Consider the following 57,671-nt stretch of genomic DNA (forward strand, 5'->3'; position numbering starts at 1 on the left):
TAATCGCTTGGTCGCTGGTCATGCTCAGCATGGCCACCAAACATAAAGGGCTTACGCCAAAACGTAAGCCCTTAGTTTTTTCAGGATTCATGAATCAGCGGCGTGGATAACTCACACGAGCTCCCGGAGTTGCTCCTGCATATATGCAGAAAAGTATTCAGGGTTCTTGATAACGACGTGGTCAGTTGAGTTAATTTTCTCAGCCCATCCGGCGACTTTTTTGGTGAAGTCCGGATCCCATCCCTCCTGGCTGCCACGCGCCATCACATCAGCGGCGCTGGCTGGTGTACCCAACTCTTTCAAATACTTGAATATTCCCTTCGCGGTACTCTCGTCCATCGACTGCGGCACTGACGCGGAAGTGTCCATACCCCCAATGAAATCCAATGCTTTCTCAATGACTGTTGGCATACTCTTATCCTTAAAATTAACCATCTGGTAACTACGCTTTACCAGGGCCTGAAATTGATCGGAAATTCAAAGAGATTGTCACGGCACCGGAACCCCTCTCTTACCCTTGAGCGCTCCGGTACATTCATAAAGCATTGCACAATCCACACACCCGAACCATTAACCCCCTCACAAACATCTAAAACTAAAGAAATCCCTCGTCGCGCCGATCATCATCCGTGTGTATTATTTCCTGTAGCTCTTACCACAACTAACCTTAACTCAAATACTTAAGCGCTAAAGCGAAAGGCATCATGAGCACACCGATCAAGCGGCTAGAAATCATAAAAAATGCCATTGAACTGGAAGATGACGACATCATTTACAGTCAGCTGGCACGGCTGAAAAGTGAAGCGTTTGACGATGAGCTACAGGCGATCGTCGCGGCGCTTGAGAATAAGAACTACACGGCAGCGATGGCTGCCATCACTGCCTGGTTGCAGAGTCAGCGCTCACTGACCCAGTGGCGCGACCCGCAGGTGGCTGCCAGCAAACTCGAACTGAGAGCATTAGAAGAGCGTCTGCGCGATCTGATTGACCGCCGCAACGCCCGCGTGCAGCAGCTCGACGAGTTCAACGATCTCTATTTCTCCCGACTTGGCCCGCTGATGTCACAAATCCTGCAACTGCGCAAAACCCTGGCGGAGCTGAACCTGCGCCGCCAGCAGGCGGAGGCGCGTCGTCGCGAAGAGGATTATCGCCGCTGCCAGCAATATATGGCGCAGGCCGTAGAAGTGCTGGCCACGCTGACTCAGCGCTGGCGTGCCCTGCCGGCCGACTCCGTGCAGGCCGCCGAAGCGCGTAAGCATCTGCAGCAGCAAAGCGATCTGATTGCCAATCTGCTGGCCGAGGCGCAAGAGCTGGAAATGGGCTTAACGCGCGAAGAGGAGCCAGCGCGTCAGGCGCGGGACGAGGCCAACGAAGAGTACGAGAAATACCGCGAGCAGCACCACGATGCTGAAGTGCGTCTGCGCAAAGGCAAAGATCTGTCGGAAGAGGATCAGAACGAGCTGAAACGGCTCTGGCGTCAGGCCAGTAAGCTCTGCCACCCGGATCTGGTGGCGGACGATCTGAAAGAAGAAGCCAACACCATGATGGTGCAGCTCAACCAGGCCAAACAGCGCGGCGATGTGAAGGCCATTCGTTCGCTGGTTGCGCGTCTGCAGCAGGGTTTTGAGCCGCTAATGGCAAGCGACCGCCTGAACGATCTGGAACGTATTCGCAAAAAAATGGCGCAGGTACGCGAACAAATCGACACATTAGTGAACGAACTGGCAGAGCTGGAAAAAGAAGAGTCCTGGCTGCTGGTCTCCTCGCTGAGCAATATGGAGACCTATTTTGCCCAGCAGGAGAAAGCGCTGCACGACGTGCGCGCTGCGCTTGAACATCAGGTGAACGCAGCGCAGCTCGACGAAGTGGCCTGATTACTTCGCGTGCCAGTACGCGCTGGCACGCACCAACTGTGGATCAATCGCGTCAGTCTCAAACTGGCGGCTCAGATTTTTCACCACCTTCCCTTCCCCGGTCAGCCAGATAAAGTAATCCCCGGCAGGCACGTTCAACGTCGCCAGCCGATCCGCCACCGCCTGCTCGCTGTGCCCGACAATCCAGGTGATGTTGAAATCACTCAGATGCGCCAGATAGTCCTTATACGCTTCGTCACCCACGGTCACCACTGCGTGAATCTCCGGGCGAACCGGTAGCTGTGCGATAGCCTCCAGACGGCGACGCAGCGCAGGCATTCCGGACTCATCACACACGTACAGCTGCCAGGCGTAATCTTCGGGCACAACCAGCGATCCGCGCGGGCCGCCGATCGTCAGTTTATCGCCCTCTTGCGCCTGCACCGCCCAGTTGCTGGCGACACCGCCATCGTGTACGAAGAAATCGAGCACCAGTTCGTGGCGTGGTTCGTCGTACAGCGGCGTGTAGTCACGCGCCATAGGACGCACACCGTCGCCCCAGTCGATGCCTTCGTCAGTGACTACCGGCGGGACAAAAGTCGCGCCCGGCGCCGGGAAAAAGACTTTGGTGTGGTCGTCAAAACCCTTTGAGCTAAAGCCCTCCAGCGCGTCGCCGCCTAAGACGATGCGTTGAAAGCCAGCACTTATACGCTCAACGCGGAGCACGGTCAGCTCGCGAAAGCGCAGTTCATTGCGTACACGTTGTGGGTAGCGGGTCGATGTCATGTTTCTGCCTTCGTGAAGTGAATACGATATATCTAAATAAATTTTAAATGATAATGATTGCTAACAAACGGGATTGCAAGTCTTTTTTTGATATAGCCATCACAAGGGTTTCCCGCCACATCAACTCATAATTAAATTCTATAAATTCATATAGATACTACAAATACAGAAAACTGCATTGCTAATTCGATAACTTTAGATATAAATTAGATATATCAAATTAAGGAGAAAACCGATGCGACATTCCCACGACGATTTCGACAGAGACCATCACCATCATGGCCGCGGCACCGACCATCACGGCGGCGGCGGTGGACGCCGTCAGCGCTTCTTCGGCCACGGCGAGTTACGCCTGGTGATTCTGGAGATTCTGACCCGTAACGCCAGCCACGGCTACGAACTGATTAAAGAGATTGAGAGCATGACTCAGGGGAATTACACCCCCAGCCCGGGCGTGATCTATCCGACCCTCGATTTCCTGCAGGATCAGGCGTTTATTACCATTTCGGAAGAGGAAGGTGGGCGCAGGAAGATTGCGATTACCGTTGCCGGGCAGCAGTGGCTTGACGAAAATCAGGAACATCTGGAACACATTCAGGCACGTATTAATGCGCGCTGCGTGGGCTTCCAGCTGCGTAAAAACCCGCAGATGAAGCGGGCGCTGGATAATTTCAAAGCGGTTCTCGACCTGAGAGTGAATCAGGGGGAGATCAGCGACGCGCAGCTCAAACAGATTATCGGCGTGATCGACCGCGCGGCGCTGGAGATCTCCCAGCTGGATTAAGCCAGCGCGTCCTCGCGCACGCGGAACACTTTTACCAGCTCTTTCAGGTGCATCGCCTGATCGTTAAGCGAGGCCGCTGCCGCAACCGACTCCTCCACCAGGGCAGAGTTCTGCTGGGTGGTGGAGTCAATCAGGCCAATCGCGCTGTTAATTTGCGAGATGCCTTCCGTCTGCTCGTGGCTCGCCTGACGGATCTCACGCAGAATGACGTCCATCTCCTCCACGTTCCCGACCATGCCGTTAATCAGCCCGCTCGCTTTTTCCACCAGGTTCATCCCGTCCTGGGTCTGACTGGTTGAGCTTTCAATCAGCTGGCGGATCTCGCTGGCCGACGAAGCGCTTTTCTGCGCCAGCTGGCGCACTTCACCGGCCACCACCGCAAAACCGCGCCCATGCTCACCGGCACGCGCCGCCTCAACCGCCGCGTTCAGCGCCAGAATATTCGTCTGGAACGCTATCGCATCGATCAGGTTGATGATATCCGACATGCGGTTAGAGGTTTCGTTAATCAGGCGCATTTTCTGCGTCACCTGCTTCATCATCTCGCCGTTGTTTTTCACCACGCTCGCCGCATCAGCGGAGAGGTTTGTCGCCTCACCCGTATGGGCCGCGGTATTTTTCACCGTAGCGGTGATCTGCTCCATCGAGGCCGCGGTTTGTTCTACGGAACTGGCCTGCTCTTCGGTACGCGCCGCCAGATCCTGGTTCCCCGCCACAATCTGCGCCGCCGCGCTGGAGATATTTTCCGAGCCAGACTGCACCTGCTGCACAATTTCCAGCAGTCGGGTTTTCATCTCCATCAGGGCATGCAGCAACAAGCCTGTTTCGTCTTTCGTGCGGGTGGTGATGTTGCGGGTTAAATCGCCTTCAGCAATGGCTTCAGCAAACGCCACCGCCTCGCCCAGCGGACGGGTGATGGATCGCACGATAAACCAGCCAATCGTACTGCCGATCAGCACGCTAAACGCGGTGATGATCACCAGCAGCAAGCGGTTGGTGTTGAAATCGCCGTCCACCTGCTTTCCGGCGCTTTGCATTTCGCTGTTTTGCACCGCGATCAGCTCCTGCACTTTGGCTTTGTAAGCCTGTTGCAGATCCACAGTGTGGGTCATCATCTCCTGGATCGCCCCCGCGCGGTCGTTGTTCTGCACGGCCTGCAAAATCCGATAGCGGGAGTCGAGATACTGCTGACGCACATCGCGGATGCCGGTCAGGATCTGTTGCGATTTTGCGTCTTTCAGGGAGTTATTCAGGTCAGTCAGAATGACGGTAATCTGTTCGCTGATCGCTTTCAGCCGCTGCTGCGACTGGGCGGCATACTTGCCCTGCTCATCCAGCAGCATGAGCTGTTGAGTGCTAACAAATTCCTGGAAGTTATCAATCAACTGATTGGCTTTTACCGTCGTCGGGTAGTCGTGGGTAATGATGGTTTGCATCCCGTTATTTGCCCGGTTAAGGCTCAGGAGCGACAGGCTGGCACTTACCACCATCAGAACAATTAAGAATCCAAAGGCCAGAAATAATTTTGTGCCGATCTTTACGTCATGTAAGAACATATATACTCCATCGATGTGATTATTTCTCAGACGATCAGCGTTATCGGTAACTTTCACGCTAACTTTATGACTTTGATCGTTTTTATATTTCATAACCACTGCAATGGATAGGCTGAATCTATTAATAACGCGCCATCGATCGTTACTTAACCGTCAGACAGGCAGTTTTTGAAATAGCGTTGGGGTAAATTGGCTTAGGTGGGGATAAATAACTGAGACAATTACTTTAGTTATTTAATATAAAATTAACATTTCAGCGTAAATATAATTACAACGTCGGGAACAAAAAAGCCCGCTTATTTCAGCTGAAACAAGCGGGCTTTTTCTTGAACGTTACTGAATCAATGAAGAACCGTGACCGCATCTTCCAGACGTCCGGCGCGGTGCTTCACCATCGCCGAGACGCGGGCGCTCTCTTCCACCAGATCGGCGTTTTTCTGCGTGATGTCATCCAGTTCGGCTACCGCACGGGTCAGGTCAGACAGACCGGTCGCCTGCTCGGAGGTCGAGTGGCTGATCTGGGCAATCAGGCGCGTCACGTTTTGCACCTGCTCCACGATGTCATCCATGGTGCGCCCGGCGGCGTGAACCTGATCGGACCCCGACTGCACCTTGCTGGCGCTGGCATCAATCAGCTTACGAATATCGTTGGCGGCGCTGGCGCTGCGGCTTGCCAGATGACGCACCTCTCCGGCCACCACGGCAAAGCCTTTACCCTGCTCGCCCGCACGCGCCGCTTCAACCGCCGCATTCAGCGCCAGGATATTGGTCTGGAAGGCGATATCGTTGATAAGTTTGGTGATGGAGCCAATGCGCTGGGTGCTGTCGGCAATATCATCCATGGTTTTCACCACGGTCTGCATCGCGTGGCCCCCTTCCGCTGCCGCGTCGCTCGCCACTATCGAGAGTTTATCGGCCGCGGCTGCGGTTTCAGAGTTGCTCTGCACCGACGCCGCCATTTGATTCATCGTCGTCACGGTCTGCTGCACATTCTCGACCGTCTGGCGGGTGCGATCGTTGAGATCTTCATTGCCCTTCGCCAGTCGGTCGCTGCCATCGCGCACACTTACCACCTGGCTGGATACATCATTGATCAGCCAGCGGCACATCAGCCCCAGCTGTCCGACCGCGCGCAGGGTCAGCCCCAGCTCATCGCTGCGGTTGAGATGGTCAACGCTGTTACGCTCGCCGGTCGCCACTTTGAGCGCCTGACGCGCCACATTCTCTATCGGGCGCACGATTTGCTGCTCGAACAGGAGAGTGCCCAGCAGCATCACCAGCGCGCTCGCGCCCAGTGCCGCCCAGCTCGCATGAGTGGCAATAAGCGTGGCAGCCAGTGCCACAAACAGACCAGCCATCACACCACGTACCCGCCAGCGCAGCGGCATCGCCGGTAATTTCCCGCGCCAGCCCTTACTCACCACCAGCCCTTTATGTACACGTTTATTGCAGCGCCCTTCGTTCAGGGCTTTATACAGCGGCTCGACTGCGGCGATCTCCTCCGCCGTGGCTCGGGTGCGAATCGACATGTAGCCCGTCACCTCTCCGCCGCGCACCATCGGCACGGCATTGGCGCGCACCCAGTAGTGGTCGCCATTCTTACGGCGGTTTTTCACAATTCCACTCCACGGCTCGCCCTGTTTCAGCGTGTACCACATATCGGCAAAGGCCGCTTTAGGCATATCCGGGTGGCGCACCAGATTGTGCGGCTGGCCCAGAAGTTCATCCAGTTGGTAGCCGCTCACTTTCACGAAGGTGTCGTTGGTGTGGGTCATGTGGCTGTGGAGATCGGTGGTGGACATGAGGGTGGTATCGTCGTTCAGAGGATATTCGTTCTGAGTGACATACGGTTGAGCGGACATGATGGGCATCCCTTGCAGGTTATTTGAATGTTAATTTTGTGGGTTTATCTTTTTTCGGCGGTAAATAATTTATCTTTAGTTGTTAAATCCGATCGAGATCGCAAATTGCAGTTAAACCGCACTTTTTGTACGCATTTCTAATTGATTGATTTCAAATACTTTCACAGAGAAATTACCCACAAAGGCCCACCCGTTAACGCCTCCTTAAGTGGCAAACCATGCACTACAAGGGTGCAATTGACGAATTCCAGGGCACTCGCCAGGCCAGATAGCCCAGCGGCAAAGCGCGTATCTTTTCTTCCGGCACGATTAAATTTTGCACAACATTATGTTGACCTGGCATTTATCCCGATTTTCGTTAAGTCACGGGAAGTGGCGTAATCCCTGCAATAATTAATTCAGTATCATGTGATACGCGATCCCCCGGAGCTCATTTTGAACAGGTTACCTTCCAGCGCCTCGGCTCTCGCCTGTACCGCGCACGCACTGAATCTCATCGAAAAGCGAACGCTTGACCATGAGGAGATGAAACAACTTAATCGAGAGGTGATTGATTACTTTAAAGAACATGTGAATCCGGGATTTTTAGAGTACCGAAAATCTGTTACCGCTGGCGGGGATTACGGAGCCGTAGAGTGGCAAGCGGGAAGTCTGAATACGCTTGTCGACACCCAGGGACAGGAGTTTATAGATTGCCTGGGTGGTTTTGGAATTTTCAACGTGGGGCACCGTAATCCAACTGTGGTTTCCGCCGTACAGAATCAACTCGAGAAACAACCCCTTCACAGCCAGGAGCTGCTCGACCCGCTTCGCGCCATGCTTGCGAAAACGCTGGCAGCATTAACGCCCGGCAAGCTGAAATACAGCTTCTTCTGCAATAGCGGCACGGAGTCGGTCGAAGCGGCGCTGAAACTCGCCAAAGCGTACCAGTCGCCGCGCGGGAAATTTACCTTTATCGCGACCACGGGCGCGTTCCACGGCAAGTCGCTGGGCGCACTGTCGGCAACGGCAAAATCGACGTTCCGCAAACCCTTTATGCCGCTGCTGCCGGGCTTCCGCCACGTGCCGTTCGGGGATATCAACGCGATGCGTACCGTGCTCTCCGAGTGCCGTAAAACCGGCGACGACGTGGCTGCGGTGATCCTCGAGCCGATTCAGGGCGAAGGCGGAGTGATCCTGCCACCGCAGGGCTATCTGCCTGCGGTACGTAAGCTGTGCGACGAGTTTGGCGCGCTGCTGATTCTGGATGAAGTGCAGACCGGAATGGGGCGCACCGGCAAGATGTTTGCCTGCGAGCATGAGAACGTGCAGCCGGATATCCTGTGCCTGGCGAAAGCCCTCGGCGGCGGCGTGATGCCGATTGGTGCCACCGTTGCCACCGAAGAGGTGTTCTCGGTACTGTTCGATAATCCGTTCCTGCATACCACCACCTTTGGCGGTAACCCGCTGGCCTGTGCGGCCGCGCTGGCCACCATCAACGTGCTGCTGGAGCAGAACCTGCCCGCGCAGGCGGAGCAGAAAGGCGATATGTTGCTGGACGGTTTCCTGCAGTTAGGGCGTGAGTACCCGGATCTGGTGCAGGATGCACGCGGCAAAGGGATGCTGATGGCCATCGAGTTTGTGGATAACGAAATCGGCTACAACTTCGCAAGCGAGATGTTCCGCCAGCGCGTGTTGGTGGCCGGAACGTTGAACAACTCGAAAACCATCCGTATCGAACCCCCGCTGACGCTGACCATTGAGCAGTGCGAAGCCGTATTAAAAGCGGCCCGCAAGGCGCTGGCGGCAATGAGGGTGAGTGTGGAAGAGGCGTAACGACCACTCTCTCGCCGGATAGCGCTGCACTTACCCGGACTACGCAATCGGTAGGCCGGGTAAATCGCAGTGCCTCCGGCGATTTTTACGCCGGCATTAACCCGACAAAGCTCCGCTTCTTCCTCGGCTCCGACATCAGCGCTTCGAGTTTCTCCACGCAGGCCAGATAGTGCGGCGTCTTCTTATGCGCCAGCACTGCCTCTTCGTCTTTGTAAGCCTCGTAGATAAAGAACCGGGTTTTCACGCGCGGGTCCTGTAGCACGTCAAAACGCAGATTTCCCGGCTCCTGAATGGCGCCCTCATGATTGGCGCGAAACACCTCCAGAAACTCATCCACGCGCTCCGGTTTAATATTGATTTCCACTAACGTCACATTCATTTCACCTCTCCCTGTTTCTCTTCCTGCCAGAACTGGAACGCCTCGCGGGCGCTCATGTTCTCGTGAACCACTTTCTTCACTGCCTTCAGCATCGCCAGCGGTGCGCTGGACTGGAAGATGTTGCGCCCCATATCCACGCCTGACGCCCCCTGGTCGATGGCGCGGAAACACATCTCCAGCGCTTCGTGTTCGGGCAGTTTTTTGCCCCCGGCGATCACAATCGGTACCGGACAACTGGCGGTGACTTTTTCGAAGCCCTCTTCCACGAAATAGGTTTTGACGAACTGCGCGCCAATTTCGGCGGCAATTCGGCTGGCGAGCGAGAAATAGCGCGCATCGCGGGCCATCTCTTTCCCGACGCCGGTCACTGCCAGGGTTGGAATGCCATAGCGATTGCCCGCATCCACCAGCTTGATAATGTTGTTGATAGACTGGTGCTCAAACTCGCTGCCGATATACACCTGCGCCGCCACCGCGCAGACGTTCAGGCGCAGCGCGTCTTCCATTGCCACCGCCACGCACTCGTTCGACAGCTCGCCCAGAATCGAGTTACCGCCCGACGCGCGCAGCACCACCGGTTTGTTGGTGGCTGGCGGAACGGTGCTTCGCAAAATCCCACGGGTACACATCAGCACGTCGGTTTCGGCAAACAGCGGAGCAATCGACAGATCGATACGCTCAAGCCCGGTAGTCGGCCCCTGGAAATAGCCGTGGTCGAAGGCGAGCATTACGGTGCGGTTGCTTTTCGGGTTGAAGATGCGCGCAAGCCGGGACTGCATCCCCCAGTCCAGCGCGCCGCAGCCCTTCAGGGTAAAGGGCACGTTCTGCTGCGGCGTGCCGATACCGAAATCTTTTCCGTCTTTGATGTCATCTAAATCAGCCATGTTTTCCCCCGTCAGAAGTCGTATTTATCAATGTTCTCTTTAGTGAACACCACGCGCTCCGGCAGCAGCACGATGCCGTTCCCCTTCGCCTCATACTGATAACCCTGCACGCTGTTAGGCTCGACTTTCAGCACGCCGATGCCTTTCACATCCACGCTGTCGCCCACGTTAAGATCGCCTTTTTTCAGCAAATGATCGGCGACATTGACCGCAATTTTGCCCTGCTGGACCACATCCCACAGGCCGAAGGCTTTTACCGTGCCGCGCTCGACGTACGGACGCATCACGTTCGGCGTACTAAAACCGACAATCGCCACCCCTTCGCGCTTGAGATTCTCCGCCGCCTGCGCCGCCGCTGGCAGCGCGTTAGCATCCGGCGCGATGATCGCATCCAGATCCGGGTAGGCTTTTAAGATCCCCTCGGCGGTTTGCAGGGATTTGGTCGCGTCGTTATAGCCAAACTGGGTGGTGACGATTTGCCACTGCGGGTGGTCTTTCTCGATTTTGGCCTTCGCCTCTTTCACCCACTGGTTCTGGTCCGTCACGGTTGGGCTGGAGTAGAAGAACGCGACTTTGGCGTTAGGTTTCGTGACCTGTTTTCCGGCCATATCCACCAGCAGGCTGCCGAGCTGCTCCGGCGTACCCTGATTGATATAGATGCTGCGGCATTCGGGTTTAGTGTCGGAATCCCAGGTCAGCACTTTCACGCCGCGCTGCATCGCGCGTTTCAGCGCCGGGCAGAGTCCGTCCGGCGATACGGCGGAGACGATAATGGCGTTGAAGCCCTGGTTAACGAAGTTGTTGATGAGCTGCACCTGGCCGGAGACGCTCGGTTCGGTCGGGCCATCGTAGGTGACATCCACGCCCAAATCTTTACCCGCCTCTTTTGCGCCGTTCCCGCCGCTGGTAAAGAAGCCGACGCCCACCAGTTTAGGAATGAACGCAATCCGTTCGGCGGCCTGCGCCGAGGCAAAGCTTAACGCCATCGCCAGGACTATCAGTTTTGTTTTCATCTTACGCTCCGGGTATTTTTTGTGAGAAGAGTGCGCAGCCATTCACGGTGCAGACTCAGCGAACGTCCCATCACCACCACAACCAACAGCGCCCCTGACAGCGCGCTCGACACCTGGTTGGGGATGCCGACCATCTGTAAACCCTGCTGCAGATACCCCACCAGCAATGCCGCCAGCGCTGTACCCACAACCGAACCTGAACCGCCATAAATATTCGCCCCGCCGAGCACCGCCGCCGTGAGCGCGGGCATCAGCAGATCGCGCCCCAGATCGGAGCGCGCCGAGCCGAAATAGGAGACCATCACCAGCGCGGCGATCGCCGACGCCACGCCCACCAGCCCGTACAACGCATACGGCATCCCGTTCACCGACAGGGCGGCATAGCGCGCCGCGCGCGGGTTTTGCCCAATCAAAAACAGGTGGCGACCAAAGCGCCCGCGATGGGTGATCAGCCAGAAGAAGAAGGAAATCACCGCGAACAACACCAGCGGAATCGGCAGGCCGAACAGCGTCAGATTGGCGAAGGCGGTAAAGCTGTCCGGGAAGCCGCCGATGCCCTCGTAGCCGGTCGCGCCCGCCATGCCGGAGAGCAGCAGCGCCCCGCCGCCGTAGAGGTAGAGCGTACCGAGGGTAATCACCAGCGGGCTGATGCCGGTGTAGTGGATCAGCGCCGCGTTAAACAGGCCGCACAGCAGGCCGAGCATCAGCGTGAGCGGTATCGCCAGCGTCATGGGCCAACCGGCCTGCATCATCACGCCCAGCGCAATCGCGCACAGGCCAATGGTCGAGCCGAGCGAAATATCAATCCCGCCGCTGATGATCACCAGCGTCAGCGGCAGCGCCACAATACCGATGCAGATGAAATCGCTGGTGCTGAACAGCAGCATGTTGATATCCAGCATCCGTGGGTTGATGGCCCCGAACAGCAGGATCTCCAGCACCAGTAAAATCAGCAGCGCGCTTTCCCAGTTAAGCTTCATTTACGCCACCTCTTTTTTGCGTTTCGGAAACGGGGTGACGTGCTTTCCCCCTTTGTTGCCGGGCTGGAAACGGCTGTACTTCAGCGCGCGCTGATGACGCGCCAGCGCCTGACGCAGACGCCCGTCGAGGACCAGCACACCGAGCAAGACCAGCCCGGCGATAAAGTCATTCCACCAGGCCGGGAGCTTGAACAGCACCAGCACGGTGTCGATTTGTGTGAGGAAGAAGGCGCCGAGAAACGCGCCAATCAGGGTGCCGATTCCGCCCAGAAGGGAGATTCCGCCCAGCACGCAGGCGGCGATGGCTTTCATCTCCAGCCCGCTGCCGGTCTGATTCGGCACAAAACCGATCTGCGACGCAAAGACGATCCCGGCGCAGGCGGCCAGCACGCCGTTGAGGGTAAACGCGATCATCCGGGTGCGGTTTACCGCCACACCGAGCTGACGCGCGGCGGCCAGGTTATCGCCCACGGCGTAAAAATCACGGCCAGACGCGGTGCGCGACAACGTCCACGCGCCAATCAGCGCCAGAAACAGCACCACCATACCCAGCGGCGAAACACCGACGGCGACAGGTTCCGACAGGGCTTTCAGGCTCGACGGTAATCCTTCGATCCACTTCCCGCCGGTCCACAGCAGCATCGCCCCGCGATATAGCCCCAGCGTGCCGAGAGTGGCGACAATCGCCGGAATACGCAGCCCAACCACCAGCAGGCCGTTAAAGGCCCCGGCCAGCGCGCCAATGGCGACCGCAAAAAGCATCGACACCGGCAGGCTGTAGCCGTTGTTAAGCGCCACGCCGACGGCGATCGCACATAGCCCGACCGTCGAGCCAACCGACACATCAATGTTGCGCGTCAGCATCACCAGAGTCGCGCCGAGGGCCAGCAGGATCAGGATTTGCGAACTGGCGAAAATCATCCCCAGCGTCTGAAAGCTCAAATACGCCGGATTAAGCGCCACCAGCACGCCGAACAGCGCCAGAATGGCGAGAAAGGCGCTCAGCTCGCGGTTCTTCAGTAACGTCTTCATGATTGTCCTCCAAAGGCCAGCGCCATCATCCGATCGAGGCTGACGGCGTGGCGCGGCAGTTCACCGCTGAGCACGCCCTGATGCATCACCAGCACGCGGTCGGCGAGACCCGGAAATTCATCGAGATCGCTGGAGATCATCAGCACCGCCACGTTCTGCGCCGCCACGCTTTTGATCAGCTGATAAATGTCCGCGCGCGCCGAAACATCGACGCCGCGCGTCGGCTCATCCACGATCAGCAGCAGCGGATTGGCTTCCAGACAGCGGGCCAGCAGCACCTTCTGCTGATTGCCGCCGGAGAGCGTGCGCACGGTTTGATCCGGGTGGTTGAGTTTGATCCCAAGCGCCCGGTGGTAACGCTCCACCACCGCCGCTTCGCGCTTGCGCTGCTGCCAGAGGGACGGCTCGTTCAGCGCCACGGTGTTCCAGCGGATCGGCGCATCGAGAAACAATCCGGAAACCTGCCTGTCCTCCGGGAGATAGACCAGCCCTTTGGCGAGACGCGACAGGACGGAGTCGCCGCCGATCTCCTGGTTCTCCAGCCAGATCCGCCCGCCGCGTGCGGGCCGCAGCCCGTAGAGCGTCTCCGCGAACTCGGTGCGCCCGGATCCCACCAGCCCGGCCAGGCCGACGATCTCTCCGGCGTAGATCTCGACATTGAGATCGATAAAGCCTTCGCCCGTCAGATCTTCCACCCGCAGCACCGGGAAATCCTGCGCCTGCGTGCGGCGATTGCCCGGCAGCGCCAGCCACAGTTTTTGCGTGTCGCTTAAGGCGTGCTCGCGGCTGACCGGCGTCATGGCGGCGATTAAGGCGCTGTCGTCATAGCCCGAGGTTTCGCCGCTCAGCACTACCGCCCCGTCGCGCATCACCGAGATGTGGCTGGCGAGCTGGCGGATCTCCGGCAATTTGTGAGAGATAAACACGATGCCGACGCCGAGATCCTGCAATGCGCGGATCTGGCGGAACAGGCGTTCCGTTTCCCCCGGCGTGAGTGAGGCGGTCGGTTCATCGAGGATCAGGATCTTCGCCTCGCGCATTAATCCGCGCAGGATCTCCACCATCTGCTGATCCGCCACTTCGAGGGTGCTGGCAGCGGCGTCGAGATTCAGCTGACACTGCAGCTGCTGGAGTTTATCGGCGAGGCGTTTTTCGTGTTGCGTTCCGCGCGGCAGACGAAAGAGGATGTTTTCGCGCACGGTGAGATTGGGAAACAGCATCGGCTCCTGCGGCACCAGGTAGATCCCCAACTGGTGTGCCTGGCCGGGCTTGAGGCGCGCAAATGGCTTGCCTTCAACATAAAGTTCACCGCCGTCGGGCGATTCCACCCCGGCGATAATTTTCATCAGCGTCGATTTTCCCGCGCCGTTGCCGCCCATCAGAGCATGGACCTGACCGGATAGCAGCGTGAAATCAATGCCTTTCAGCACCGGTACGCCGGAGAACTGCTTGTGGATATCACGCGCTTCGATCAGGACTGTCATCATCGCTCCGCTATTGAACAAATGATTTTTTGATTTAATAATGTTCAAAAGCGTAGACGGTGAACTATATTTACAACCGTGCAGGGATCACAGTTTTATCGATTCAGATCCTGATAACTCTGCGTTGTTTCTTTAAAGATCCGTTTTGCCGCGTGGCTCACACTTTCTGCCCGCGTCTGAGCGAACATATGATCTAAATTTTTATAAGAGTTCAAATATGGGCGATAAACGCACTGCCGAAGAGAGTCGGTTTGCCGGGCTGGCGCTGGCAGAGGAAGAACTGGTCGCCAGGGTGGCGTGGTGTTACTACCACGACGGCCTGACGCAGAACGATATTGGCGAGCGCTTAGGGCTGCCGCGCCTGAAGATCTCCCGTTTACTGGAAAAAGGGCGTCAGTCCGGGGTGATCCGCGTACAGATAAATTCCCGCTATGAGGGATGTCTGGCGCTGGAAACTGAGCTGCAACAGCGCTTTAACCTGAAAATGGTTCGCGTGGTGCCAGCCCTGAATACTGCACCGATGAACGTGCGGCTGGGGATTGGCGCAGCGCAGTCGCTGATGGGGTTACTGGAACCGGGACAGCTGCTGGCGGTGGGATTTGGTGAAGCGACCATGAGCTGCATTCAGCACTTAAGCGGCTTTATTAGCTCACAGCAGGTGCGGCTGGTGACGCTTTCCGGCGGCGTGGGCCCTTATATGACCGGCATCGGTCAGCTGGATGCGGCCTGTAGCATCAGCATGATCCCGGCCCCGCTGCGGGTTTCATCGGCAGACGTTGCCGGCATTTTAAAACGCGAAGCCAGCGTGCGGGACGTGATCCTCGCCGCCACCGCCGCCGACGCCGCCGTGGTGGGTATTGGCTCCGTGAATCAGCGCCGTGACGCCACCATTTTGCGCTCGGGCTATATCAGCGAAGGCGAGCAGCTCATGTATGCGCGCAAAGGCGCGGTCGGCGACATCCTCGGCTATTTCCTTAATGCCGCAGGCGAACGGGTGCCCGACCTGGAGATTCATCAGGAATTGCTCGGCGTCACGCTCGAGGAACTGGCGCAGTTGCCAACCATCGTCGGCGTGGCAGGAGGGGAAGAGAAAGCAGATGCGATTTACGCCGCACTGAAAGGTCGACTTATTAATGGCCTGGTGACGGAAGAGACGACAGCCCGCGCGGTGCTTGCCCTGGCGAAATAAGCCACTTGCCCCGTGCCAACACGAGGCAAGCTCATGAGTTACCTTTTAGCGTTAGATGCAGGGACGGGAAGCGTTCGCGCCGTTGTATTTGATTTGCAGGGCAACCAGGTCGCCGTCGGCCAGGCGGAGTGGAAACACCTGAGCGTGGAGAACGTGCCAGGCTCGATGGAGTTCGATCTCGACACCAACTGGCGGCTGGCCTGCCAGTGCATTCACCAGGCGCTGGAGCGCGCGCACCTGAGCGCAGCGGATATTCAGTCCGTCGCCTGCTGTTCGATGCGCGAGGGGATCGTGCTGTACGACCGCAACGGCGATGCCATCTGGGCCTGCGCTAACGTCGATGCCCGCGCCAGCCGGGAAGTGGCTGAACTCAAAGAGATCCACGACTACCGTTTTGAATCCGAAGTGTATGACGTCTCCGGCCAGACGCTGGCCCTGAGCGCCATGCCGCGCCTGTTATGGCTGGCGCACCATCGTCCGGATATCTATCGCAAGGCGGCGACCATCACCATGATCAGCGACTGGCTGGCGGCGAAGCTTTCGGGCGAGCTGGCGGTGGATCCTTCCAATGCAGGCACTACCGGGATGCTCGATCTCTTCAGCCGCGACTGGCGCCCTGCTCTGCTGGATATGGCCGGGCTGCGGGCCGATATTCTCTCCCCTGTCAAAGAGACGGGCACGGTACTGGGAGCGGTGACCCGCGAAGCGGCGCAACAGAGTGGGCTGCGCGAAGGCACGCCGGTGGTAATGGGCGGTGGCGACGTGCAGCTGGGCTGTCTGGGGCTGGGCGTGGTCCGCGCCGGGCAAACCGCGGTGCTGGGCGGAACGTTCTGGCAGCAGGTGGTGAATTTGCCGCAGGTGCGCACCGATCCGGAGATGAATATTCGCGTTAATCCGCACGTGATACCCGGTATGGTGCAGGCGGAATCCATTAGCTTCTTCACCGGGCTGACGATGCGCTGGTTCCGCGACGCGTTTTGCGCTGAAGAGAAACTCATTGCCGAGCGGATGGGGATGGACACTTACGCCCTGCTTGAAGAGATGGCAGCCCGCGTTCCGGCGGGATCGCACGGCGTGATGCCGATCTTTTCCGATGCGATGCATTTTAAGCAGTGGTACCACGCCGCACCGTCGTTTATTAATCTCTCCATCGATCCGGAAAAATGCAATAAAGCCACGCTGTTTCGCGCGCTGGAAGAGAATGCGGCGATTGTCTCCGCCTGTAATCTGGCGCAGATTTCGCACTTTTCCGGGGTAACGTTTGAGAGCCTGGTGTTTGCAGGCGGTGGCGCAAAAGGCGCGCTCTGGAGCCAGATTTTAAGCGACGTCACCGGGCTGCCGGTGCGCGTGCCGGAAGTCAAAGAGGCGACCGCGCTGGGCTGCGCCATTGCAGCAGGCACCGGTGCCGGGTTGTATGCCGATATGGCATCGACGGGGGAAAAACTGGTGCGCTGGAGCCGGGAATTTACCCCCAATCCAGAACACCGCGAACTGTACGACGGCATGATGCAGAAATGGCAGGCGGTGTACGCCGACCAGCTAGGTCTGGTCGACAGCGGGCTGACCACGTCGATGTGGCAGGCCCCGGGTTTAAGTAAACTTTCCGAGACGTAAAACGCCAATTACTCGCGTGCTTTGAATAACAGTTTGCCTGCCCGCAAAATGGGCAGGCATTCAGCGAAACAACCAGCGATCCAGACTATTGTTTAACCTTATGTCCAGATCCTCGAAATACCGTTCATAGTTACTTTTCTGCACGCTGCCGTCCGTATCCTGAACATATATCCCGCCAGCACTATGAATATAAAATGTTACGGTTCCATCCTGATCACGTTCAATCTGCATCTGCATGCTTTTATCTACACAACGATTGTCGCTAGTGATATTTGTGAAGCAATAATAATCATCGATCCGGCGGCTAGTACTATTTTTTATGCCGCCGACAGCTTCCATTATTGTAATCTGTTCAAAGTCATCCATTAAAATGTGATAACGATTTTGTAAGATCTCTTTGTTATCATTAAACCAGCTAATTTTATCCCGATCGGTTAATGGCAAGTGATCAACAGCAATCACATAATGACCAAGCCATACATTTTCAGAAAATAAAATATTCACTTTCTGCAACGTCCATGCATTATAGAAAGCCAATATTAAAAAGATCAACGTTAGCGGTTTCTTAAAAAAAAAGATGGCTCTCATCAATAATCACCTATTCTTTCAATTGTTCCAAAATTAGTGAAAAATGGTTTGAATGCAAAATCTCTGTGTCTTTGTAAGAAAAACCAGATCCTAAAAAATCGGAATTCTTTGTAGAGTTTATTGCTGATATCGATAACATCCAGACCAAAATGGTCCTGAGCCTCTAAATGTAAAGTTGCACTCCAACCCATAGCGTATCGTTGAATATCCAAAAGTCTTATTTTCTGCGCAGCAATATCATGTACACTTATTCCAAGACCATTAACTCTATCTCCAGATGAGTTGAACTTATTTAACTGTGACTTTAGTAAATTTATTTTCAATTTATGAAAAATGGCAGGAAAATAAACATCCCTGGATTTATCATGCAATTCTTTTTTAAGTGTTGACTCGATTATATTAACCGGGTCATTTTGATTGTATTTATCTACTCTAGAATGAAAAGCCGAATTCAGCCGTTGGCTATAAAACCCGCTACCATGCCCAAACTGAAAGTGATCGATCATCTCCCCTATCAGCATCTTGTATTCACCCTGAAAGGAAAATAGGGTGGATAGTTCTTTCATCTCAGCGAACAGAATACGCACGCACTCCTGATGCGATATTTTTCTGCCGGATGGAGGCTGGTGAAACACCGTGTCTATCGGATTGTTTAGTGGAAAGTCATACCGCATGAGGCGATAAGGATCCACTTTGGCAGAGATATCCCTGAGGCCAAGCGCCAGCAGTTCCTGCTCCCCCATATCCCCACACTGCATATCGTCGGCGTTAACGTCGTTAAAACGTGAGACCGTCTCGAAGAGGGTGCAGGGTAAATCCATTGATAAGCTGAAAGAGTTAACCATTTCTTATTTACCTGATTAATAATCAATGAGTTACAACAATTCAGCGCCAGACAGTATATTAAAATGCGACGAAAAACAGGACTTACCTCACATTCTCTGTGCAACCTCCTCGGTAGCTCCGTTCTTTGAATCCCATCACATTCATCACACGCCTCTTTTCCTCTTTTGCCCGCGAGTGGCTAAATTAGTAACTCATCCGACCACATAACAATAATTTTACACTGGAAGAGATTATGAGCCGCTATCCGTCGCTTTTTGCCCCCCTCGATCTGGGGTTTACTACGCTCAAAAACCGCGTGTTGATGGGCTCTATGCATACCGGTCTGGAGGAGCATCCTGACGGCGCAGAGCGTCTGGCAGCGTTTTACGCCGAACGTGCGCGTCACGGCGTGGCGCTGATTGTCACCGGCGGCGTCGCCCCTGCCCCCTCGGGTGTTGGCATGGAAGGCGGTGCGGTGTTGAACGATGCCAGCCAGCTGCCCCATCACCGGCTTGTCACCGATGCGGTGCACAAAGAGGGCGGTAAAATCGCCCTGCAGATCCTGCACACCGGGCGCTACAGCTATCAGCCGCATCTGGTGGCCCCTTCCGCCATACAGGCGCCGATTAATCGCTTTAAGCCGCACGCCCTCACCCACGAAGAGATCCTCGCCTTGATCGATGACTTCGCCCGCTGCGCCGCGCTGGCGCGTGAAGCAGGCTACGACGGCGTAGAGATCATGGGCTCCGAAGGCTATCTGATTAACGAGTTTTTGGCCGCCCGCACGAACCAGCGCGACGATGAATGGGGCGGCGATTATCCGCGTCGGATGCGGTTTGCCGTGGAAGTGGTGCGCGCCGTGCGCGAGCGCGCCGGGGCTGATTTTATTATCGTGTTTCGCCTGTCGATGCTCGATCTGGTCGAAGGCGGTGGCACGTTCGAGGAGACCCTCCAGTTGGCGCTGGCCATTGAAGCGGCTGGCGCGACCATCATCAATACCGGCATCGGCTGGCACGAGGCGCGTATCCCTACGATTGCCACGCCGGTCCCGCGCGCAGCGTTTAGCTGGGTAACGCGCAAGCTGAAAGGCAAAGTGTCGATCCCGCTGGTCACCACCAACCGCATTAACGATCCGCAGGTTGCAGATGATGTGCTGGCAAAAGGCGATGCGGATATGGTGTCGATGGCGCGTCCGTTCCTCGCCGATGCCGAGCTGCTTTCCAAAGCGCAGAGCGGCCGCGCGGACGAGATCAATACCTGTATTGGCTGTAACCAGGCGTGCCTGGATCAGATCTTTGTCGGTAAAGTCACCTCATGCCTCGTCAATCCGCGCGCCTGTCATGAAACCAAAATGCCGATTGTGCCTGCGGTGAAAACCAAACGACTGGCCGTGGTCGGCGCAGGCCCTGCGGGACTGGCATTCGCGGTAAATGCCGCGTCGCGCGGCCATTCGGTGACGCTGTTTGACGCGCTGGCGGAGATCGGCGGGCAGTTTAATATCGCCAAACAGATCCCCGGCAAAGAGGAGTTTTACGAAACCCTGCGCTATTACCGCCGAATGATCGCCCTGACAGGCGTGGATCTGCGGCTCAATCAGTTTGTCCGCGCGGAAGATCTGGCGGCGTATGACGAAGTGATCCTCGCCAGCGGGATCGCCCCACGCACACCCGCGATCGAAGGAGTCGATCATCCAAAAGTGTTGAGTTATCTCGACGTGCTGCGCGACAAAGTTCCGGTCGGCGAACGGGTGGCAATTATCGGCTGCGGCGGCATCGGCTTTGATACGGCCATGTATTTAAGCCAGCCGGGCGAAGCGACCAGCCAGAACATCGCCGAGTTTTGCGTGGAATGGGGTATCGACACCAGCCTGAAACAGTCCGGCGGCCTGCGCCCGGAAGGGCCACAGCTGCCGAAAAGCCCGCGCCAGATTGTGATGCTCCAGCGTAAAGCCAGCAAACCGGGCGATGGGCTGGGGAAAACCACCGGCTGGATCCATCGCGCGACGCTGCTTTCTCGCGGCGTGAAGATGATCCCGGCGGTGAGTTATCAGAAGATCGACGATGAAGGGCTGCATATCACCCTTGCCGGTGAACCGCAGGTGCTACGCGTGGATCATGTGATTTTATGTGCCGGGCAGGAGCCGAAACGCGATCTGGCCGATCCGCTGCGCGAGGCCGGGAAAACGGTGCATTTGATTGGCGGGTGCGATGTGGCGATGGAGCTGGACGCCCGGCGCGCGATTGCGCAGGGAACCCGTCTGGCGCTGGAAATCTAGGTCATGTACGCCCGGTAAACATAGCGCTACCGGGCATAACCGTCGCAGCAGAGCCAGCTTAGCGACGACGCCCCAGTTTCACGGCCTTCAGCACCACAAATTTGTTATTGGTGGCGACCGTAGAGCAGTTACCGAAGATCTTCTTCAGCTTGTGGAAGTAGTCGAGGTGGCGGTTCGCCACGATGTACAGCTCACCGTTAATTTTCAGGCAGCGACGCGCGTGGTGGAACATTTCCCAGGCCACGTTATCCGTCAGGGCATGTTTCTGGTGGAACGGCGGGTTGCACACCACTGCGTTAAAGCGGAATGGCTCTACGCCCGACAGCGCGTTGTTGATCATAAACTCGCAGCGATCCAACGCTTCCGGCATGTTGGTTTCAACATTCAGGCGGCTTGAGGCCACGGCCATTGGCGATTCATCGGTGAAGATAACGCTGGCTTCCGGGTTTTTCTCAAGCAGGGTCAGGCCGACAACGCCGTTACCACAGCCGAGATCGACGATTTCGCCTTCCAGATTGTCCGGCAGATGTTCCAGGAAGAAGCGCGCGCCGATATCCAGCCCCGTGCGCGAGAAGACGTTCGCATGGTTGTGAATGGTCCAGTTGGTTCCTTCCAGCTTCCAGCTCAGGGTTTCTGGCGCGTCTTTCAGCTCAGGATTGCTGAATGTGCAGTTAATCAGACGGGCTTTTTTCCACGCCAGCGTCGTGGTGGTAGGACCCAGCACTTTTTCGAACAGCTCAAGAGTCGAGTTGTGAATATCACGCGCTTTGGCGCCCGCAATAATCCGCGTTTCCGGTGTCACCACATGACGCAGCGCGCGCAGCTGCTGCTCCAGCAGCGCCAACGTTTTAGGGATCTTGATCAGCACAACGCCCGGTGCTTGCGGGTACTCCGCCGTGCTGTCGAGGAATTTAACGCTCGATTCCGCAATCTCGTTGTGACGCAGGTTTTCACGTGTCGCAAGCTCGCTCAAATAGGAATCGCCGATGCTGTAAGGCGTGTGTTCGGCCAGCGCGCAACCCAGCGCACCAAAGGTGTCATTCAGGATCAGAACCGGGCCGACAATTTCAGTGTCATCCAACTGTTGCAGCAGATATTCATCCGCCGCTTCCCACGCCTGAAGCGGGTTAACGTCGTCCGTTTCCGGGAAACGTTTAAGATTGAGTGAACGGAAACCGTTGTCTAAGTGGCTCATCGGCCCTCCTGAGTGGTAAAATTTGGCGTTATCCCTGAAAAGGGTGCGTGAGTATACCCTTTTTATTATTCAGGTGGAGCGTTGATGAGCAATCTTAGTTATCTCCAGGGCTATCCGGAGAATTTACTTTCCCAGGTCCGCACCTTAATTGCCGAACAGCGCCTGGGCAGCGTTCTTGAAAAACGTTATCCAGGAACACACAGCTTCGCGACGGATAAAGCGCTTTGGCAGTACACCCAGGATCTGAAAAGTCAGTTTCTGCGTAACGCCCCGCCCATCAATAAAGTGATGTATGACAACAAGATCCACGTGCTGAAAAACGCGCTGGGTTTGCACACCGCCGTGTCCCGCGTACAGGGCGGAAAGCTGAAGGCCAAAGCGGAAATCCGCGTCGCCACCGTGTTTCGCAATGCGCCGGAGGCTTTTTTGCGGATGATCGTGGTGCATGAGCTGGCGCATCTGAAAGAAAAAGAGCACGACAAAGCCTTCTACGCCTTGTGCTGCCACATGGAACCGCAATACCACCAGCTGGAGTTTGATACGCGCCTGTGGCTTACGCATTTATCGTTAAAGAGTAATGAGGGTTAACGCACTGGTTTTGTCATGTGTGCGTGCTAAAGTGACAAAAGGTTCCCCGTTACGGAGTACGTGAACGTTTATGATACGTTTCGCAGTTATAGGCACGAACTGGATCACGCGTCAGTTCGTCGACGCCGCCCATGAAACCGGCAAATTCAAACTCACCGCCGTCTATTCCCGCAGCCTTGAACAGGCGCAGACTTTTGCTAACGATTACCCTGTCGAGCATCTGTTTACCTCCCTTGAGGAGATGGCGCAGAGCGATGCCATTGACGCGGTGTATATCGCCAGCCCGAATTCGCTTCACTCCCCGCAAACGCTGCAGCTCCTCGCCCACAAGAAACATGTGATTTGCGAGAAGCCACTGGCGTCCAATATTCAGGAAGTGGAAGCTGCCATTCAACTGGCGCGGGAAAACCAGGTGGTGCTGTTCGAAGCGTTTAAAACCGCCAGCCTGCCTAACTTCCTGCTGTTGCAGCAATCATTGCCGAAGCTTGGCAAAGTGCGCAAAGCCTTTATCAATTACTGCCAGTACTCCTCGCGCTACCAGCGCTATCTGGACGGCGAAAACCCTAATACCTTTAATCCGACCTTCTCGAACGGCTCGATTATGGATATTGGCTTTTACTGTCTGGCCTCTGCGGTGGCCCTGTGGGGCGAGCCGCACGGCGTGATCGCGACCGCCAGCCTGCTCGACAGCGGTGTCGATGCTCATGGCGTCGTGGTGCTGGATTACGGCGATTTCAGCGTCACGCTCCAGCACTCCAAAGTCAGTGATTCTGTGCTGCCTAGCGAGATTCAGGGCGAAAATGGCGCACTGGTGGTTGAGAAGATCTCGGAGTGTCAGAAAGTCAGCTTTATCCCGCGTGGCGGTAAGGCGCAGGAGCTGACGCAACCTCAGCATATTAACACTATGCTGTATGAGGCAGAGGTGTTCGCACGTCTGGTAGAGACCAATGAAGTGAACCACCCAGGGCTTGCCGTGAGCCGCACGACGGCGAAACTGCAGACCGAAATCCGCCGTCAAACCGGCGTGGTGTTCCCTGCGGATGATGTGAGCACGACAGCGCTCGCGTAAAGCTGTGTAATAGAATCGTTAAGGGCATTGACGAAAACCGTGTCCTGACATATTTTGTTACCTGCAAAGGGGAGTAACTTCATTGCCGGTGGGTCGTCATTACGATGCGTGCAATACCGCATCCGGTCGCCGGGCAACGAAAAAGAGTCACGAGATGTGTTCTTTTTGGTTGTAAGTGAGACCTTGCCGGAAGGCGAGGTCCCTGCATAAATAACGCAACGGCTATCGTCTTCTGACGTTGGCCGTTTTTGTTTTTATGGAAGGAAAAATCTCTATGCACTCTGTCGGCACTCCAATGTTATGGGGCGGTTTCGCAGTCGTGGTGGTCATCATGCTGGCGATCGACCTTTTTTTACAGGGCCGTCGCGGCGCACATGGCATGACCATGAAACAGGCCGCGGCCTGGTCGCTGGTGTGGGTAACGCTCTCTCTGCTGTTCTGCGCCGCGTTCTGGTGGTATCTGGCGTCAACGGAAGGCCGCGCGGTGGCCGACCCGCAGGCGCTGGCCTTCCTCACGGGCTATCTGATAGAAAAAGCCCTCGCCGTTGATAACGTCTTTGTCTGGCTGATGCTGTTCAGCTATTTTGCGGTGCCTGCTGCGTTGCAGCGTCGCGTGCTGGTCTACGGCGTGCTGGGCGCAATTATTCTGCGTACGGTGATGATCTTTGCCGGTAGCTGGCTGATTACGCAGTTCGAATGGCTGCTGTATGTCTTCGGCGCGTTCCTGCTCTTCACTGGTGTGAAAATGGCGCTGGCGAAAGAGGATGAAACGGGGATTGGCGAGAAGCCGCTGGTGAAATGGATCCGTGGGCATCTGCGCATGACCGACACCATCGACAACGAGCACTTCTTCGTGCGTAAGAACGGCCTGCTGTTTGCCACGCCGCTACTGCTGGTGCTGATTCTGGTTGAACTGAGCGACGTGATCTTCGCGGTCGACAGTATTCCGGCTATCTTCGCGGTGACCACCGACCCGTTCATCGTGTTGACGTCTAACCTGTTTGCGATCCTCGGTCTGCGTGCGATGTACTTCCTGCTGGCCGGTGTGGCGGAGCGCTTCTCGATGCTGAAATACGGGCTGTCGATCATCCTGGTGTTTATCGGTATCAAGATGCTGATCGTCGATTTCTACCATATCCCGATCGCCGTCTCGCTGGGCGTGGTATTTGGTATTCTGGCGCTGACGCTGATCATTAACGCCTGGGTTAACCACCAGAACGATAAGAAACAACAGGCGCAGTAAGTGCGCCCTCGCCCTTCCGTCAGCGGACGGAGGGGCTCTCTTCCTGCACCGCTTTTTCCACTTTAAACGGATCGATTCCCCGCCGCTGCATCCGCCAGAAGCGGATAATGTTCAGACCGTTCATCAGCAGAAAACTCCCCTCAATCAATGTTCCGCCAATCGAGCCCAGCCAGAAATTGTGGATCACCCAACAGCAGGTGGAACACCAGATGACGCAGCGCATGGTCAGGCCTTTACAGCGAAACAGCGCCCAGGTGCTCACCAGCGTGCCGGCCACCGGCAGCAGTTCGATGGGGTGATGGAATTTCGCCAGCCCCAGTCCGGCGGTCAGGACGATAAATATCGCCATAACCCACAGGCTGCGCGTGCGCAGAGTGATGAGCGTTCGTACCGCATTGAGCATTGCGCTCGATCCGGCCGGAAACGCACCCATCAAAAAGAAATGCACGCCGATAATGGCGCTGTAGACCGAAAGCTGTTTTTTGAATTTCCGCTCGTCGCGGTTGATGAAGGTGGTGATTCCCACCAGAAAGGCGATGACCCCAACGCCCTGGGCAAGCCAATACGTGGTCATGAAAATTTCCTGTTCAGACAAAAACAAACGGCGCCTCAGAGTGAAAGCGCCGTTTCTTATGCTAACGCTAATGGACTTACAGCGTTACGCCGCTTTTGAAAATCGCCAGCTCGCGGAAATCGTTACGCTCATTGCAGGTCTGCTTGCCGTTGGCAAACTCCACGATGGTGTCGATAAACTCATTCAGCAGCTGCGGCATGGCTTTACCGTGAATCAGCTGCCCGGCGTCAAAATCGATCCAGTGCTTTTTCTTCGCCGCCAGCTCGCTGTTGGTGGCAATTTTCACCGTTGGCACAAAACCGCCGTACGGCGTGCCGCGTCCGGTGCTGAACAGCACCATATGACAGCCCGCGCCCGCAAGCGCACTGGTCGCGACGGCGTCGTTCCCCGGCGCGCTGAGCAGATTCAGACCGTGCGTTTTCAGGCGTTCACCATAGCGCAGCACGTCCACAACCTGGCTGGCACCGGCTTTTTGCGTACAGCCGAGGGATTTCTCCTCGAGCGTGGTAATGCCGCCCGCTTTGTTGCCCGGTGATGGGTTTTCGTAAATCGGCTGATTGTGCGCGATGAAATACTGTTTGAAGTCGTTCACCATGGTGACGGTTTTTTCAAACGTCGCTTCGTCGCGGCAGTGGCTCATCAGAATGCGTTCCGCGCCGAACATTTCCGGCACTTCGGTCAGCACGGTGGTCCCACCGTTGGTGATCATGTAATCCGAGAAGCGGCCCAGCATCGGGTTGGCGGTGATGCCCGACAGACCATCGGAACCGCCGCACTCCAGACCGAACTTCAGCTCGCTCAGTTTGCCCGGCTCGCGCGTGTCGTGACGCATCACCTCATACAGCTGATGCAGCTGTTCGAGACCCGCCTCCACTTCGTCATCCTGATGCTGGCACACCATAAAGTGCACGCGCTCAGGATCGAAATCCCCCAGCGTTTCACGGAAGGCATCGACCTGGTTGTTTTCACATCCAAGGCCAATCACCAGCACCGCACCCGCATTCGGGTGGCGCACCATGTTTTGCAGCATGGTGCGGGTGTTAATGTGGTCGTCGCCCAGCTGCGAGCAGCCGTAGGTGTGGCTGAACAGGAACACGCCGTCGGTGCCTTCGGCATTGTTGGTCTCTTTCAGAAAACGATTCTGAATTTGACGCGCAATCCCATTTACGCAGCCGACGGTTGGCAGGATCCACAATTCGTTGCGGATCCCGACTTCTCCGCTGGCCCGGCGGTAGATCTGAACATCGCGATCCTCCCCCTGCCCTTCTTCAGCCTGAAAATCAGGTTGATAGCTGTACTCGTCCAGATCGCTGAGATTGGTGCGGGTATTGTGGGAATGAATATGTTCACCCGGCGCAATATCCGCCAGCGCATGACCGATCGGCAAACCATACTTCACCACATTCTCGCCTTTCGCGATGGGGAACACGGCAAATTTATGCCCGCGAACAATCGCCTGACGCAGGGTGATGGTCTGGTTTTCCACGGTAACTTCCGCGCCTTCGGTCAGATCCGCCAGCGCTACGGCAACGTTATCCAGCGAATGGATCTTGATGTATTGCATATCAACCTCAAACGGCCTTAGTTCAGTTCAATGGCGAAGTAGTCGCGCGCATTGTTAAAGCAGATGTTTTTCACCATTTCGCCCAGCAGTTGGATATCGGCTGGCGCTTCACCCGCAGCTACCCAGCGGCCAATCATCTGGCACAGAATGCGGCGGAAATATTCATGGCGGGTATAAGAGAGGAAACTACGGCTGTCGGTCAGCATCCCCACGAAACGGCTCAACAGGCCCAGCTGCGCCAGCTGCGTCATCTGACGTTCCATGCCGTCTTTCTGATCGTTGAACCACCAGCCGGAACCAAACTGCATCTTGCCTGGCATCCCTTCGCCCTGGAAGTTACCAATCATGGTGCCCAGCACTTCGTTGTCGCGCGGGTTCAGGCAGTAAAGAATGGTTTTTGGCAGCAGGTTTTGTTCGTTCTGTTTGCTCAGCAGTTTTGACAGCTCTTCCGCCATCGGACGGTCGTTGATGGAGTCAAAGCCCACGTCTGCACCCAGCAGTTTGAACTGGCGCTGGTTGTTGTTGCGCAGTGCACCGATGTGGTACTGCTGCACCCAGCCGCGACGCGCGTATTCCGCGCCGAGGAAGACCAGCACGGCCGTTTTGAACTGAGCCACTTCGTGTTCGTTCAGGGACTCACCCGCCAGACGGCGCGCCAGGATACTGTCCAGCTCGGATTCATTCGCTTCCGCAAACAGCACTACATCGAGCGCATGGTCAGAAACTTTACAGCCGTGAGCCGCAAAGTGGTCCAGACGTTTGGTGAGCGCCGTTTGCAGATCGGTGAAACGACGGATATCGGTGTCAGCAACTTCGGCAAGCTTCGCCATGTAGTCGCCAAAGGTCGCCTGCTCAATGTTGAACGCTTTATCCGGGCGCCAGCTAGGCAGCACTTTGACATCAAAAGAGGTGTCTTTGGCGACAACCGCGTGGTGTTCCAGTGTATCGATCGGATCGTCAGTGGTACCGACCATTTTCACGTTCATCTGCTTCATGATGCCGCGCGCGGAGAATTTATCCTGCGCCAGCAGCTCGTTGCACTGGTTCCAGATCTCGTCAGCAGTAGAAGGCGAAAGCAGTTTGCCGGTGATACCGAACGGACGACGCAATTCCAGATGGGTCCAGTGGTAGAGAGGGTTGCCGATAGTGTGCGGCACGGTTGCAGCCCAGGCGTCAAACTTCTCGCGGTCAGACGCGTCGCCGGTACACAGGCGCTCGGCCACGCCGTTGGTGCGCATCGCGCGCCATTTGTAGTGGTCACCCTTCAGCCAGATGTCATACAGGTTTTTGAAACGGTAATTTTCGGCAACCTGCTGCGGCGGTAAATGGCAGTGGTAGTCGAAAATCGGCTGATCTTTTGCGTAGTCGTGGTACAGACGGCGGGCAAATTCGGTATCTAACAGGAAATCTTCGGTCATAAACGGCGTCATTATCGTCTTCCTCTATAACGAGAGCGTCAGAAAGCTATTGCTTATGTTCAGATGCTGCAAAGTTATCACACCAATTTCCAGAGACCGATGTTTTTTTCGTGAGTTAGATCAATAAACGTCGACAAATAAATTACCCCTAAAGGAGCAAACCCCGTCGTAACCCGCGCCACTCCTGGCTTTGTGTGGGGTGAATAATGACCCTACAAAGATTCACACTTTTGTGATGTCACTCACCTTTTAAAGTTGTATGACAAGTTATCTTTTTGCCGTCGCAACATATAAGCCGACGGAATGCATTACCGGTGTGAAATCATCGGAATTAGCGGTACGGATACCGACTTATGCACGATTACAACTGGCAAGGTTCGGGCCGTTCCGGGAGTCACTCCCGGTTACGCCCTCCCGTTACAAGACAGCTCCCGGCAACGGTCGAGATGTACCGTGCCCCGGCGCGGCAATACTATAACGATGAGGTTTTACATGCGTAAAATTAAAGGGTTACGTTGGTACATGATTGCACTGGTGACGCTCGGCACCGTGCTGGGTTACCTGACGCGTAACACCATAGCGGCGGCTGCGCCAACGCTAATGGAAGAGCTGCACATCTCCACACAGCAGTATTCCTACATTATCGCGGCCTACTCCGCGGCTTATACCATCATGCAGCCAGTTGCGGGCTACCTTCTCGATATCCTCGGTACCAAAGTGGGCTACGCCTTCTTCGCCGTGACCTGGGCTATCTTCTGCGGCGCAACAGCGCTGGCAGGCAGCTGGGGTGGACTGGCACTGGCGCGTGGTGCGGTCGGTGCGGCAGAAGCGGCAATGATCCCTGCGGGTCTGAAAGCCAGCTCTGAGTGGTTCCCGGCAAAAGAGCGTTCTATCGCTGTAGGCTACTTCAACGTCGGTTCCTCTATCGGTGCGATGATTGCTCCGCCGCTGGTCGTGTGGGCGATTGTGATGCACAGCTGGCAGTTAGCGTTCATTATCTCCGGTGTGCTGAGCTTTGCCTGGGCGATGGCGTGGCTGATCTTCTACAAACACCCGCGCGATCAGAAGAAACTGTCTGACGAGGAACGCGACTACATCATTGGTGGTCAGGAATCCCATCACCAGACCAACAACGGTAAAAAAATGTCCGTCTGGCAGATTCTGGGTACCCGTCAGTTCTGGGGTATCGCCCTGCCGCGCTTCCTGGCAGAACCGGCCTGGGGCACATTTAACGCCTGGATCCCGCTGTTCATGTTTAAAGTCTACGGCTTTAACCTGAAAGAAATCGCGATGTTCGCCTGGATGCCAATGCTGTTTGCTGACCTCGGCTGTATCGTCGGCGGCTACCTGCCACCGCTGTTCCAGCGTTGGTTCGGCGTGAACCTGATCGTGTCCCGCAAAATGGTGGTGACCATGGGCGCACTGCTGATGATTGGCCCAGGTATGATCGGCTTGTTCACCAGCCCATACGTGGCAATTGGCCTGCTGTGTATCGGTGGTTTTGCGCACCAGTCTCTGTCTGGCGCACTGATTACCCTCTCTTCTGACGTCTTTGGACGTAACGAAGTGGCGACCGCCAACGGCCTGACCGGCATGGCAGCCTGGACTGCGAGCACCCTGTTTGCTCTGGTGGTCGGTGCACTGGCTGACACCATCGGCTTCAGCCCGCTGTTCGCCGTGCTGGCTATCTTCGACCTGATGGGTGCAGTGGTGATCTGGACGGTGCTGAAGAACCAGTCTGCCGAGGAGCTACTCAATAGCTCGGTGGGTGGGCCCGCCGAACAAAGTTAGGGTTTGATCTGAGATCAACTAAAGCCGCCTCCGGGCGGCTTTTTCATGGGGAAATCTGGAGACTGGCTCGCAAAAGTGGTATAACAAATCATCTGCCGTACCCTGCCTGGAGCGCATATGGAAATCACCGAATCACGTCGTTTGTATCAGCAACTTGCTGCCGAGCTGAAAGATCGCATCGAGCAAGGTGTCTATCTCGTCGGTGATAAACTGCCAGCCGAACGCTTTATTGCTGATGAAAAGAGCGTCAGCCGGACCGTGGTGCGTGAAGCGATCATCATGCTCGAGGTAGAAGGCTACGTTGAGGTGCGCAAAGGCTCCGGCATTCATGTGATTTCCAATCTGCCAAAACACTCCCCGGTGCCGGATGAAAGTCTGGAGTTCGCCAGCTACGGTCCGTTTGAACTGCTCCAGGCCCGTCAGCTGATCGAAAGCAACATTGCGGAATTTGCCGCGACCCAGGTGACCAAGCAGGACATCATGAAACTGATGGAAATCCAGGACCAAGCGCGCAAAGAAAAATGTTTCCGTGATTCCGAATGGGACCTGCAATTCCACGTTCAGGTGGCGCTGGCGACGCAAAATACCGCCCTCGCTGCAATCGTCGAAAAAATGTGGACTCAGCGCGTTCACAACCCGTACTGGAAGAAATTACACGATCACATTGATTCCCGTACCGTCGACAACTGGTGCGACGATCACGATCAGATCCTTAAAGCGCTGATTCGTAAAGACCCGCATGCGGCGAAACTGGCGATGTGGCAGCATCTGGAAAACACCAAGCTGATGCTGTTCAACGAAACCAGCGACGACTTTGAATTTAACGCCGACCGCTATCTTTTTGCCGATAATCCGGTGGTTCATCTCGATACCGCAACCAGTCAGGCAAAATAGTTCCCCTTAACGCTGGCAGGCGCACCGTTGCGCCTTCCGGCTCGCTGTGAGTCAGTAAACATATATAGTGTCAGCCTGTGTAAATACCCTCGCGTCACTTCCTCTCCATAGGCCAAAATCATTTCCCCGGCCGATCGCAAAATCTGTGACGTATTACGTTGGGCTTTGTTACAATTGGATGCAAATTGCATTTTTTAGTTAGTGCTTGCTTACCTAGCCATTAAACAGGGATCAGTTCTGGCCACCACAATGTGTCCGCGAGCGACCATAATGAAATCATAAACGATGTCGCTGAGCTGTTTACCCCGAATAACAGGCGAGACGTTAACCGATTTCCAGGAACACTGAATGGAACTTTTGACCCAATTACTGAACGCCTTATGGGCTCAGGATTTCGAAACCCTGGCCAATCCGTCCATGATAGGCATGCTCTATTTCGTCTTGTTTATGATTCTGTTCCTTGAGAACGGACTGCTTCCTGCCGCCTTTCTGCCGGGTGATAGCCTTCTGGTGCTGGTCGGCGTGTTATGCGCTAAAGGGGCCATGGCATTTCCGCAGACGGTGTTACTGCTCACTATCGCTGCCAGCCTTGGCTGCTGGCTGAGCTACATTCAGGGACGCTGGCTTGGTAATACGCGGATCGTTCAGAACTGGCTATCTCATCTTCCGGCCCACTATCACCAGCGCGCACACCATCTGTTCCACAAGCATGGCCTCTCCGCGCTGCTGATTGCGCGCTTCATCGCTTTCGTCCGTACCCTGTTGCCAACCATCGCGGGGCTTTCTGGCCTGAGCAGCACTCGTTTCCAGTTCTTCAACTGGATGAGCGGCCTGCTGTGGGTGCTGATTCTGACGACCCTCGGCTACCTGCTGGGCAAAACGCCGGTGTTCCTGAAATATGAAGATCAGCTGATGTCCTGCCTGATGCTGCTGCCGGTGGTGCTGCTGGTCTTTGGTCTGCTCGGTTCGGTATACGTGCTGCTGAAGAAAAAATACGGGGCCAGGGATTAATATGGTCATCTCGCCGCATTCCCTGCGCCGGTTGTCCTACGCCCTGATCGCGCTGATGATCCTCAGCGCGATGGTGCTTATCTGGACGGCGGTTCAGCATCAGGAATCGACGCTGGCCATTCGCCCGATGAACCAGGGTGCCAGTGTGCCGGACGGTTTTTCTGTCTGGCACCACCTTGATGCCAACGGAATTCGTTTTAAAAGCATTACGCCGCAGGACGACGTTTTGCTGATTAAGTTTGACTCCAGCGCTCAAAGCGCCGCCGCGAAAGAGGTGCTCGACCGCTCCCTGCCGCGGGGTTATATCGTTGCACTGCAGGACGATGAGAGTCAGACTGCATTGTGGTTAACGCGCCTGCGAGACACCTCGCACCGGTTTGGATAATTACCAGGATTCTGAATCTTTTCACTCACTTTGGTGATAACCCCGTTTACTTACTATGCTTAAGTACGCGGAGCACCCCTCAGATGTTCTCCGCATGACACTGGAAACGCGGCATACTCTTCGGACTGCCGTAACACAATGGAAGGTTTCTACAATGAAATACCGCATCACTCTGGCTTTGGCCCTTTTGTCTTTGAGCACCGCGTCCTTTGCGAACACTCTCTGTCAGGAGAAAGAAAAGGACATCCAGCGCGAAATCAGTTATGCCGAAAAGCATAACAACCAGCACCGTATCGACGGTCTGAAAAAAGCGCTGAGCGAAGTGAAAGCCAACTGCTCGGATAGCAAGCTGCGTGCCGATCACCAAAAGAAAATCGCTGAACAGAAGGACGAGATTGCTGAACGCCGTCAAGACCTGAAAGAAGCGAAAGAGAAAGGGGATGCGGAGAAGATTGCTAAGCGTGAAGATAAGCTGAAAGAGGCCGAGGAAGAACTGAAAGCCCTGGAAGCTCGCGATTATTGAGTTAACGGAAATCTCAACAGGAGAAAATCATGTCTAAAGATACTACTTCAGAACATCTGCGCGCTGAGTTGAAATCCCTGGCGGATACCCTGGAAGAGGTACTGAACTCTTCAACGGACAAATCCAAAGAAGAGCTGAGCAAGCTGCGCTCTAAAGCGGAAAGCGCGCTGAAAGAGAGCCGTCATCGCCTGGGTGAAACCGGTGATGCGCTGGCTAAACAGACTCGTGAAGCCGCTGCGAAGGCTGACGAGTATGTGCGCGATAACCCATGGACCGGCGTAGGTATCGGCGCCGCGGTGGGCGTGGTTCTGGGCGTTCTGCTGACGCGTCGTTAATCATGGACGATCCACGTCACGCACAAGGGCCGGCTAAAAACGTCCTCGGCATCGGCCAGCGTATTTTGACGACGCTGGTGGGTATTGCCGAAACGCGAGTTCGACTGGCAGTGGTGGAGCTGGAAGAGGAGAAAGCGAATCTCTTCCAGATGCTGCTGATGCTGGGGCTCACCATGCTCTTCGCCGCATTTGGGCTGATGAGCCTGATGGTGTTAATCATCTGGGCGATCGATCCGCAGTATCGCCTCAACGCGATGATCGCCACAACGGTTGTGCTGTTGGTGGCCGCACTGATTGGCGGGATCTGGACGATGCATAAAGCGCGCAGTTCTACGCTGCTGCGTCATACCCGTCAGGAGCTGGCCAACGATCGCGCACTGCTGGAGGATGACAAGCCGTGAGTAGCACAACAGAGCGTCGCAAGCGCAAAGCGTATCTGCTAAGCCAGATCCAGCAGCAACGGCTGGATCTGACTGCCTGTCGTCGCGACTGGCTGGAAGTGACCCGTTCGTACGATCATGGCTGGAACACGTTGCTGAGCTTGCGCTCCTGGGTGCTGGTAGGCAGTAGCGTGATGGCCGTCTGGTCCGTTCGTCACCCCAGTATGCTGGTCCGCTGGGCCAGACGTGGCTTTGGCGCCTGGAGTGCATGGCGTCTGGTCAAATCAACGCTACGTCAGCAGCAGTTACGTTCCTGACACCACTGCTCTTTATGCCGGGTGGCGATTCCGTCTTACCCGGCTTCTATTTCCCCTCTTCCCTTCATTCGCAACTCTCACTCAATATCTTTGAAGAAGATTGACAGTTTTCCTTGCTAACAATTGTCATTCGTCACGTTTATTATCCTCTCCATCGACAGCAAGCACGCGGTATCTACCCGGATTTGCACACAAAAAATCGTCAGCCGCGTAAGTGGTTTTCTGGAGAGTAAAATGAAAAAATTAGAAGATGTTGGTTTACTGGTTGCACGCATTCTGATGCCAATTCTGTTTATCACTGCGGGCTGGGGCAAAATCACCGGTTATGCCGGTACGCAACAGTACATGGAAGCCATGGGCGTCCCAGGGTTCCTGTTGCCACTGACCATTCTGCTTGAGTTTGGCGGCGGGCTGGCGGTTCTGTTCGGCTTCCTGACGCGTACCACGGCGCTGTTCACCGCAGGCTTCACCCTGCTGACCGCGTTCATCTTCCACAGCAACTTTGCGGAAGGCATGAACTCCCTGATGTTCATGAAAAACCTGACCATCGCAGGCGGTTTCCTGCTGCTGGCTATCACCGGTCCTGGCGCATTCAGCATCGACCGTGTTCTGAATAAGAAGTGGTAAGCACGCTATACTCAATAAAAAAGCGAGGAGATATCTCCTCGCTTTTGCTATTTGAAGACGGAATAAAGACGGAGGAATCAATGGGACAATTAGTCGACGGCGTCTGGCAGGATATCTGGTATGACACCAAATCCACTGGAGGACGCTTCAAGCGCTCTGTTTCGGCCTTCCGTAACTGGCTCACCGCCGATGGCGCCCCCGGCCCTAGCGGTGAAGGCGGCTTTGCGGCGGAGAAAGATCGCTATCATCTGTATGTTTCCCTCGCCTGTCCGTGGGCGCACAGAACGCTTATCGTGCGCAAACTCAAAGGACTGGACGCGTTAATTCCGGTTTCTGTGGTGAATCCACTGATGCTGGAAAACGGCTGGACCTTCGACAGGGATTTTCCGGCGGCCACCGGCGACGACCTTTACCACCACGATTTCCTCTACCAGCTCTATCTGCGCGCAGACCCGCACTACACCGGACGCGTCACTGTCCCTGTTTTGTGGGATAAGAAAAACCAGACTATCGTCAGCAATGAATCCGCCGAGATCATTCGCATGTTTAATACAGCGTTTGATGCGCACGGTGCGCGGGCAGGTGATTATTATCCGCCAGAGCTGCGCGATAAGATCGATGAACTGAACAGCTGGATCTACGACAACGTCAATAACGGCGTCTATAAGGCCGGTTTCGCGACCAGCCAGGAAGCCTACGACGAAGCGGTCAGCAAGGTGTTTGAATCCCTGGCGCGTCTGGAACAAATTCTCGGTCAGCATCGCTATCTGACGGGCGACCGCCTGACAGAAGCCGACATTCGCCTGTGGACCACGCTGGTGCGTTTCGATCCGGTGTACGTCACCCACTTCAAATGCGACAAACACCGCATCAGCGACTATCTGAATCTGTATGGTTTTCTGCGGGACATTTACCAGATGGATGGCATCGCGGAAACCGTCGATTTTAACCACATCCGCACCCACTACTATCGCAGCCACAAAACGATTAACCCGACGGGGATTATCTCCATCGGGCCGTGGCAGGATCTGGACGAACCGCACGGCCGCGATACACGTTTTCGCTAAATTTTAAGGGCATCCATGGATGCCCTTTTTTATTTCACTATCTGCGACTATCCTTACCTCGATCGCTTAAAAAACAAGAGATTGTCTGAATATCGAGGCATACAAATGGACTGGTATCTAAAAGTACTGAGAAATTACGTTGGGTTTAGTGGTCGTGCTCGTCGCAAAGAGTACTGGATGTTCGTTCTAGTGAACTTCATCCTCACCCTGGTGCTGGGTATCGTTGATAAAATTCTGGGGTGGGACCGCGCAGGTGGCGAAGGCATTCTCACCACAATCTACGCACTCCTGGTCTTTTTGCCGTCGCTGGCGGTACTGTTCCGCAGGCTACACGACACGGATCGTTCGGCGTGGTGGCTGCTGCTGATTTTGATCCCGATCGTTGGCTGGCTGATCATTCTGGCCTTTAACTGCCAGGCCGGTACAGCGGGCGAAAACCGCTTTGGGCCAGATCCAAAATTACAGCCGTGAGCATTGCCCGGTGACGCATCGCGATCCGGGCCTGCACGATTCACTACTTATTATGCGCGAACAGTTTTGGGATTTCGCGTAAGCACCAGGACTTGGCCTCGCCCATGCTGTCACGGCGCCATGCCATGATGATATCCACCTCGTTGGTGTATTCCGGGCTGACCACGCGCAAGCGCCCTTCGGCGATATCTTTTTCCACAAACGGATAAGGCATTGTCGCCACCCCGAGGCCCGCTAACAGCGCCTGGCGCTTGTCTTCCAGAGAGGTCACCGTTAGACGCGGCTGTTTATCCAGCAGCTGCACCGTGAGCACAGGGCGTTCACGTGCGGTATCCGCCACCGCCACGCCGCGATATTTCACACGCGTCACTTCGGATAGTGGCTCCGGCTCCTGATGAATCGGGTGATCCGGTGCAGCCACATACACGTTCATCACGCTGTAGAGTTTGCGGGAGTTTATTTCAGACGAGGAGCGAAAGTGCATATCGGGGGCGATCACAATGTCCGCCCTGCCCGTCTCCAGCCGCTCCCACGCGCCCGCCAGCACTTCGGTAATGACAGAGAGCTGCGTATTGGCTTTGGCGGCCAGGCGCTCGACCAGCGGGAACAGGGCCGATGTCGGCACCAGCGCCTCAGTGACCAGCGTCAGGTGCGTTTCCCAGCCGCGTGCCAGCGCTTCGGCGTCGGTGGTCAGTTTGTCGGCCGCCTCCAGCAGAACGCGTCCGCGCTCCAGCAGCATACGCCCGACATTGGTGAATTTTGTTCGGTGACCGGAGCGGTCGAAAAGCACTACATCCAGCTCTTCTTCCAGCTTTTGCATGGTGTAACTCAGGGCCGACGGAACCCGCCCCAGCTCGTCTGCCGCAGCGGCAAAGCTGCCACGCCGGTCTATCGCGTCCATGACGCGTAGCGCCTCAAGCGTCAATGCTCTCTCTTTTGCCATCTCGTTCTCATTCAGGAAATTTGAACATACCGGGCAGAATATCTGGCTAACAATGAAGCGTCCATACCTTTACCATTGTTTTAGTGTAAAGAGAGGTCAGTTTTATGATTACGACAAGAACAGCAAAACAGTGCGGACAAGCCGATTTTGGTTGGCTGCAGGCCCGCTACACCTTTTCCTTTGGACACTACTTTGACCCAAAACTGCTCGGTTACGCCTCACTGCGCGTGCTGAATCAGGAAGTTCTCGCACCGGGCGCTTCCTTCCAGCCACGCACGTACCCGAAAGTGGATATCCTGAATCTGATACTGGAAGGTGAAGCAGAATATCGCGATAGCGAGGGCAACCATGTCCAGGCGAAGGCGGGCGAAGCGTTGCTGATATCAACGCAGCCAAGCATTAGCTACAGCGAACATAATCTCAGCAAAGACAAGACGCTGACGCGTATGCAACTGTGGCTGGACGCCTGTCCGGAGCGGGAAAATCCGCTGGTGCAAAAGCTCAACCTGAGCGGCGACAAGCAGCAGCTGATTGCGTCCCCGGATGGCAGTCAGGGCAGTCTGCAACTGCGCCAGCAGGTGTGGCTGCACCATATCGAGCTGAAAAAAGGTGAACAGGCGAGCTTCCAGCTCCACGGGCCGCGTGCCTACCTGCAATCCATCCACGGCACGGTGCATGCTCTGACGCACACGGAAGAGAAAGAAGCGCTCACCTGCGGCGATGGCGCGTTTATCCGCGATGAAACGAACATCACGCTGGTCGCCGACACTCCCCTGCGCGCGCTGCTGATTGATTTGCCGGTGTGATATTGGTTATTTCTTTTGCGTTATCCTGGTGAATTAATACGCTCTTTTAATCAGTCCAAAAGAATAAACCATCACCTTTCTCATAAACGCCCGCGACAAACGCGGGCATCGAATTATTCGCTCAGCGCGTTCGCCATATCCGTTTTGATCTGCTTACGCTGTTCCGGCGTGAGCACCTGGCTGACATCGAAGTAGTATTTCACGCGGTAATAACGCGCCTGCTCTTCCACCTTGCTGAAGGCCGCGAGCTGGTTTTTCACCACGCTTTCATCCCATTTTCCTGCCTGGAACATATCCACCAGCGCGCCATCTTTTACGCCGGTCATCGGGATTTTGCTGACGTTATCTTCCAGTTTCTGATGCAGATCTTCAATTTTCTTCACCTGATCGTTGCTGAGCTTAAGATGCTGAACAAGGGGATCTTGTGAGGGGGACGGTGCGGCTTCAACGTTTGCCGCCTGCGCTGCAAAACTACCACCCGCCAGTGAAAGCGCGAGCAGAGCGATACGGGTCATTTTCATCATCTTACTGTCCTTAAATTGGGAGAGGGAAAAGCAGGTGCATTGTTTTTCAAGACCGGATGAAGATGTGTGATCAATTATATAAACAAATTTGTATGTGCAGCGGGCAAAAAAAAGCCCCCTTCAGCGAAGGGGGCGTGGTCAGTGGTGTTGGCTTAAATGGCCTGGGTAAAGGTTCGTGAAATAACGTCCTGCTGCTGCTCGCGCGTCAGAGCGTTAAAGCGCACCGCATAGCCCGAAACGCGGATCGTCAGATTCGGATAATTCTCCGGGTGTTCAATGGCATCCATCAGCATTTCCCGGTTCATGACGTTGACGTTCAGATGCTGCCCGCCTTCGATTGCCGCCTCGTGGTGGAAATACCCGTCCAGCAGGCCGACAAGGTTGGTTTTACGTACCCCTTCGTCTTTGCCCAGCGCCTGCGGCACAATCGAGAAGGTGTAAGAGATCCCGTCCTTGGCGTAGGTGAACGGCAATTTCGCAACAGACGTTAACGACGCTACCGCCCCTTTGCGATCGCGTCCGTGCATCGGGTTCGCGCCCGGCGCAAACGGTGTGCCGCCGCGACGCCCGTCCGGGGTGTTACCCGTTTTCTGGCCGTACACCACGTTTGAGGTAATGGTCAGAATCGACTGGGTCGGCACGGCGTTGCGGTAGGTTGGCAGCGCCTGGATTTTCTTCATAAAACGCTCAACCAAATCGCAGGCGATGCTGTCCACACGATCGTCGTTGTTACCGTACTGCGGATACTCCCCTTCAATCACGAAGTCGACGGCCAGGCCCGTATGGTCGCGCACCGGTTTCACCGTCGCGTACTTGATCGCCGCCAGGGAATCCGCTGCCACCGACAGGCCCGCGATCCCGCAGGCCATCGTACGATGCACGTCGCGGTCGTGCAGGGCCATCAGGGAAGCTTCATAGCTGTATTTGTCGTGCATAAAGTGGATAAGGTTCAGGGCGCTGATGTACTGCACCGCCAGCCAGTCCATAAAGTGGTCAAGGCTCGCCATCACGGTGTCGTAATCCAGCACGTCATCCAGCAGCGGCTCGGTTTTAGGTCCGACCTGGATTTTCAGTTTCTCATCCACCCCGCCGTTGATTGCATACAGCAGCGTTTTGGCGAGGTTGGCACGCGCACCAAAGAACTGCATCTGCTTACCAATCACCATCGGGCTGACGCAACAGGCAATGGCGTAGTCATCACTGTCGAAATCGGCGCGCATCAGATCGTCGTTTTCGTACTGCAACGAGGAGGTGGCGATCGACATCTGCGCGGCATATTTTTTGAAGGCAATCGGCAGCTGTTCTGACCACAGAATTGTCAGGTTTGGCTCCGGAGCAGGCCCCATGGTATTGAGCGTGTGCAGATAGCGGAACGAGGATTTGCTGACCAGCGTACGCCCATCCAGCCCCATCCCGCCGATCACTTCCGTGGCCCAGATCGGATCGCCCGAGAAGAGGGTGTCGAATTCCGGGGTACGCAGGAAGCGCACCATGCGGATCTTCATGATGAAATGGTCGATCAGCTCCTGAGCCTGTTGCTCATTCAGGCGCCCGGCCTTCATGTCACGTTCGATATAGATATCAAGGAAGGTCGCAGTGCGGCCCAGGGACATCGCCCCGCCGTTCTGCGATTTTACCGCCGCCAGATAGGCAAAGTAGAGCCACTGCACCGCTTCCTGAGCGTTCATGGCTGGACGTGAGATATCACACCCGTACTTCGCCGCCATCTCCTGGATTTGCAGCAGTGCGCGGCGGTGCTCAGACAACTCCTCGCGCAGGCGAATGGTCGCCTCCAGCCCTTCACCGCGCTCCATTTTCGGCTGCAGATCGGCAAACTGCAGTTCACGTTCGCGCACCAGATAGCTGATGCCGTACAGCGCCACGCGGCGATAGTCGCCAATAATACGTCCGCGCCCGTATCCATCCGGCAGACCGGTGAGCACGCCGGATTTACGGCAACGCATCATCTCCGGCGAATAGACGTCGAACACGCCCTGGTTATGGGTTTTACGCAGATGGGTGAACAGATACTCGAACTGCGGGTCCATCTCGCGTCCGTAGGCTTCAAACGAGCTGCGGATCATGTTGATCCCGCCATACGGATGCAGGGCGCGTTTCAGCGGACGATCCGTTTGCAGGCCGACGATCGTTTCCAGCTCTTTCTCAATATAGCCCGGCCCGTGAGCGGTAATGGTGGTCGCGACGTTGGTGTCGAAATCAACGGGAGCGTGGGTGGCGTTCTCCTGACGAATCCCCTCCATTACCTTCTGCCACAGCGCTGTGGTGGCTGGCGTGGCAGGCGCTAAAAAGTGCTCATCGCCCTCGTACGGGGTGTAGTTTTGCTGGATGAAATCCCGCACATTAATGCTTTCCTGCCAGTCATTTCCGCAAAAGCCGGCCCACGCGTCGCTGTAGGGAGCGACACGAATATCGATATTTACCTTCATGAGTTTCTCTCTGTGTCAGGCGATTTCCGCAGCCAGACGGACCTTTCCAAGACGGAGGGCATCCAGTGCGATCATTTTTTCTTCGTTGGTTGGGATCACGGCGCACGGCACGCGGGAGGTGTCGGCGGAGATGATGCGTTCACCCTCGCTACCAGGCAGGGCATTTTGCTGCTCATCCAGATCGATACCGAAAACCTTCAGGCGATCGGCCACCAGCTGGCGTATCAGTCTGGAGTTTTCACCAATTCCTCCCGTAAAGACCACGCCGTCCAGACGGTGCAGGGAGGCGGCGTGACCGGCGATATGGCGAGCGATGCGATGAACAAAAGTCTCAATCGCGAGGCGGGCGCGCTCGTGACCCTCGTGCCAGGCTTTTTCCAGCGTGCGTAAATCAGACGAGAGGCCGGAAAGCCCCAGCAATCCTGACTCTTTATTCACCACGCGCTCAAGATCCTCCAGCGTTTGCCCGGTTTGCTGTGCAATCCATGCCATCGCGCCAAAATCGACGTCGCCGCAGCGCGTCCCCATCACCAGCCCTTCCAGCGGCGTCATGCCCATGGAGGTATCCACGCTGCGCCCGTTACGGACCGCGCAAATCGACGCCCCGTTGCCCAGGTGTGCAATCACCAGTCCGCTATCGGCTTCGGCAATATTCAGCAGCGAATACGCCTGTTGCGAAACATAGCGATGCGATGTGCCGTGGAACCCGTAGCGGCGCACGCCCAGCTCTTCGAAGAAGCGATACGGCAGGCCGTAAAGATAGGCCTGAGGCGCGAGCGTCTGGTGGAAGCTGGTATCAAACACCGCGACCTGCTGCACGCCGGGGAACAGCTGCTGAGCCGCTTCCACACCGCTGAGATTGGCGTAGTTGTGCAGCGGGGCCAGAGGCGAAACCTGACGAATCTGATCGATGACCTTATCGGTGATCAGGGTGGACTCGCTGAACAGGCTGCCACCGTGAGCGATGCGGTGGCCAATTAAGGCCACGCTGCTCATCAAATCGCGCTTTTCCAGCTCCAGGGCGATGGCAGCCAGCGCCCCTTCGTAGTCCTTGCGAGCCAGGGTGACTGGCTCGCTCCCGTTCACGGATATAAAGGCACTTTCAGTGTTCACGCCATCTGCAATGCCGGTCATCAGCGCGTCACAGCTCGCTGCGTCCAGCACCGAAAACTTCACAGATGACGATCCACAGTTAATGACCAATACAACCGGAAATTCATTCATGTCTTCACTCCGCTCATCCTGAGCTTTGAATCAGAAAAGTTTGTATACGATATTCAGAATGGTCAGCAGGCCAATCGCCGTCACAAAGATGTTCTCGGTTCTGCCTTTGTATTTCGCAGCGCTGGCGTTTTGCGGATGGCATACATCGGCAGCAGGCACAGCAGAGAGGCGATAATCGGCGCACCCATCGCTTCAATCAGGTCCAGAATGTTCGGGTTGGCGTACGCCACGACCCAGGTGGAGCCCATGATGAAGATCATGCTGATGGTGTTCAGTTTGCCGACGGAAACTTTCTTCTTATCGCCTTTGTAGCCAAACTTCAGGACCAGACCGTTCAGCCCTTCCAGCGTGCCCAAGTAGTGGCCGAAGAAGGATTTGAAAATGGCAACCAGGGCGATGATCGACGCGCCGTACTCCAGCACGGTGGCGAAGGTCGATTTGGTCCCGGAGAGCGAAGCAAAGTGGTTGGCCAGGTAAGAAAGCACCGGTATGTTCTGCGCTTTGGCTTCCGCCATGTTCTGCGGAGAGAGTGTAAACAGGCAGCTAAAGGCGAAGAACATCACCACCGCCACCATCAGCATGCTGGCGCGACCGATGATTTTGGAACATTTCTGCTCGGTGAACTCTTTACCGAATTCGCCTTCGTACTCTTCACGTTTCGACACCACGAATGAGGAGACAATTGGCGAGAAGTTGAAGGAGAAGACCATGATGGAAATCCCCAGCCAGACGGTGACCAGAATGCCATCGTGCCCGGTGAAGGAGATGTCGCTCAGGTTAACCTGGTCAATAACCGCCGAGTTCCAGTAAGGGATCAGGGACAGGGAGATCAGCACCAGGCTGGCGATGAACGGGAAGACCAGGAAGCTCATCACTTTCACCATCAGGTCTTTACCAAACCAGATAACGAATGCCATCAGCAGCAGCAGGAACAGGGCCACAAAGCCACGGTTCAGTGCGGGAAGCTGGAGCTGGTTTTCCCAGAAGGTCATAAAGGTGTTTGTAATGGTGACGCCGTAAATCCACAGCAGCGGGCAAATCGCAAAGAAGTAGAGGAAGGTGATCACCACCCCGCCAGTCTTACCAAAATGCTCTTCCACCGTCTCGGTAATGTTGCCGGACGGATTGCTGCCGGACAGACACAGACGCGCCAGCGCGCGGTGGCAATAGAAGGCAATAGGATAGGCCAGCAGCAGCATCAGCAGAATCGGTATCAGCCCGCCAAAGCCCGCGCGAATCGGGAAGAACAGCACGCCCGCGCCGATTGCCGTACCGAACAGCCCCAGTGTCCAGGTGGTATCTGATTTTCGCCAGGAAGACGTTTTTGTCTGACTGGCAATGATAGTTTCAGAGTTGCTCATAATTTATCCTTATTTATGCATCAACGAGGCCGGTAATTTGGGAAACGCGGGAAAGGTCGATATTGCCGCCGGAAATAATACTAACCGTTTTGCGCCCCTGAATATAATGATCCAGTTTTCCGCTTAATAATGCAGCCGTTGCCAGCGCGCCAGCCCCTTCTGTCACCACTTTATTTCGTTGGATCAGCGCGACCATGCTGTTACGAATATCGTCTTCGCTTACCAACACGATGTCGTCGACTAATTCACGAACAATTTCGAAGGTTAAATTACCTGGACGAGAAACATCGCAGCCGTCGGCTAATGTGCCGGTGGTACGGTGATTCATAATTTCCCCGGCGTAGTAAGACGCCGCCATACCGTGCACGTTTTCAGACTGCACGCCGATAATATTAATGGTCGGATTGATGGATTTAATGGCCGTGGCGATCCCGGCGATTAATCCGCCGCCGCCGATAGGGACAATCACGTTATCGACATCATATAAGTCTTCGAGAATTTCAAGACCAATGGTGCCCTGTCCGGCAATGACTTTTACGTCGTCATACGGCGGAATAAAGATGCGCCCTTCCTGCTCGACGATTTCGCTGACTTTGGCGATGGTGTCGTTAAAATTCTCACCGTGCAGTACCACTTCAGCGGAGTAATCACGCGTGGCGGCCACTTTCGATTTTGGCGCGCCCATCGGCATGACAACTTTGCCGTCAATACCGAGCATGGCGCAGGAGAGCGACACACCCTGAGCATGGTTACCGGCGGAACACGCCACCACACCTTTGCGACGTTCTGCTTCGGTTAAGGAGCTTAATTTGTTAAAAGCACCGCGAATTTTAAACGAACCGGTGCGCTGCATATTTTCAAACTTCAGGAAAATTTCGCCTTTGCAGCGCTCGCTTAGATAATTAGAACGCGGCATGCCGGTTTTATAAATTTTACCAGCCAGTCGTTTGCGGGCATCTTGTATTTCTTCAATCGTTACCGGAAGATCGTAAGTAATGTGCATATAATCCTCTTTATAATAATTCATATTCTGTAAGCAAAGTCTGGGTGTCAGCGAGGGAATTCCCTCACCGGGTGTTTTAAAATGGTACGTCTCAATTCACTGTTCAGTTATGGTGAGCTGTTTTCGCCTTTCACTATTTTGCGCGGAATATTGCTTCGCCAACTCCACTAATACCGAAGCGGATTTTTTAATACGATAATTTTTTGACCAGACGGCGGCATAACGTGCAATGGGTAATTCATCTTCCACGGGCAGTACGACAAACTGGTCGGAACCGAATGGCGTAATCATGTCTCTCGGGATCACGGTGAGATAATCGGCGTTGAGAACCAGGTTATAGATGGTGACGACGGAATCAGTCTGGACGATGTTTTCGATGCTGATGTGATTGTTCTGGAGAGTGGTTAATAATTCTTTGTAGTAGCCCATATCGGTTTGCGGCATCACCCACTGCTCGTTGGTGAGCGATGCCAGTGTCGTCGTTCCGGTGCACGTTCGCGTTTTACTGGCCACCAGCACAAATTCCGATTCAAACAGCGGCTCAACGTGTAGATCCTGCAACAGCATTTCATCGCTCAGGGTGCCGATGGCAAAATCCAGTCGCCCATCGCGGATGGCAGGCAGGAACGAGGAGAGCTGTGCTTCAAACATCGAGACTCGCGCTTTCGGGAACACTTCTTTGAATTTTTTGATCATGCTGGAGAGGAACGTAAAACCGATCAGCGACGGATAGCCGAACGAAACGTCGATGACGGTGCTGAAGCTCAGGTTGTTCATCTCACTGACCATATTCTTCATTTCGCGGGTGATGGACTCGGAGTACGCGAGCAACGTTTGCCCTGCGCTGGTCAGCTTCACGCCGGTGTTCTTGCGCACAATCAGTTCGACACCAAAGTAGGATTCGATATCGTTAATGATTTTGCTGACGGCGGGTTGAGTCAGGCCAAGTTGACGGGCGGCAGAACCAATAGATCCACTTTTAATGACTTCCTGAAATACAACTAAATGTTGTGTTTTCGGTAGAATAATAGTGCTCATCATATTCTGCTCTTATTTCCTTATCCGTGGCAGGATTCTACCCATTATTGATGACGAGGGTATGTGCTGTTACTCACAGATTACTTTTTCATACCAATTGCACCCTCACAAAAACACCAATTAACTCATATAAATCATAACTTTATCATTTACCTTATCAATAAAACGTCTGATATTGATCAATAAATCTCAGGGAGATAAATTAATTTTATGGCGATAACCACGATCTATTTATGGCAATAAACCAGAGAGAATAAAGGTGATATTTCAGGCAATTAAAGGCGAATAAATAGACGTTATTTGCTTTAAACATTTTTGTATATTATCAAATAAGTTAATAAATATTTTCCCGCAGGGGAAAAAGCGTCGAGGGCATCACACATTCACAGGGCAAATGTATTGAAAGGAAAGATTTCATTAATTTATACGCCATAAAGAAGACACATTTCAGCAACAACAGCAACATCAAGTCAACACTGCAAAATGGCGATTTTTTAGCGCGTAATTTTGTGAATGCGATCTCTAATCTCGGTAAAAAAACATCATTCCGCTCAAAAGCAGTGAAATGTGCTTATTGTCGCAAAAATGGGAATTCGTTCGGTTTCACGAAGGCGATGGTGAGGAGCAAAAAGCAAAAACCCCGCCGAAGCGGGGTTTTCTTAATAGTTGAAGCTGACCGATAAGCCGGGTTCTGTCGTGGACAGTCATTCATCTAGGCCAGCAATCGCTCACTGGCTCAAGCAGCCTACCCGGGTTCAGTACGGGCCGTACCTTGTGAACCCCTATTTGGCCTTGCTCCGGGTGGAGTTTACCGTGCCACGGACTGTTGCCAGCCGCGCGGTGCGCTCTTACCGCACCCTTTCACCCTTACCTGATCCCGCTTGCGCGGGCCATCGGCGGTTTGCTCTCTGTTGCACTGGTCGTGGGTTTCCCCCCCAGGCGTTACCTGGCACCCTGCCCTATGGAGCCCGGACTTTCCTCCCCTCCGCCCGTCTCCCCCCGAAAGGGGACGACGACGAAGCGGCGACTGTCTGGTCAGCTTCGGCGCGAAGTATAGAGGGTTTAGGCGCCGCTGTCACCCTTGCGTACGCATCCCCACCTGCAAAGTCGCTGCGATGTTGCGTGACGAGCGATAAATGTTGTCAAACGCCCCACGGAAGGCCTCTTCCAGCGAGCCAATGCTGTTCAGCACGCTGAACACCGCATCGATACCGTACTGATGTACCACACCGACGTCGCTGGTCAAACAGCCTGCAATGCCGATTACTGGTTTATGGTATTTTTTGGCGACGTTCGCCACGCCAACCGGTACTTTGCCGTGAATACTCTGGCTGTCGAGCCGCCCTTCGCCGGTGAGCACCAGGGTGCAGTCGTGGATATGTTCTTCGAGGTTCAGCGCCTGGGTGACAATCTCAATCCCACTGCGCAACTCCGCGCCGAGAAACGCCATCAGCGCCGCGCCCATCCCCCCTGCCGCGCCGGAGCCTGGGACGTTTTTAACGTCAATTGACAGGGATTTCTTAATCACGTCAGCAAAATGGCTGAGATTGCGATCGAGTTCGACGATCTTCGCCTCATCGGCCCCTTTTTGCGGACCAAAAATGCGTGATGCGCCCTTCTCGCCGATCAGCGGATTGGTGACGTCACAGGCCACGCGAATCGTGCAGCCTTTTAAGCGCGGGTCCAGACCGGAAATGTCGATACTGTTCAGCGCCATCAGGTTGCCGCCGCCGTAGCCAATCTCCGTGCCGTTGGCATCACACAGCTTCGCGCCCAGAGCCTGCACCATACCGGCACCTCCGTCGTTGGTGGCGCTGCCGCCAATGCCGATAATAATGTTGCGCGCGCCTTTATCCAGCGCATTCAGAATCAGTTCACCCGTGCCGCGAGAGGTGGTAATCAGCGGGTTACGCTGCGCCAGTGGCACCAGCGCCAGGCCGCTGGCTGCGGCCATTTCGATAATCGCCGTTGCGCCATCGCCGGAGATTCCCCAGCAGGCATTCACTTTTTCGCCCAGCGGACCCGTGACAATGGCGTGTTGCTCAGTGCCCTGGGTGGCGGCAATCATCGCTTCGACCGTGCCTTCTCCGCCATCAGCGACCGGCACAGACACATACTGAGCATCAGGAAAAATTTCCCGAAAACCTTTTTCTATCGCCTGAGCTACCTCGGAGGCAGAAAGGCTTTCTTTATAAGAGTCAGGGGCGATTACGATTTTCATAGTTGTAGCCTGTTACTGCACAACGCCGGATGGCGTTTCACTTATCCGGCCTACAGGGTAGGCCCGGATCGCTGTGCGCTATCCGGGCAGAACGTCATTAGCGAGTGACTTCCACTTTCGCCAGTTTTTCGTAGTAGCAGGCAATGGCGCTATGGTCCGCCGTTCCCAGACCATCGGCGCGCAGGGCCTGCATCATCTCCATTACCGCTGCGGTCAGCGGCAGCTGTGCGCCGACGCCATGGGAGGTGTCCAGCGCGTTAGCCAGATCTTTAATGTGCAGATCAATGCGGAAGCCCGGCTTGAAGTTGCGATCCATCACCATCGGCGCTTTAGCATCCAGCACGGTACTGCCCGCCAGACCGCCGCGAATGGCCTGATACACCAGATCCGGGTTCACGCCCGCTTTGGTCGCCAGCGTCAGCGCTTCAGACATCGCGGCAATGTTCAGCGCGACGATCACCTGGTTCGCCAGCTTGGTGACGTTACCTGCACCGATTTCACCCGTATGTACAACGGAACCGGCCATCGCTTTCATCAGATCGTAATATTTGTCGAAAATCGCTTTATCACCGCCCACCATCACCGACAGGGTGCCGTCGATGGCTTTTGGCTCGCCGCCGCTCACCGGCGCGTCCAGCATGTCCACGCCTTTCGCTTTCAGCGCTTCGCTGATTTCGCGGCTCGCCAGCGGGGCGATAGAGCTCATGTCGATCAGTACCAGGCCCGGCTTCGCGCCTTCGATCAGGCCGTTTTCACCCAGCGCCACTTCCTGCACATGGGGTGAGTTCGGCAGCATGGTGATAACCACATCGCACTGCTCGGCAATCGCTTTTGCCGTAAGCGCCGTTTCGGCACCGGCGGCAATCAGCTCCGCAATGACTTCTGGATTACGGTCAGAAACCACCAACGAGTAACCTGCTTTGATGAGGTTTTTACTCATTGGTTTACCCATGATACCCAGGCCAATAAAACCAACTTTCATTGTCATAACGTTCTCTCTCTCACGTGTCGATGGTGGTTATTTTTTAAAGGAATCCGCTAATTTCTGCGTTGCAGAGCGGAAGACGCCGAGGTCGCTGCCGACGGCCACAAAGGTGGCGCCCCACTCCAGATAGCGGCGGGCATCGGCCTCGACCGGCGCAAGAATGCCGCACGGTTTGTTGTGTGCTTTGGCTCGAGCGAAAATGTGCTGAATGGCGCGTTGCACGTCCGGGTGGTTGGCATTGCCGAGGTGGCCCAACGCCGCAGCCAGATCGCTTGGGCCGACAAAGATGCCGTCCACGCCGTCGGTGGCAGCGATGGCATCCACATTGTCCACGCCATGCTGGCTCTCAATCTGAACCAGAATGGTGATGTTCTTGTTGGACTGCGCAAAGTAGTCCGGCACGGTGCCAAACATGTTGGCGCGATGGGAAACGGACACTCCGCGAATGCCTTCCGGCGGATAGCGGGTCGACGCCACGGCCTGCACCGCCTCTTCCACATTTTCCACAAACGGGATCAGGAAGTTATAGAAGCCGATATCCAGCAGGCGCTTAATAATCACCGGTTCGTTGGTCGGTACACGCACCACCGGCGCGCTGTGGCTGCCCTTCAGCGCCATCAGCTGTGGAATAAAGGTGCTGATATCGTTCGGCGCATGTTCACCGTCGAGCACCAGCCAGTCAAAACCAGCCAGACCCAAAACCTCGGTGCTGATTGGGCTTGCCAGCGCAGACCAGCAGCCAATCTGAATCTCTTTCGCCGCCAGGGCCGCTTTAAACTTGTTCGGGAAAATATCGTTACTCATCGCTTTTACCTTCAATGATTCGTGATGTAGAGGCGCTTATTTCTGCAATTCCATACGCTTGATGTCACCCACTACGAACAGGTAGCAGAACATCGCCATCAGCGCAGAGCAGCCAACGAAGACCAGCGCCGCATTGAATGAATGCAGTTCACTCACCAGATAACCAATCACCAGCGGGGTGACAATCGACGCCACGTTACCGAAGACGTTGAACACGCCACCACACAGGCCCACAATCTCTTTTGGCGCGGTATCGGAAATCACCGGCCAGCCCAGCGCACCAAAGCCTTTTCCGAAGAACGCCAGCGCCATCAGCGCGACGACCAGCACCGTGTTATTGGTGTAGTTGCACAGGATAATGGAGGACGCCAGCAGCATACCGAGCACAATCGGCAACTTACGCGCCAGGGTGATCGACTTGCCGGTTTTAATCAGATGATCCGAGAACACACCGCCCAGCACGCCGCCCGCAAAACCACACAGCGCCGGGATGGAGGCCACGATGCCGACTTTCAGAATCGACATTCCTTTTTCCTGCACCAGATAAATCGGGAACCAGGTGAGGAAGAACCAGGTAATGGTGTTGATAAAGTATTGACCAAAAAATACGCCCAGCATCATGCGGTTGGTCAATAACTGTTTGATGTAATGCAGCTTTGGACCACTCGCCGCTTTATCGCCCGGCTTTTTATGATCCATATCGACCACTGCGCCACCGTCAGAGATAAACTTCAGCTCCTCGGCAGACATACGCGGGTGATCGGTGGGGTTATGAATGAACTTCACCCACATCGCCGTCAGGATGAAACCAATGACACCCATCACGGTGAAGACATGTTCCCAGCCCCACGCGAAGGTCAGCCAGCCGAGCAGCGGAGAGAAAAGTGCCAGCGAGAAATACTGCGCGGAGTTAAAAATCGCCGAGGCGGTGCCGCGCTCTTTGGTCGGGAACCAGGCCGCCACAATACGGGCGTTAGCCGGGAACGACGGTGCTTCGGAGAAACCGAGCATAAAGCGCATACAGAACATGGAGATACCGGCCCACGCCAGCGGGAAGAGATCGACAAAGCCCTGCAGGAAGGTAAACAGCGACCAGAAAAACAGGCTATAGGTGTAGACTTTTTTCGAGCCAAATTTGTCCAGCAGCCAGCCGCCGGGGATTTGCATCAGCAGATACGCCCAGCCAAACGCTGAGAAGATGTACCCCATGGATACGGCGCTGAGCTGCAGCTCTTTTGCCACTTCTGTCCCGGCAATCGACAGCGTGGCGCGGTCAGCGTAGTTCACTGCCGTCACAATAAATATAATCAGTAATATTAAATGGCGGGTATGAATACCCTTTTTCGTTTCTACAGCTGTTTCCAGTGACATGTTTATTTCCTCAGGCACATCGATCTTGGTATTTTTATTATTTTGGAAAAGTCTTTACTGATTATTTATCGATAGCAGGCAATATCCGTTAATTAACCAGATGCAATGAAATCGTGATTAAGTATAAACATCCGTTCGCCCCCGCACATTGTCGCATCGCTCAATTATCACCGCCTTCATGAACATTATTTTGAGCATATGCACAATCGCATGGGCGCTGATGCACAGATTTACGCATTGCCTGCCAGCTGGCGCGGATGCAGGTTTCGCGGAGTGATCTCAGTCACATTTTTATCTTTCGACTCCTGACATTCTTTATTCAAGAAGGCAGCGTCTTTATTTCTGACAATAAGAAAATAAACACTCTCTTAACTGCATTTAATATCTAAAGTTTTACTGGAGAATAATGAGCAATGGCCGACATCGAAATTCGACAAAAGTCGCCGACGGCGTTCTATATTAAGGTACACGACACGGATAACGTGGCGATTATTGTTAACGACAATGGCCTGAGAGCAGGAACACGCTTCCCCGATGGCCTTGAACTCATCGAACATATTCCCCAGGGCCATAAAGTCGCGCTGGTCGATATCCCTGCCCACGGCGAAATCGTCCGTTACGGGGAGGTCATCGGCTACGCCGTGCGGGCGATTCCGCAGGGCAGCTGGATTGAGGAGTCACTCGTTGAGCTGCCGAAAGCCCCGCCGCTGAATACTCTGCCGCTGGCAACGCGCGTACCGGAACCGCTGCCGCCGCTGGAAGGCTATACCTTCGAAGGTTATCGCAACAAAGATGGCAGCGTTGGCACCAAAAACCTGCTCGGCATTACCACCAGCGTGCATTGCGTGGCGGGTGTGGTGGATTACGTGGTGAAAATCATCGAACGCGATCTGCTGCCGAAATACCCGAACGTCGACGGCGTGGTGGGTCTGAACCACCTGTACGGCTGCGGCGTGGCGATCAACGCCCCGGCCGCTGTGGTACCCATCCGCACCATCCATAATATCTCCCTCAACCCCAATTTTGGCGGCGAGGTCATGGTGATTGGCCTGGGCTGCGAAAAACTTCAGCCAGAGCGCCTGCTGCAAGGCACTGACGATGTGCAGGCGATTGCCGTGGATGACGCCAGCATTGTGCGTCTGCAGGATGAGCACCACGTTGGCTTTAAATCCATGGTCGACGATATTCTCCAGGTCGCCGTGCGTCACCTGGAAAAGCTGAATAAACGCCAGCGCGAAACCTGCCCGGCGTCTGAACTGGTAGTCGGCACCCAGTGCGGCGGCAGCGATGCTTTCTCCGGTGTGACCGCCAACCCGGCTGTCGGCTACGCTTCCGATCTGTTTGTGCGCTGCGGCGCTACGGTCATGTTCTCGGAAGTGACCGAAGTGCGCGATGCGATCCACCTTCTCACCCCGCGCGCCATCAACGAAGAGGTGGGCAAGCGCCTGCTGGAAGAGATGGCCTGGTACGACAACTATCTCGATATGGGACAGACCGACCGCAGCGCAAACCCGTCGCCGGGTAACAAAAAAGGCGGGCTGGCGAACGTCGTCGAAAAAGCCCTTGGCTCGATTGCGAAATCCGGCCAGAGCGCCATCTCCGAAGTGCTTTCTCCGGGTCAGCGCCCGACCAAACGCGGCCTGATTTATGCCGCTACGCCTGCCAGCGATTTTGTCTGCGGCACGCAGCAGGTAGCCTCGGGGATTACGGTGCAAGTGTTCACTACCGGGCGCGGCACGCCGTACGGGCTAATGGCGGTTCCGGTGATCAAAATGGCGACCCGCACCGAGCTTGCAAACCGCTGGTATGACTTAATGGACATCAACGCCGGGACCATTGCGACGGGTGAAGAGACGATTGAGGACGTGGGCTGGAAGCTGTTCCACTTTATTCTGGATGTCGCGAGTGGCCGTAAAAAAACCTTCTCCGATCAATGGGGATTACACAACCAGCTGGCGGTGTTTAACCCGGCTCCAGTGACCTGATTTTTACTCCTTAACAGCATCCGTAGGTTGCGCAAGCGCAGTGCCTACGGATGCTTTTGCATAAATTCCGCTATTTGCGCCTTCGTCGATGTACCTTCCATCGGCCCACGCTGTGAAATCGCCAGCGAACCGCTGGCATTAGCCCATTTTAGCGCCGTCTCTGCTGGTTTTCCGGCCAGGAACATTGAGACGAAGGTCGCGCCAAAGCAGTCACCGGCTCCCGTGGGGTCAATCACCTCGACCGGATATCCCGCCACATGGTGTTGTTCGCTGGCACTGTAATAGCTGGCGCCCCGTGCTCCACGTTTAATCACCACGTGCCCCACACCGCGTGCCAGAAGTTTATCCACCCACTTTTGTTCCTGCTGACCTGCGCTCAACCCAAAGTAATCCAGCTCACCGTCGCTTGGCAGGAAAATATCGGTGTAATCCAGAATGTATTCAAAGGCCTGGGACATCTCGGGAATATTCAACATTTCTTTGCGGATATTCGGGTCGAACGACACAGTGCCATTGCGTGATTTAACGTTCTCAATCGCTTTGCGCATGGCGTCGACCATCCGGAAGGAGAAAAGCGATGAGCCCATAATATGGAAATGATTACAACGATTAAGCAGGGATTCATCGATATGATCGGCAGTCAGCAGCCCGCAGGCACTGTTGGGCATATTAAAGATAAAGTCACGCTGCGCCTGGCTGCGGTAGCTGACGAAAGCGCTGCCCGTCGTGGCTTTACTCAGCACCGAAATGCCGCTGACATTCACGCCATCCCGGGCCAGACGAGCAATGTTCATCTCGCCAAACGCGTCATTTCCCACGCAACTGAAGAGCAGGGAGTCGTAGCCGAGACGCGCAACCTGATCGGCAAAAATGGCCGGCGCTCCGCTAGGGTACGGGCCCCAAAACTCACCGGGACGAGAAAAGCCCTGGTTAGCCTCTTTTGCCAGAAATTCGACCAGTAATTCACCGATCGTGCAAATGGTGACGTTCATCTTCGCTCCTTCACTTCACGTTCTGCAAAGCGGGGTTAAGCCAGGTCAAACATTCATTGTTGGTGTAGCTATTGGTCATTCCGGCCGCCTGCAATCGCGTATGGTACTCTGCCGCCACCACCTGCGGTGTCACAACACCTGCCAGCTGCTGCAAATTGCCAACCGCAAACCGTGTTTCACCGTATACCGGGCGATGTGGGATCACAGCAATCACCTGCGGGCATACTGCCAGTAATGCAGACAACAGCTGCGCACGGGCTTCGCTAGTGACGCTAATGATTCCATTTTCACCGACATAATCCACGACAATCAGTGCCCGATCCGGTTGATGCTGGCGCAAGGAGGCTATCGCGATATCCCCCTCGGTGGAGTCTCCTGAGGAGGAAAGCTTCCCTCCCAGCAGCACGTGCTCACCGCAGAGAAACTCGCTGGTAAAAGTCACATGGTGTAAATCATTAAATACCAGGCTCAGCGCTTCATGCTCCGCCAGAAAAGGAATGGATTTGCGCAGGATAGGTCCTACGTCCAAAAATAAGATCTCGTTTCCTGCTGTCAGTGCTGCCAGCTGGCGCGCCATTTCGGTTTCCAGCGCTTTATCTGATGCCACCGGTTCGCGTTCGCGCACGGGCGCCCCCCCTTGCTGCGCCGTGTAAATGGCGCCACCAAAAGAGCGTTTAAGATAACCTTGCTGCTCAAGATAATTAAGATCGTTGCGGATAGTGACACCCGATACCCCTAGCATATCGGCCAGGTCATCAACTTTAATCTCACCCTGCTTACGGACAATCTCCGCAATATCTAAACGCCTTTTTAGCAGGCTGGTTGACGGTTTTGCCACAATTTAGAACCTTATAACGAATAGATCACGAGAGCTGGAATAACTTTCATTTTGAAATTTCCCCCAGAGCATGTCAAACACCCTGCCATGACTCTCCTGGTTATTCATCAAAACAATCTCTTTTTCAAAGCATTGCCAGGCTATCCGGTCCTTAATTTACGTTTACAGATGAAACATAACAACCCCTCTTAACTTTCATTTTTTAAAATGGATCATCGTTATGTGCTTTTGATCACAACAGATACCGGTGAGGATCATTACATTACTTTCAAAACGAAGGCAATTAACACAACATGAGTTTAATTTTGAAAGTAAGGGGAGAAGATGTACATCATTTCAAGTAAAAATATGCTGTTGAAAGCGCAGACCCATGGTTATGCCGTTCCTGCATTTAATATTCATAATCTGGAAACCATGCAGGTGGTGGTGGAAACCGCCGCAGAAATGCGCTCGCCGGTCATCCTCGCCGGGACGCCTGGCACCTATCACTACGCCGGGATCGGTAACGTGATCGCCATTGCCAGCGATCTGGCAAAGCTGTGGGATCTGCCCCTGGCAGTGCATCTCGATCACCACGAAACGCTCGATGATATTCGCCTCAAGGTCCAGGCGGGGATTCGCTCAGTGATGATCGATGGCTCGCACTTTCCCTTTGAAGAGAATGTGGCGATAGTGCAGCAGGTGGTCGCCCTCAGCCATCGCTATGATGCCAGCGTGGAGGCAGAACTCGGACGGCTGGGCGGTGTGGAGGATGATTTGGTGGTGGATGCCAAAGACGCCCTTTACACCCATCCGGATCAAGCGCGCGAATTTGTCGAGCGAACCGGGATTGATTCTCTGGCGGTTGCCATTGGCACGGCTCATGGCCTGTATCACGCCGAGCCAAAGCTCGATTTTGAACGTCTCGCGGCTATTCGTCATTGTGTCGACGTGCCGCTGGTATTGCACGGCGCCTCTGGTCTGCCGGACGCAGATATCCGCAGAGCCATTTCCCTTGGCGTATGCAAAGTGAACGTCGCGACGGAACTGAAAATTGCCTTTGCCGATGCCCTCAAACATTACCTACAGGATCATCCAACCGCTAACGATCCTCGCCACTACATGCAGCCCGCAAAAGCGGCGATGAAAGAGGTTGTTCGCAAGGTGATCCACGTTTGTGGGTGTGAAGGACAGCTGTAATTCCTGACATGAAGGAGCAAAGTCGTGATCTATACGCTGACGTTGAATGCCGCTGTTGATATGAATATTTTCAGCGCCCCCCTGCGACCGGCGATCGTTAACCGCACGCAGCACACGGAGTATTGCCCAAATGGAAAAGGCGTCAATGTTTCGCTGGTTCTGCAACACTTCGCCACACCGAGCCATATTCTTGGCATTTTCGGCGGCTTTACAGGCCGCTACATCGTTGACCAGATCCGTCTACGTAAAATAGCGATCACCCCGGCGTGGGTCAGTGAACCCACGCGCATCAACGTCTTTATTCATGATGGTCAGCAGGAGTACAAACTCGTCAACCCAGGAACCTGGATCGATGATGAATGTAAACAGCAGATCCTTGATCACCTCTCCCCCCTGCAAAACGGCGATTATCTGGTGATAAGCGGCAGCCTTCCACCGGGTATTGAAAGTCGCTATTACGCAGAAATCATGGCGCTTTGTCAGCAGAAAGGCTGCGAGGTGATCCTGGACATCAGCCATCCGGCGCTGCGCCAGCTTCTCGAATTCCAGCCGCTATTGATCAAACCGAACGATGATGAACTGCGTGAGATCTTTGGCCTCAGGGTGGATTCACCGGAGACGTTAAAACAAGCCATGAGGACGCTCCACCAGCTCGGGGCCCGTCACGTGCTGCTGACCCTTGGCGCAAGAGGGATGTTTTTTTCCGATGGACAATCGCAATGGTTTTGCCCGGCCCCTGCGATTGCGCTTATCAGTTCAGCCTGTGCGGGTGATGCTGCCCTCGCCGCTTTTCTTAGCGTCTGGCTGCCCGGCGGCAGCGTGCTTGACGCGCTCACGCTTGCCAGCGCGACGGGCGCAGACGTTGCAGGCTCCGCCGGATTAGGTCTGCTTAATCGTATAGAACACCTACGCACACACCTCAAAGTCGTCACATTATAAAGGTCTGAAAATGAAAAAAATCATTGCAGTGACCGGCTGCCCTACCGGTATCGCGCATACCTTCATGGCGGAAGAAGCCCTGAAAACAGCCGCGAAGAAGCTGAATATTGCGATAAAAATTGAAACCAACGGTGCATCCGGCGTGGAGAACACTATCACTTCCGACGATTTAACCGACATTTACGGGGTCATTATCGCTGCCGATAAAGACGTGAACGCTGATCGTTTCAACGGGCTCCCTGTGCTGGAGGTGCCAGTCAAAGAGGCTATTCACCATCCCGCCGATCTCATCAATAAAGTGGTCCATGGACAGGCAGCAATTCGCCAGGGGAACTGCGCTTTAAACGTCACTAATGAAGTTCAGGCCAGCGAATCTGTCGGCAGGCAAGTCTATAAGCATCTGATGAGCGGTGTATCGAACATGCTGCCATTTGTGGTGGCGGGCGGGATCCTGATTGCGATCTCCTTCCTGTGGGGCATCTTCTCTGCCGACCCGAACTCACCGCAGTACAACGTTATCGCCGCCACGCTGATGAAAGTAGGCCAGCAGGCATTTTCAATTATGGTGCCGGTCTTTACGGCCTACATTGCCTACTCTATTTCCGGGCGACCGGGGTTGGTGGCCGGGTTTGTCGGCGGC

Annotated in this window: 53 protein-coding genes, 1 other RNA gene and 1 pseudogene (1 of these 55 running past the window's edge); 25 read left to right on the forward strand and 30 right to left on the reverse strand. The window is 55.1% G+C overall.

The genetic code is table 11. The annotated features are described in order from the left end of the window. Window positions 1–111 precede the first annotated feature (111 nt). The gene (locus ETG88_RS10105; RefSeq protein WP_100778837.1) at window positions 112–435 is read right to left on the reverse strand and encodes a DUF1889 family protein; all 324 of its coding nucleotides are present in this window, start codon (window positions 433–435) and stop codon (window positions 112–114) included. Between the two features lie 269 nt (window positions 436–704). On the opposite strand from ETG88_RS10105, the gene ETG88_RS10110 reads away from it, so the two are divergent. Further along, window positions 705–1,874 (forward strand): coiled-coil domain-containing protein, encoded by a 1,170-nt coding sequence (locus ETG88_RS10110; RefSeq protein ID WP_123428314.1) that lies wholly within the window; start codon window positions 705–707, stop codon window positions 1,872–1,874. Here the strand turns inward: ETG88_RS10110 and ETG88_RS10115 are convergent, their stop codons facing one another. Continuing rightward, window positions 1,875–2,639: a siderophore-interacting protein gene (locus tag ETG88_RS10115; protein ID WP_129035344.1), complete on the reverse strand. Its 765-nt coding sequence runs from the start codon at window positions 2,637–2,639 to the stop codon at window positions 1,875–1,877. It abuts the gene before it with no gap. A gap of 235 nt (window positions 2,640–2,874) precedes the next feature. Between ETG88_RS10115 and ETG88_RS10120 the strand changes: the two genes are divergently transcribed. Next, window positions 2,875–3,423, forward strand: a complete 549-nt coding sequence (locus ETG88_RS10120) for a PadR family transcriptional regulator (protein ID WP_129035345.1) — start codon at window positions 2,875–2,877, stop codon at window positions 3,421–3,423. On the opposite strand, the gene ETG88_RS10125 is transcribed toward ETG88_RS10120, so the two are convergent. After that, entirely contained in the window at window positions 3,420–4,979 is a 1,560-nt protein-coding gene (locus ETG88_RS10125) for a methyl-accepting chemotaxis protein (protein ID WP_129035346.1), read from the reverse strand. The genes ETG88_RS10120 and ETG88_RS10125 overlap by 4 nt on opposite strands. Before the next feature lie 341 nt (window positions 4,980–5,320). Then, window positions 5,321–6,841 (reverse strand): methyl-accepting chemotaxis protein, encoded by a 1,521-nt coding sequence (locus ETG88_RS10130; RefSeq protein ID WP_123428308.1) that lies wholly within the window; start codon window positions 6,839–6,841, stop codon window positions 5,321–5,323. Between the two features lie 435 nt (window positions 6,842–7,276). Between ETG88_RS10130 and ygjG the strand changes: the two genes are divergently transcribed. Beyond that, on the forward strand, window positions 7,277–8,656 hold the full coding sequence (gene ygjG / locus ETG88_RS10135) for a putrescine aminotransferase (protein ID WP_181826894.1): 1,380 nt from the start codon (window positions 7,277–7,279) through the stop codon (window positions 8,654–8,656). Between the two features lie 85 nt (window positions 8,657–8,741). On the opposite strand, the gene lsrG is transcribed toward ygjG, so the two are convergent. The 6 genes from lsrG to lsrA are packed head-to-tail and all read right to left on the reverse strand — an operon-like array spanning window position 8,742 to window position 14,428. After that, window positions 8,742–9,035, reverse strand: a complete 294-nt coding sequence (gene lsrG / locus ETG88_RS10140) for a (4S)-4-hydroxy-5-phosphonooxypentane-2,3-dione isomerase (RefSeq protein WP_100778831.1) — start codon at window positions 9,033–9,035, stop codon at window positions 8,742–8,744. Then, window positions 9,032–9,919, reverse strand: coding sequence for a 3-hydroxy-5-phosphonooxypentane-2,4-dione thiolase (gene lsrF, locus ETG88_RS10145; protein ID WP_100778830.1), 888 nt, complete (start codon window positions 9,917–9,919; stop codon window positions 9,032–9,034). The genes lsrG and lsrF overlap by 4 nt, the downstream gene beginning before the upstream one ends. Window positions 9,920–9,930: 11 nt before the next feature. Next, on the reverse strand, window positions 9,931–10,932 hold the full coding sequence (gene lsrB / locus ETG88_RS10150) for an autoinducer 2 ABC transporter substrate-binding protein LsrB (protein ID WP_129035347.1): 1,002 nt from the start codon (window positions 10,930–10,932) through the stop codon (window positions 9,931–9,933). After that, window positions 10,929–11,912, reverse strand: a complete 984-nt coding sequence (lsrD, locus tag ETG88_RS10155; protein WP_129035348.1) for an autoinducer 2 ABC transporter permease LsrD — start codon at window positions 11,910–11,912, stop codon at window positions 10,929–10,931. Before lsrD ends, lsrB begins: the two co-directional genes overlap by 4 nt. Then, window positions 11,913–12,944 (reverse strand): autoinducer 2 ABC transporter permease LsrC, encoded by a 1,032-nt coding sequence (lsrC, locus tag ETG88_RS10160; protein WP_129035349.1) that lies wholly within the window; start codon window positions 12,942–12,944, stop codon window positions 11,913–11,915. Next, window positions 12,941–14,428: an autoinducer 2 ABC transporter ATP-binding protein LsrA gene (lsrA, locus tag ETG88_RS10165; RefSeq protein ID WP_129035387.1), complete on the reverse strand. Its 1,488-nt coding sequence runs from the start codon at window positions 14,426–14,428 to the stop codon at window positions 12,941–12,943. The genes lsrC and lsrA overlap by 4 nt, the downstream gene beginning before the upstream one ends. A gap of 217 nt (window positions 14,429–14,645) precedes the next feature. On the opposite strand from lsrA, the gene lsrR reads away from it, so the two are divergent. Then, window positions 14,646–15,617 (forward strand): transcriptional regulator LsrR, encoded by a 972-nt coding sequence (gene lsrR, locus ETG88_RS10170; RefSeq protein ID WP_102104835.1) that lies wholly within the window; start codon window positions 14,646–14,648, stop codon window positions 15,615–15,617. Window positions 15,618–15,650: 33 nt separating this feature from the next. Beyond that, window positions 15,651–17,231, forward strand: coding sequence for an autoinducer-2 kinase (gene lsrK, locus ETG88_RS10175; RefSeq protein WP_129035350.1), 1,581 nt, complete (start codon window positions 15,651–15,653; stop codon window positions 17,229–17,231). A gap of 60 nt (window positions 17,232–17,291) precedes the next feature. On the opposite strand, the gene ETG88_RS10180 is transcribed toward lsrK, so the two are convergent. Together ETG88_RS10180 and ETG88_RS10185 are read right to left on the reverse strand one after the other, a co-directional pair. After that, the gene (locus ETG88_RS10180; RefSeq protein ID WP_129035351.1) at window positions 17,292–17,819 is read right to left on the reverse strand and encodes a DUF943 family protein; all 528 of its coding nucleotides are present in this window, start codon (window positions 17,817–17,819) and stop codon (window positions 17,292–17,294) included. Continuing rightward, complete coding sequence (locus tag ETG88_RS10185) at window positions 17,819–18,664, reverse strand: YPO3983 family protein (protein ID WP_129035352.1); 846 nt, start codon at window positions 18,662–18,664, stop codon at window positions 17,819–17,821. Before ETG88_RS10185 ends, ETG88_RS10180 begins: the two co-directional genes overlap by 1 nt. Window positions 18,665–18,897: 233 nt before the next feature. On the opposite strand from ETG88_RS10185, the gene ETG88_RS10190 reads away from it, so the two are divergent. After that, entirely contained in the window at window positions 18,898–20,919 is a 2,022-nt protein-coding gene (locus ETG88_RS10190) for an NADPH-dependent 2,4-dienoyl-CoA reductase (protein ID WP_129035353.1), read from the forward strand. 58 nt (window positions 20,920–20,977) lie between these two features. Here the strand turns inward: ETG88_RS10190 and rlmG are convergent, their stop codons facing one another. After that, window positions 20,978–22,114: a 23S rRNA (guanine(1835)-N(2))-methyltransferase RlmG gene (gene rlmG / locus ETG88_RS10195; RefSeq protein WP_107702790.1), complete on the reverse strand. Its 1,137-nt coding sequence runs from the start codon at window positions 22,112–22,114 to the stop codon at window positions 20,978–20,980. A gap of 84 nt (window positions 22,115–22,198) precedes the next feature. Here rlmG and ETG88_RS10200 point away from each other — a divergent pair, with 84 nt between their 5' ends. The 3 genes from ETG88_RS10200 (at window position 22,199) to ETG88_RS10210 (ending at window position 25,014) form a co-directional block, all read left to right on the forward strand. Further along, window positions 22,199–22,702, forward strand: coding sequence for a M48 metallopeptidase family protein (locus ETG88_RS10200; protein ID WP_107702789.1), 504 nt, complete (start codon window positions 22,199–22,201; stop codon window positions 22,700–22,702). Window positions 22,703–22,772: 70 nt separating this feature from the next. Then, entirely contained in the window at window positions 22,773–23,771 is a 999-nt protein-coding gene (locus tag ETG88_RS10205) for a Gfo/Idh/MocA family protein (RefSeq protein ID WP_129035354.1), read from the forward strand. A 274-nt stretch (window positions 23,772–24,045) separates the two neighbouring features. After that, complete coding sequence (locus tag ETG88_RS10210; protein ID WP_100778817.1) at window positions 24,046–25,014, forward strand: TerC family protein; 969 nt, start codon at window positions 24,046–24,048, stop codon at window positions 25,012–25,014. Between the two features lie 19 nt (window positions 25,015–25,033). Here ETG88_RS10210 and ETG88_RS10215 read toward each other — a convergent pair whose 3' ends face one another. From ETG88_RS10215 to uxaC, 3 genes are all read right to left on the reverse strand, one after another. Then, the gene (locus tag ETG88_RS10215; protein ID WP_102104842.1) at window positions 25,034–25,588 is read right to left on the reverse strand and encodes a YgjV family protein; all 555 of its coding nucleotides are present in this window, start codon (window positions 25,586–25,588) and stop codon (window positions 25,034–25,036) included. A 76-nt stretch (window positions 25,589–25,664) separates the two neighbouring features. Then, the gene (locus ETG88_RS10220) at window positions 25,665–27,152 is read right to left on the reverse strand and encodes a UxaA family hydrolase (RefSeq protein ID WP_100778815.1); all 1,488 of its coding nucleotides are present in this window, start codon (window positions 27,150–27,152) and stop codon (window positions 25,665–25,667) included. Between the two features lie 17 nt (window positions 27,153–27,169). Then, on the reverse strand, window positions 27,170–28,582 hold the full coding sequence (uxaC, locus tag ETG88_RS10225) for a glucuronate isomerase (RefSeq protein ID WP_129035355.1): 1,413 nt from the start codon (window positions 28,580–28,582) through the stop codon (window positions 27,170–27,172). Between the two features lie 480 nt (window positions 28,583–29,062). Here uxaC and ETG88_RS10230 point away from each other — a divergent pair, with 480 nt between their 5' ends. The 11 genes from ETG88_RS10230 to ETG88_RS10280 all read left to right on the forward strand — a co-directional run bounded on the left by ETG88_RS10230 (window position 29,063) and on the right by ETG88_RS10280 (window position 36,371). After that, window positions 29,063–30,361, forward strand: coding sequence for an MFS transporter (locus ETG88_RS10230; RefSeq protein WP_100778813.1), 1,299 nt, complete (start codon window positions 29,063–29,065; stop codon window positions 30,359–30,361). A gap of 117 nt (window positions 30,362–30,478) precedes the next feature. Further along, window positions 30,479–31,255 carry a transcriptional regulator ExuR gene (gene exuR / locus ETG88_RS10235; protein ID WP_100778812.1) on the forward strand — a complete coding sequence of 259 codons (777 nt, stop codon included), beginning with the start codon at window positions 30,479–30,481 and terminating at the stop codon, window positions 31,253–31,255. A gap of 348 nt (window positions 31,256–31,603) precedes the next feature. Next, a complete protein-coding gene (yqjA, locus tag ETG88_RS10240) occupies window positions 31,604–32,266 on the forward strand; it encodes a DedA family general envelope maintenance protein YqjA (RefSeq protein ID WP_100778811.1) in 663 nt (220 codons plus the stop codon). Between the two features lies 1 nt (window position 32,267). After that, on the forward strand, window positions 32,268–32,651 hold the full coding sequence (gene mzrA / locus ETG88_RS10245; protein WP_100778810.1) for an EnvZ/OmpR regulon moderator MzrA: 384 nt from the start codon (window positions 32,268–32,270) through the stop codon (window positions 32,649–32,651). A 154-nt stretch (window positions 32,652–32,805) separates the two neighbouring features. After that, window positions 32,806–33,174 (forward strand): DUF1090 domain-containing protein, encoded by a 369-nt coding sequence (locus ETG88_RS10250; RefSeq protein ID WP_100778809.1) that lies wholly within the window; start codon window positions 32,806–32,808, stop codon window positions 33,172–33,174. Window positions 33,175–33,203: 29 nt separating this feature from the next. Beyond that, window positions 33,204–33,509, forward strand: a complete 306-nt coding sequence (locus ETG88_RS10255; protein WP_100778808.1) for an ElaB/YgaM/YqjD family protein — start codon at window positions 33,204–33,206, stop codon at window positions 33,507–33,509. Between the two features lie 2 nt (window positions 33,510–33,511). Then, window positions 33,512–33,910 carry a phage holin family protein gene (locus ETG88_RS10260; protein ID WP_100778807.1) on the forward strand — a complete coding sequence of 133 codons (399 nt, stop codon included), beginning with the start codon at window positions 33,512–33,514 and terminating at the stop codon, window positions 33,908–33,910. Continuing rightward, window positions 33,907–34,206, forward strand: a complete 300-nt coding sequence (locus ETG88_RS10265) for a YqjK-like family protein (RefSeq protein WP_100778806.1) — start codon at window positions 33,907–33,909, stop codon at window positions 34,204–34,206. Before ETG88_RS10260 ends, ETG88_RS10265 begins: the two co-directional genes overlap by 4 nt. 234 nt (window positions 34,207–34,440) lie before the next feature. Next, window positions 34,441–34,833 (forward strand): DoxX family protein, encoded by a 393-nt coding sequence (locus ETG88_RS10270; RefSeq protein ID WP_184957379.1) that lies wholly within the window; start codon window positions 34,441–34,443, stop codon window positions 34,831–34,833. An 80-nt stretch (window positions 34,834–34,913) separates the two neighbouring features. Further along, entirely contained in the window at window positions 34,914–35,900 is a 987-nt protein-coding gene (locus ETG88_RS10275) for a glutathione S-transferase family protein (protein WP_129035356.1), read from the forward strand. A 105-nt stretch (window positions 35,901–36,005) separates the two neighbouring features. After that, complete coding sequence (locus ETG88_RS10280; RefSeq protein ID WP_102104846.1) at window positions 36,006–36,371, forward strand: DUF805 domain-containing protein; 366 nt, start codon at window positions 36,006–36,008, stop codon at window positions 36,369–36,371. Window positions 36,372–36,414: 43 nt separating this feature from the next. Here the strand turns inward: ETG88_RS10280 and ETG88_RS10285 are convergent, their stop codons facing one another. Next, the gene (locus ETG88_RS10285; protein ID WP_100778803.1) at window positions 36,415–37,314 is read right to left on the reverse strand and encodes a LysR family transcriptional regulator; all 900 of its coding nucleotides are present in this window, start codon (window positions 37,312–37,314) and stop codon (window positions 36,415–36,417) included. Window positions 37,315–37,418: 104 nt separating this feature from the next. Here ETG88_RS10285 and ETG88_RS10295 point away from each other — a divergent pair, with 104 nt between their 5' ends. Then, on the forward strand, window positions 37,419–38,120 hold the full coding sequence (locus tag ETG88_RS10295) for a pirin family protein (protein WP_129035357.1): 702 nt from the start codon (window positions 37,419–37,421) through the stop codon (window positions 38,118–38,120). A 113-nt stretch (window positions 38,121–38,233) separates the two neighbouring features. Here ETG88_RS10295 and ETG88_RS10300 read toward each other — a convergent pair whose 3' ends face one another. From ETG88_RS10300 to ETG88_RS10350, 11 genes and pseudogenes are all read right to left on the reverse strand, one after another. Continuing rightward, entirely contained in the window at window positions 38,234–38,644 is a 411-nt protein-coding gene (locus ETG88_RS10300) for a Spy/CpxP family protein refolding chaperone (protein WP_100778800.1), read from the reverse strand. A gap of 152 nt (window positions 38,645–38,796) precedes the next feature. Then, window positions 38,797–41,091, reverse strand: coding sequence for a formate C-acetyltransferase (pflB, locus tag ETG88_RS10305; RefSeq protein ID WP_129035358.1), 2,295 nt, complete (start codon window positions 41,089–41,091; stop codon window positions 38,797–38,799). Window positions 41,092–41,106: 15 nt separating this feature from the next. Beyond that, a complete protein-coding gene (tdcD, locus tag ETG88_RS10310; protein ID WP_129035359.1) occupies window positions 41,107–42,315 on the reverse strand; it encodes a propionate kinase in 1,209 nt (402 codons plus the stop codon). Between the two features lie 30 nt (window positions 42,316–42,345). Beyond that, window positions 42,346–43,676, reverse strand: a pseudogene (gene tdcC / locus ETG88_RS10315) (threonine/serine transporter TdcC). A 13-nt stretch (window positions 43,677–43,689) separates the two neighbouring features. Then, window positions 43,690–44,679, reverse strand: a complete 990-nt coding sequence (gene tdcB / locus ETG88_RS10320; protein WP_100780814.1) for a bifunctional threonine ammonia-lyase/L-serine ammonia-lyase TdcB — start codon at window positions 44,677–44,679, stop codon at window positions 43,690–43,692. Between the two features lie 96 nt (window positions 44,680–44,775). Further along, complete coding sequence (gene tdcA, locus ETG88_RS10325) at window positions 44,776–45,717, reverse strand: transcriptional regulator TdcA (RefSeq protein WP_100780813.1); 942 nt, start codon at window positions 45,715–45,717, stop codon at window positions 44,776–44,778. A gap of 664 nt (window positions 45,718–46,381) precedes the next feature. After that, window positions 46,382–46,760: RNase P RNA component class A (gene rnpB / locus ETG88_RS10330), an RNA gene on the reverse strand. A gap of 32 nt (window positions 46,761–46,792) precedes the next feature. Then, on the reverse strand, window positions 46,793–47,938 hold the full coding sequence (garK, locus tag ETG88_RS10335; RefSeq protein ID WP_129035360.1) for a glycerate 2-kinase: 1,146 nt from the start codon (window positions 47,936–47,938) through the stop codon (window positions 46,793–46,795). Window positions 47,939–48,035: 97 nt separating this feature from the next. Then, entirely contained in the window at window positions 48,036–48,926 is an 891-nt protein-coding gene (gene garR / locus ETG88_RS10340) for a 2-hydroxy-3-oxopropionate reductase (RefSeq protein WP_100778795.1), read from the reverse strand. Between the two features lie 30 nt (window positions 48,927–48,956). Continuing rightward, complete coding sequence (gene garL / locus ETG88_RS10345; RefSeq protein WP_129035361.1) at window positions 48,957–49,727, reverse strand: 2-dehydro-3-deoxyglucarate aldolase; 771 nt, start codon at window positions 49,725–49,727, stop codon at window positions 48,957–48,959. 36 nt (window positions 49,728–49,763) lie between these two features. Then, window positions 49,764–51,098 (reverse strand): MFS transporter, encoded by a 1,335-nt coding sequence (locus ETG88_RS10350; RefSeq protein WP_100778793.1) that lies wholly within the window; start codon window positions 51,096–51,098, stop codon window positions 49,764–49,766. A 413-nt stretch (window positions 51,099–51,511) separates the two neighbouring features. Between ETG88_RS10350 and garD the strand changes: the two genes are divergently transcribed. Further along, window positions 51,512–53,083 carry a galactarate dehydratase gene (garD, locus tag ETG88_RS10355; protein WP_129035362.1) on the forward strand — a complete coding sequence of 524 codons (1,572 nt, stop codon included), beginning with the start codon at window positions 51,512–51,514 and terminating at the stop codon, window positions 53,081–53,083. Window positions 53,084–53,127: 44 nt separating this feature from the next. Here garD and ETG88_RS10360 read toward each other — a convergent pair whose 3' ends face one another. Together ETG88_RS10360 and ETG88_RS10365 are read right to left on the reverse strand one after the other, a co-directional pair. After that, window positions 53,128–54,075, reverse strand: a complete 948-nt coding sequence (locus ETG88_RS10360; protein ID WP_129035363.1) for a sugar kinase — start codon at window positions 54,073–54,075, stop codon at window positions 53,128–53,130. 10 nt (window positions 54,076–54,085) lie between these two features. Next, entirely contained in the window at window positions 54,086–54,913 is an 828-nt protein-coding gene (locus tag ETG88_RS10365; RefSeq protein WP_129035364.1) for a DeoR/GlpR family DNA-binding transcription regulator, read from the reverse strand. Between the two features lie 324 nt (window positions 54,914–55,237). Here ETG88_RS10365 and ETG88_RS10370 point away from each other — a divergent pair, with 324 nt between their 5' ends. The 3 genes in view from ETG88_RS10370 to ETG88_RS10380 are tightly spaced (at most 24 nt apart) and all read left to right on the forward strand, a layout consistent with a single transcriptional unit that may run on beyond the window. After that, complete coding sequence (locus tag ETG88_RS10370; protein WP_129035365.1) at window positions 55,238–56,092, forward strand: tagatose bisphosphate family class II aldolase; 855 nt, start codon at window positions 55,238–55,240, stop codon at window positions 56,090–56,092. A gap of 24 nt (window positions 56,093–56,116) precedes the next feature. After that, on the forward strand, window positions 56,117–57,031 hold the full coding sequence (gene pfkB / locus ETG88_RS10375) for a 1-phosphofructokinase (RefSeq protein WP_129035366.1): 915 nt from the start codon (window positions 56,117–56,119) through the stop codon (window positions 57,029–57,031). Between the two features lie 10 nt (window positions 57,032–57,041). Further along, window positions 57,042–57,671, forward strand: partial view of a PTS fructose transporter subunit IIC gene (locus ETG88_RS10380; protein WP_129035367.1) — the beginning only. Its footprint extends 783 nt past the window's final position; only the first 630 of its 1,413 coding nucleotides appear in the window; its start codon is at window positions 57,042–57,044; its stop codon lies beyond the right edge, outside the window.

Source organism: Lelliottia nimipressuralis, from assembly GCF_004115925.1.
GTDB lineage: Bacteria > Pseudomonadota > Gammaproteobacteria > Enterobacterales > Enterobacteriaceae > Enterobacter > Enterobacter nimipressuralis.

Coding starts and splice junctions, on each gene's coding strand:
- ETG88_RS10210 (WP_100778817.1), top strand. CDS start 24,046: ATGCACTCTGTCGGCACTCCAATGTTATGGGGCGGTTTCGCAGTCGTG.
- ETG88_RS10260 (WP_100778807.1), top strand. CDS start 33,512: ATGGACGATCCACGTCACGCACAAGGGCCGGCTAAAAACGTCCTCGGC.
- ETG88_RS10275 (WP_129035356.1), top strand. CDS start 34,914: ATGGGACAATTAGTCGACGGCGTCTGGCAGGATATCTGGTATGACACC.
- ETG88_RS10255 (WP_100778808.1), top strand. CDS start 33,204: ATGTCTAAAGATACTACTTCAGAACATCTGCGCGCTGAGTTGAAATCC.
- ETG88_RS10285 (WP_100778803.1), bottom strand. CDS start 37,314: ATGGCAAAAGAGAGAGCATTGACGCTTGAGGCGCTACGCGTCATGGAC.
- garR (WP_100778795.1), bottom strand. CDS start 48,926: ATGACAATGAAAGTTGGTTTTATTGGCCTGGGTATCATGGGTAAACCA.
- ETG88_RS10350 (WP_100778793.1), bottom strand. CDS start 51,098: ATGTCACTGGAAACAGCTGTAGAAACGAAAAAGGGTATTCATACCCGC.
- tdcA (WP_100780813.1), bottom strand. CDS start 45,717: ATGAGCACTATTATTCTACCGAAAACACAACATTTAGTTGTATTTCAG.
- ETG88_RS10270 (WP_184957379.1), top strand. CDS start 34,441: ATGAAAAAATTAGAAGATGTTGGTTTACTGGTTGCACGCATTCTGATG.
- tdcD (WP_129035359.1), bottom strand. CDS start 42,315: ATGAATGAATTTCCGGTTGTATTGGTCATTAACTGTGGATCGTCATCT.
- lsrF (WP_100778830.1), bottom strand. CDS start 9,919: ATGGCTGATTTAGATGACATCAAAGACGGAAAAGATTTCGGTATCGGC.
- ETG88_RS10360 (WP_129035363.1), bottom strand. CDS start 54,075: ATGAACGTCACCATTTGCACGATCGGTGAATTACTGGTCGAATTTCTG.
- uxaC (WP_129035355.1), bottom strand. CDS start 28,582: ATGACGCCGTTTATGACCGAAGATTTCCTGTTAGATACCGAATTTGCC.
- ETG88_RS10130 (WP_123428308.1), bottom strand. CDS start 6,841: ATGTCCGCTCAACCGTATGTCACTCAGAACGAATATCCTCTGAACGAC.
- ETG88_RS10200 (WP_107702789.1), top strand. CDS start 22,199: ATGAGCAATCTTAGTTATCTCCAGGGCTATCCGGAGAATTTACTTTCC.
- ETG88_RS10215 (WP_102104842.1), bottom strand. CDS start 25,588: ATGACCACGTATTGGCTTGCCCAGGGCGTTGGGGTCATCGCCTTTCTG.
- ETG88_RS10105 (WP_100778837.1), bottom strand. CDS start 435: ATGGTTAATTTTAAGGATAAGAGTATGCCAACAGTCATTGAGAAAGCA.
- garD (WP_129035362.1), top strand. CDS start 51,512: ATGGCCGACATCGAAATTCGACAAAAGTCGCCGACGGCGTTCTATATT.
- lsrG (WP_100778831.1), bottom strand. CDS start 9,035: ATGAATGTGACGTTAGTGGAAATCAATATTAAACCGGAGCGCGTGGAT.
- ETG88_RS10120 (WP_129035345.1), top strand. CDS start 2,875: ATGCGACATTCCCACGACGATTTCGACAGAGACCATCACCATCATGGC.
- lsrD (WP_129035348.1), bottom strand. CDS start 11,912: ATGAAGCTTAACTGGGAAAGCGCGCTGCTGATTTTACTGGTGCTGGAG.
- lsrR (WP_102104835.1), top strand. CDS start 14,646: ATGGGCGATAAACGCACTGCCGAAGAGAGTCGGTTTGCCGGGCTGGCG.
- garL (WP_129035361.1), bottom strand. CDS start 49,727: ATGAGTAACGATATTTTCCCGAACAAGTTTAAAGCGGCCCTGGCGGCG.
- mzrA (WP_100778810.1), top strand. CDS start 32,268: ATGGTCATCTCGCCGCATTCCCTGCGCCGGTTGTCCTACGCCCTGATC.
- garK (WP_129035360.1), bottom strand. CDS start 47,938: ATGAAAATCGTAATCGCCCCTGACTCTTATAAAGAAAGCCTTTCTGCC.
- ETG88_RS10295 (WP_129035357.1), top strand. CDS start 37,419: ATGATTACGACAAGAACAGCAAAACAGTGCGGACAAGCCGATTTTGGT.
- rlmG (WP_107702790.1), bottom strand. CDS start 22,114: ATGAGCCACTTAGACAACGGTTTCCGTTCACTCAATCTTAAACGTTTC.
- ETG88_RS10220 (WP_100778815.1), bottom strand. CDS start 27,152: ATGCAATACATCAAGATCCATTCGCTGGATAACGTTGCCGTAGCGCTG.
- ETG88_RS10115 (WP_129035344.1), bottom strand. CDS start 2,639: ATGACATCGACCCGCTACCCACAACGTGTACGCAATGAACTGCGCTTT.
- ETG88_RS10250 (WP_100778809.1), top strand. CDS start 32,806: ATGAAATACCGCATCACTCTGGCTTTGGCCCTTTTGTCTTTGAGCACC.
- ETG88_RS10125 (WP_129035346.1), bottom strand. CDS start 4,979: ATGTTCTTACATGACGTAAAGATCGGCACAAAATTATTTCTGGCCTTT.
- tdcB (WP_100780814.1), bottom strand. CDS start 44,679: ATGCACATTACTTACGATCTTCCGGTAACGATTGAAGAAATACAAGAT.
- lsrK (WP_129035350.1), top strand. CDS start 15,651: ATGAGTTACCTTTTAGCGTTAGATGCAGGGACGGGAAGCGTTCGCGCC.
- lsrC (WP_129035349.1), bottom strand. CDS start 12,944: ATGAAGACGTTACTGAAGAACCGCGAGCTGAGCGCCTTTCTCGCCATT.
- yqjA (WP_100778811.1), top strand. CDS start 31,604: ATGGAACTTTTGACCCAATTACTGAACGCCTTATGGGCTCAGGATTTC.
- ETG88_RS10300 (WP_100778800.1), bottom strand. CDS start 38,644: ATGATGAAAATGACCCGTATCGCTCTGCTCGCGCTTTCACTGGCGGGT.
- ETG88_RS10230 (WP_100778813.1), top strand. CDS start 29,063: ATGCGTAAAATTAAAGGGTTACGTTGGTACATGATTGCACTGGTGACG.
- ETG88_RS10180 (WP_129035351.1), bottom strand. CDS start 17,819: ATGAGAGCCATCTTTTTTTTTAAGAAACCGCTAACGTTGATCTTTTTA.
- ETG88_RS10185 (WP_129035352.1), bottom strand. CDS start 18,664: ATGGTTAACTCTTTCAGCTTATCAATGGATTTACCCTGCACCCTCTTC.
- lsrB (WP_129035347.1), bottom strand. CDS start 10,932: ATGAAAACAAAACTGATAGTCCTGGCGATGGCGTTAAGCTTTGCCTCG.
- ETG88_RS10370 (WP_129035365.1), top strand. CDS start 55,238: ATGTACATCATTTCAAGTAAAAATATGCTGTTGAAAGCGCAGACCCAT.
- lsrA (WP_129035387.1), bottom strand. CDS start 14,428: ATGACAGTCCTGATCGAAGCGCGTGATATCCACAAGCAGTTCTCCGGC.
- ETG88_RS10205 (WP_129035354.1), top strand. CDS start 22,773: ATGATACGTTTCGCAGTTATAGGCACGAACTGGATCACGCGTCAGTTC.
- ETG88_RS10110 (WP_123428314.1), top strand. CDS start 705: ATGAGCACACCGATCAAGCGGCTAGAAATCATAAAAAATGCCATTGAA.
- ETG88_RS10190 (WP_129035353.1), top strand. CDS start 18,898: ATGAGCCGCTATCCGTCGCTTTTTGCCCCCCTCGATCTGGGGTTTACT.
- ETG88_RS10280 (WP_102104846.1), top strand. CDS start 36,006: ATGGACTGGTATCTAAAAGTACTGAGAAATTACGTTGGGTTTAGTGGT.
- exuR (WP_100778812.1), top strand. CDS start 30,479: ATGGAAATCACCGAATCACGTCGTTTGTATCAGCAACTTGCTGCCGAG.
- pflB (WP_129035358.1), bottom strand. CDS start 41,091: ATGAAGGTAAATATCGATATTCGTGTCGCTCCCTACAGCGACGCGTGG.